This window comes from Pelagerythrobacter sp. Soil_C_18, assembly GCF_057657235.1.
Map to the genome: position 1 here is coordinate 1 of NZ_JBDGIU010000006.1, position 55,750 is coordinate 55,750.

General features: G+C 68.4%; 51 protein-coding genes, 1 other RNA gene and 1 pseudogene (1 of these 53 cut by a window edge). 21 read left to right on the forward strand and 32 right to left on the reverse strand.

What is annotated here, in order from left to right:
• A pseudogene (locus AC3A5N_RS12745) lies at window positions 1-299 on the reverse strand (hypothetical protein); the annotation flags it as partial.
• A gap of 199 nt (window positions 300-498) precedes the next feature.
• Here AC3A5N_RS12745 and AC3A5N_RS12750 point away from each other — a divergent pair.
• Both AC3A5N_RS12750 and AC3A5N_RS12755 read left to right on the forward strand, forming a co-directional pair.
• Window positions 499-3,222, forward strand: a complete 2,724-nt coding sequence (locus tag AC3A5N_RS12750) for an ATP-dependent DNA helicase (RefSeq protein ID WP_487737706.1) — start codon at window positions 499-501, stop codon at window positions 3,220-3,222.
• Window positions 3,219-3,746 carry a SixA phosphatase family protein gene (locus AC3A5N_RS12755; protein WP_487737707.1) on the forward strand — a complete coding sequence of 176 codons (528 nt, stop codon included), beginning with the start codon at window positions 3,219-3,221 and terminating at the stop codon, window positions 3,744-3,746. Before AC3A5N_RS12750 ends, AC3A5N_RS12755 begins: the two co-directional genes overlap by 4 nt.
• A 5-nt stretch (window positions 3,747-3,751) precedes the next feature.
• Here the strand turns inward: AC3A5N_RS12755 and soxR are convergent, their stop codons facing one another.
• Window positions 3,752-4,198, reverse strand: coding sequence for a redox-sensitive transcriptional activator SoxR (gene soxR / locus AC3A5N_RS12760; protein WP_487737708.1), 447 nt, complete (start codon window positions 4,196-4,198; stop codon window positions 3,752-3,754).
• A gap of 115 nt (window positions 4,199-4,313) precedes the next feature.
• On the opposite strand from soxR, the gene AC3A5N_RS12765 reads away from it, so the two are divergent.
• Window positions 4,314-4,685 carry a VOC family protein gene (locus AC3A5N_RS12765; RefSeq protein WP_487737709.1) on the forward strand — a complete coding sequence of 124 codons (372 nt, stop codon included), beginning with the start codon at window positions 4,314-4,316 and terminating at the stop codon, window positions 4,683-4,685.
• A gap of 46 nt (window positions 4,686-4,731) precedes the next feature.
• Here the strand turns inward: AC3A5N_RS12765 and ubiA are convergent, their stop codons facing one another.
• Both ubiA and AC3A5N_RS12775 read right to left on the reverse strand, forming a co-directional pair.
• On the reverse strand, window positions 4,732-5,634 hold the full coding sequence (gene ubiA / locus AC3A5N_RS12770) for a 4-hydroxybenzoate octaprenyltransferase (RefSeq protein WP_487737911.1): 903 nt from the start codon (window positions 5,632-5,634) through the stop codon (window positions 4,732-4,734).
• Window positions 5,635-5,691: 57 nt separating this feature from the next.
• Entirely contained in the window at window positions 5,692-6,561 is an 870-nt protein-coding gene (locus tag AC3A5N_RS12775; protein ID WP_487737710.1) for an N-acetylmuramoyl-L-alanine amidase family protein, read from the reverse strand.
• 439 nt (window positions 6,562-7,000) lie between these two features.
• Between AC3A5N_RS12775 and AC3A5N_RS12780 the strand changes: the two genes are divergently transcribed.
• Complete coding sequence (locus AC3A5N_RS12780) at window positions 7,001-9,742, forward strand: Rne/Rng family ribonuclease (protein ID WP_487737711.1); 2,742 nt, start codon at window positions 7,001-7,003, stop codon at window positions 9,740-9,742.
• A 293-nt stretch (window positions 9,743-10,035) separates the two neighbouring features.
• Here AC3A5N_RS12780 and AC3A5N_RS12785 read toward each other — a convergent pair whose 3' ends face one another.
• Both AC3A5N_RS12785 and AC3A5N_RS12790 read right to left on the reverse strand, forming a co-directional pair.
• Window positions 10,036-10,806 carry a nucleotidyltransferase family protein gene (locus AC3A5N_RS12785; protein ID WP_487737712.1) on the reverse strand — a complete coding sequence of 257 codons (771 nt, stop codon included), beginning with the start codon at window positions 10,804-10,806 and terminating at the stop codon, window positions 10,036-10,038.
• Window positions 10,803-12,116, reverse strand: coding sequence for a lipopolysaccharide biosynthesis protein (locus AC3A5N_RS12790; RefSeq protein ID WP_487737713.1), 1,314 nt, complete (start codon window positions 12,114-12,116; stop codon window positions 10,803-10,805). The genes AC3A5N_RS12785 and AC3A5N_RS12790 overlap by 4 nt, the downstream gene beginning before the upstream one ends.
• Window positions 12,117-12,213: 97 nt before the next feature.
• Between AC3A5N_RS12790 and AC3A5N_RS12795 the strand changes: the two genes are divergently transcribed.
• Together AC3A5N_RS12795 and AC3A5N_RS12800 are read left to right on the forward strand one after the other, a co-directional pair.
• A complete protein-coding gene (locus tag AC3A5N_RS12795; protein WP_487737714.1) occupies window positions 12,214-13,395 on the forward strand; it encodes a hypothetical protein in 1,182 nt (393 codons plus the stop codon).
• Window positions 13,396-13,430: 35 nt separating this feature from the next.
• A complete protein-coding gene (locus AC3A5N_RS12800; RefSeq protein ID WP_487737715.1) occupies window positions 13,431-14,618 on the forward strand; it encodes a glycosyltransferase family 4 protein in 1,188 nt (395 codons plus the stop codon).
• Here the strand turns inward: AC3A5N_RS12800 and AC3A5N_RS12805 are convergent.
• The gene (locus AC3A5N_RS12805) at window positions 14,517-15,155 is read right to left on the reverse strand and encodes an HAD family hydrolase (protein WP_487737716.1); all 639 of its coding nucleotides are present in this window, start codon (window positions 15,153-15,155) and stop codon (window positions 14,517-14,519) included. The genes AC3A5N_RS12800 and AC3A5N_RS12805 overlap by 102 nt on opposite strands.
• Before the next feature lie 161 nt (window positions 15,156-15,316).
• On the opposite strand from AC3A5N_RS12805, the gene AC3A5N_RS12810 reads away from it, so the two are divergent.
• From AC3A5N_RS12810 to AC3A5N_RS12825, 4 genes are all read left to right on the forward strand, one after another.
• Window positions 15,317-16,099 carry a succinate dehydrogenase iron-sulfur subunit gene (locus AC3A5N_RS12810; RefSeq protein ID WP_487737717.1) on the forward strand — a complete coding sequence of 261 codons (783 nt, stop codon included), beginning with the start codon at window positions 15,317-15,319 and terminating at the stop codon, window positions 16,097-16,099.
• A gap of 7 nt (window positions 16,100-16,106) precedes the next feature.
• A complete protein-coding gene (locus AC3A5N_RS12815; protein ID WP_487737718.1) occupies window positions 16,107-16,562 on the forward strand; it encodes a PaaI family thioesterase in 456 nt (151 codons plus the stop codon).
• Complete coding sequence (gene zapE / locus AC3A5N_RS12820) at window positions 16,559-17,674, forward strand: cell division protein ZapE (protein WP_487737719.1); 1,116 nt, start codon at window positions 16,559-16,561, stop codon at window positions 17,672-17,674. Before AC3A5N_RS12815 ends, zapE begins: the two co-directional genes overlap by 4 nt.
• A gap of 67 nt (window positions 17,675-17,741) precedes the next feature.
• Window positions 17,742-18,440: a pirin family protein gene (locus AC3A5N_RS12825; protein ID WP_487737720.1), complete on the forward strand. Its 699-nt coding sequence runs from the start codon at window positions 17,742-17,744 to the stop codon at window positions 18,438-18,440.
• Window positions 18,441-18,596: 156 nt separating this feature from the next.
• Here the strand turns inward: AC3A5N_RS12825 and AC3A5N_RS12830 are convergent, their stop codons facing one another.
• The 13 genes from AC3A5N_RS12830 to AC3A5N_RS12890 all read right to left on the reverse strand — a co-directional run bounded on the left by AC3A5N_RS12830 (window position 18,597) and on the right by AC3A5N_RS12890 (window position 35,300).
• Window positions 18,597-19,553 carry a crotonase/enoyl-CoA hydratase family protein gene (locus AC3A5N_RS12830; RefSeq protein WP_487737721.1) on the reverse strand — a complete coding sequence of 319 codons (957 nt, stop codon included), beginning with the start codon at window positions 19,551-19,553 and terminating at the stop codon, window positions 18,597-18,599.
• A 137-nt stretch (window positions 19,554-19,690) separates the two neighbouring features.
• A complete protein-coding gene (locus tag AC3A5N_RS12835; protein ID WP_487737722.1) occupies window positions 19,691-21,589 on the reverse strand; it encodes an XrtA/PEP-CTERM system amidotransferase in 1,899 nt (632 codons plus the stop codon).
• A 9-nt stretch (window positions 21,590-21,598) separates the two neighbouring features.
• Window positions 21,599-23,119, reverse strand: a complete 1,521-nt coding sequence (gene xrtA / locus AC3A5N_RS12840) for an exosortase A (protein WP_487737723.1) — start codon at window positions 23,117-23,119, stop codon at window positions 21,599-21,601.
• 28 nt (window positions 23,120-23,147) lie between these two features.
• Entirely contained in the window at window positions 23,148-24,377 is a 1,230-nt protein-coding gene (locus AC3A5N_RS12845) for a TIGR03087 family PEP-CTERM/XrtA system glycosyltransferase (RefSeq protein WP_487737912.1), read from the reverse strand.
• A gap of 2 nt (window positions 24,378-24,379) precedes the next feature.
• Window positions 24,380-25,438, reverse strand: coding sequence for a FemAB family XrtA/PEP-CTERM system-associated protein (locus AC3A5N_RS12850; RefSeq protein WP_487737724.1), 1,059 nt, complete (start codon window positions 25,436-25,438; stop codon window positions 24,380-24,382).
• Window positions 25,435-26,292 (reverse strand): XrtA system polysaccharide deacetylase, encoded by an 858-nt coding sequence (locus AC3A5N_RS12855; protein ID WP_487737913.1) that lies wholly within the window; start codon window positions 26,290-26,292, stop codon window positions 25,435-25,437. Before AC3A5N_RS12855 ends, AC3A5N_RS12850 begins: the two co-directional genes overlap by 4 nt.
• A gap of 25 nt (window positions 26,293-26,317) precedes the next feature.
• The gene (locus AC3A5N_RS12860; RefSeq protein ID WP_487737725.1) at window positions 26,318-27,487 is read right to left on the reverse strand and encodes an XrtA/PEP-CTERM system-associated ATPase; all 1,170 of its coding nucleotides are present in this window, start codon (window positions 27,485-27,487) and stop codon (window positions 26,318-26,320) included.
• Window positions 27,488-27,500: 13 nt separating this feature from the next.
• On the reverse strand, window positions 27,501-29,147 hold the full coding sequence (locus tag AC3A5N_RS12865) for a preprotein translocase subunit YajC (RefSeq protein WP_487737726.1): 1,647 nt from the start codon (window positions 29,145-29,147) through the stop codon (window positions 27,501-27,503).
• A gap of 4 nt (window positions 29,148-29,151) precedes the next feature.
• Window positions 29,152-30,186, reverse strand: coding sequence for a capsular biosynthesis protein (locus AC3A5N_RS12870; protein ID WP_487737727.1), 1,035 nt, complete (start codon window positions 30,184-30,186; stop codon window positions 29,152-29,154).
• A gap of 10 nt (window positions 30,187-30,196) precedes the next feature.
• Window positions 30,197-31,717, reverse strand: coding sequence for an XrtA system polysaccharide chain length determinant (locus AC3A5N_RS12875; RefSeq protein WP_487737728.1), 1,521 nt, complete (start codon window positions 31,715-31,717; stop codon window positions 30,197-30,199).
• Window positions 31,718-31,733: 16 nt separating this feature from the next.
• On the reverse strand, window positions 31,734-32,378 hold the full coding sequence (locus AC3A5N_RS12880; protein ID WP_487737729.1) for an XrtA/PEP-CTERM system exopolysaccharide export protein: 645 nt from the start codon (window positions 32,376-32,378) through the stop codon (window positions 31,734-31,736).
• A gap of 172 nt (window positions 32,379-32,550) precedes the next feature.
• Window positions 32,551-33,777, reverse strand: a complete 1,227-nt coding sequence (locus AC3A5N_RS12885) for a pyridoxal-dependent decarboxylase, exosortase A system-associated (RefSeq protein WP_487737730.1) — start codon at window positions 33,775-33,777, stop codon at window positions 32,551-32,553.
• A complete protein-coding gene (locus AC3A5N_RS12890; protein ID WP_487737731.1) occupies window positions 33,774-35,300 on the reverse strand; it encodes an acyl-CoA ligase (AMP-forming), exosortase A system-associated in 1,527 nt (508 codons plus the stop codon). Before AC3A5N_RS12890 ends, AC3A5N_RS12885 begins: the two co-directional genes overlap by 4 nt.
• Before the next feature lie 26 nt (window positions 35,301-35,326).
• Here AC3A5N_RS12890 and AC3A5N_RS12895 point away from each other — a divergent pair, with 26 nt between their 5' ends.
• From AC3A5N_RS12895 to AC3A5N_RS12910, 4 genes are all read left to right on the forward strand, one after another.
• A complete protein-coding gene (locus AC3A5N_RS12895; protein WP_487737732.1) occupies window positions 35,327-36,313 on the forward strand; it encodes a GNAT family N-acetyltransferase in 987 nt (328 codons plus the stop codon).
• Window positions 36,314-36,349: 36 nt separating this feature from the next.
• Entirely contained in the window at window positions 36,350-36,631 is a 282-nt protein-coding gene (locus tag AC3A5N_RS12900) for a phosphopantetheine-binding protein (RefSeq protein ID WP_119512860.1), read from the forward strand.
• Window positions 36,632-36,726: 95 nt separating this feature from the next.
• Window positions 36,727-37,320, forward strand: coding sequence for an alpha/beta hydrolase family protein (locus tag AC3A5N_RS12905; RefSeq protein ID WP_487737733.1), 594 nt, complete (start codon window positions 36,727-36,729; stop codon window positions 37,318-37,320).
• On the forward strand, window positions 37,317-38,093 hold the full coding sequence (locus AC3A5N_RS12910) for a hydrolase 1, exosortase A system-associated (protein WP_487737734.1): 777 nt from the start codon (window positions 37,317-37,319) through the stop codon (window positions 38,091-38,093). Before AC3A5N_RS12905 ends, AC3A5N_RS12910 begins: the two co-directional genes overlap by 4 nt.
• On the opposite strand, the gene AC3A5N_RS12915 is transcribed toward AC3A5N_RS12910, so the two are convergent.
• Genes AC3A5N_RS12915 through AC3A5N_RS12925 form a run of 3 tightly spaced genes read right to left on the reverse strand, consistent with a single transcriptional unit; the run spans window position 38,090 to window position 40,528 of the window.
• Window positions 38,090-38,419 (reverse strand): 2Fe-2S iron-sulfur cluster-binding protein, encoded by a 330-nt coding sequence (locus AC3A5N_RS12915; RefSeq protein WP_487737914.1) that lies wholly within the window; start codon window positions 38,417-38,419, stop codon window positions 38,090-38,092. The two genes, AC3A5N_RS12910 and AC3A5N_RS12915, sit on opposite strands and share 4 nt — an antisense overlap.
• Before the next feature lie 2 nt (window positions 38,420-38,421).
• On the reverse strand, window positions 38,422-39,501 hold the full coding sequence (locus AC3A5N_RS12920) for a cysteine desulfurase family protein (protein WP_487737735.1): 1,080 nt from the start codon (window positions 39,499-39,501) through the stop codon (window positions 38,422-38,424).
• A gap of 43 nt (window positions 39,502-39,544) precedes the next feature.
• Window positions 39,545-40,528 (reverse strand): cysteine desulfurase family protein, encoded by a 984-nt coding sequence (locus tag AC3A5N_RS12925; protein ID WP_487737915.1) that lies wholly within the window; start codon window positions 40,526-40,528, stop codon window positions 39,545-39,547.
• Between the two features lie 177 nt (window positions 40,529-40,705).
• Between AC3A5N_RS12925 and AC3A5N_RS12930 the strand changes: the two genes are divergently transcribed.
• The 4 genes from AC3A5N_RS12930 to AC3A5N_RS12945 all read left to right on the forward strand — a co-directional run bounded on the left by AC3A5N_RS12930 (window position 40,706) and on the right by AC3A5N_RS12945 (window position 44,838).
• Window positions 40,706-41,362: an alpha/beta hydrolase gene (locus tag AC3A5N_RS12930; RefSeq protein WP_487737736.1), complete on the forward strand. Its 657-nt coding sequence runs from the start codon at window positions 40,706-40,708 to the stop codon at window positions 41,360-41,362.
• A gap of 5 nt (window positions 41,363-41,367) precedes the next feature.
• A complete protein-coding gene (locus tag AC3A5N_RS12935) occupies window positions 41,368-41,838 on the forward strand; it encodes a GFA family protein (RefSeq protein ID WP_487737737.1) in 471 nt (156 codons plus the stop codon).
• Window positions 41,839-41,993: 155 nt separating this feature from the next.
• Entirely contained in the window at window positions 41,994-42,920 is a 927-nt protein-coding gene (locus AC3A5N_RS12940) for a TonB family protein (protein WP_487737738.1), read from the forward strand.
• A gap of 64 nt (window positions 42,921-42,984) precedes the next feature.
• Window positions 42,985-44,838 carry a DUF885 domain-containing protein gene (locus tag AC3A5N_RS12945; protein ID WP_487737739.1) on the forward strand — a complete coding sequence of 618 codons (1,854 nt, stop codon included), beginning with the start codon at window positions 42,985-42,987 and terminating at the stop codon, window positions 44,836-44,838.
• Between the two features lie 241 nt (window positions 44,839-45,079).
• On the opposite strand, the gene AC3A5N_RS12950 is transcribed toward AC3A5N_RS12945, so the two are convergent.
• From AC3A5N_RS12950 to lon, 3 genes are all read right to left on the reverse strand, one after another.
• Window positions 45,080-45,298: a hypothetical protein gene (locus AC3A5N_RS12950; RefSeq protein WP_487737740.1), complete on the reverse strand. Its 219-nt coding sequence runs from the start codon at window positions 45,296-45,298 to the stop codon at window positions 45,080-45,082.
• A gap of 302 nt (window positions 45,299-45,600) precedes the next feature.
• Complete coding sequence (locus AC3A5N_RS12955; RefSeq protein WP_119512878.1) at window positions 45,601-45,873, reverse strand: HU family DNA-binding protein; 273 nt, start codon at window positions 45,871-45,873, stop codon at window positions 45,601-45,603.
• Between the two features lie 192 nt (window positions 45,874-46,065).
• Complete coding sequence (gene lon, locus AC3A5N_RS12960; protein ID WP_487737741.1) at window positions 46,066-48,465, reverse strand: endopeptidase La; 2,400 nt, start codon at window positions 48,463-48,465, stop codon at window positions 46,066-46,068.
• A 463-nt stretch (window positions 48,466-48,928) separates the two neighbouring features.
• Here lon and AC3A5N_RS12965 point away from each other — a divergent pair, with 463 nt between their 5' ends.
• The 3 genes from AC3A5N_RS12965 to AC3A5N_RS12975 all read left to right on the forward strand — a co-directional run bounded on the left by AC3A5N_RS12965 (window position 48,929) and on the right by AC3A5N_RS12975 (window position 50,930).
• Window positions 48,929-49,723, forward strand: coding sequence for a phytanoyl-CoA dioxygenase family protein (locus tag AC3A5N_RS12965; protein WP_487737742.1), 795 nt, complete (start codon window positions 48,929-48,931; stop codon window positions 49,721-49,723).
• A 78-nt stretch (window positions 49,724-49,801) separates the two neighbouring features.
• Window positions 49,802-50,311, forward strand: a complete 510-nt coding sequence (locus AC3A5N_RS12970) for an RNA polymerase sigma factor (protein WP_487737743.1) — start codon at window positions 49,802-49,804, stop codon at window positions 50,309-50,311.
• Window positions 50,301-50,930, forward strand: a complete 630-nt coding sequence (locus tag AC3A5N_RS12975; RefSeq protein WP_487737744.1) for a hypothetical protein — start codon at window positions 50,301-50,303, stop codon at window positions 50,928-50,930. The genes AC3A5N_RS12970 and AC3A5N_RS12975 overlap by 11 nt, the downstream gene beginning before the upstream one ends.
• Before the next feature lie 128 nt (window positions 50,931-51,058).
• Here the strand turns inward: AC3A5N_RS12975 and AC3A5N_RS12980 are convergent, their stop codons facing one another.
• From AC3A5N_RS12980 to hrpB, 6 genes are all read right to left on the reverse strand, one after another.
• The gene (locus AC3A5N_RS12980; protein ID WP_487737745.1) at window positions 51,059-52,000 is read right to left on the reverse strand and encodes a gliding motility protein GldB-related protein; all 942 of its coding nucleotides are present in this window, start codon (window positions 51,998-52,000) and stop codon (window positions 51,059-51,061) included.
• A 37-nt stretch (window positions 52,001-52,037) separates the two neighbouring features.
• On the reverse strand, window positions 52,038-52,379 hold the full coding sequence (locus AC3A5N_RS12985) for a YbaB/EbfC family nucleoid-associated protein (protein WP_487737746.1): 342 nt from the start codon (window positions 52,377-52,379) through the stop codon (window positions 52,038-52,040).
• Window positions 52,380-52,403: 24 nt separating this feature from the next.
• A complete protein-coding gene (locus AC3A5N_RS12990) occupies window positions 52,404-54,179 on the reverse strand; it encodes a DNA polymerase III subunit gamma/tau (RefSeq protein ID WP_487737747.1) in 1,776 nt (591 codons plus the stop codon).
• 100 nt (window positions 54,180-54,279) lie between these two features.
• An RNA gene (ffs, locus tag AC3A5N_RS12995) (signal recognition particle sRNA small type) lies at window positions 54,280-54,374 on the reverse strand.
• 92 nt (window positions 54,375-54,466) lie between these two features.
• Window positions 54,467-54,745: an ETC complex I subunit gene (locus tag AC3A5N_RS13000; RefSeq protein WP_487737748.1), complete on the reverse strand. Its 279-nt coding sequence runs from the start codon at window positions 54,743-54,745 to the stop codon at window positions 54,467-54,469.
• 116 nt (window positions 54,746-54,861) lie between these two features.
• Window positions 54,862-55,750, reverse strand: the 3' end of a protein-coding gene (gene hrpB / locus AC3A5N_RS13005; protein WP_487737749.1) for an ATP-dependent helicase HrpB. 1,553 nt of this gene lie beyond the right edge of the window; 889 of the gene's 2,442 nt are visible here — the last part of the coding sequence; its start codon lies beyond the right edge, outside the window — the gene reads right to left on this strand; it ends in the stop codon at window positions 54,862-54,864.

The following is a 55,750-nucleotide window of genomic DNA, read 5'->3' on the forward strand; positions in this document are numbered from 1 at the left end:
CCGCTTGCCGCAGCTTCGGGCGCAGCCTGGCTGGCAGCGGGCGCCGGCGGCAGATCGAGCACGATGCCCGGCGGCTGCGTCGCGGGGGGCGCGGCGACGGTGGTGCTGGGGGTGGCGCTGGCCGGCGCGGTCGCGGGCGACGTTGGCGCGATCGGCAACTGCAGGACGATCGGATCCGACGGCGCGCTCGGCGTCGGAGAGGCCGGCGCCGTCTGTGCAAAAGCCGAGGTGCTGCCTAGCGCGAGCACCGCGGCGATTGCGAAGGGGGCGCTGCGGAGGTGGTGTCTGGTTTTGGGCATGGTAACTGGAAAAACGCGGCACATTTCTGCCATGTTCCTGTTTATCTGCCGTTCAGAGAGCCGTGAACCATTGATTTCACGGCATTAGTCGACTTGATTTCACGACGGGACGCGTCGTCCATGCGTTCAGGCGTTGACCGTGCTTTTCCACTCCGCCGCGCTTGTTTACTTTCCGTTCTCTCTCGCGCATCGTCGAGCGATGTCCGAACCGGTGCCCCTCCCCGCGCTCCACGCCAGCCATGCCGGAACATGGCTGCGCGATGCCACTGGGGCCACACGCGGCTGCTCCAAGGGCGAGGCGATCATGGCCGCGGCGGATACGCCTGTGCTGCTGCTCAACGCGCCGCTGGTGGCTACTCGGCTAGGCTATCCCGACCTCTCGGGGCTCGACCTGCTGGAACTGTTCGCCTTCATCTACCCTGCGCGCTTCTGCGTGCCGACTCCCAAGGGACTCGCCCATGCGCTCGGGCTGGAGGAGCCGACAAGCGACGATGCCGTGCCCGCGCTGCTCCAGCAGGCGACCGGTGCGTTGTTCGAGACTTGCGCCAGCCCCGACTGGGCAGAACGCGAGGGCGCGTGGTCGGCGCTCCAGTCGCTCGTGCGGCTGCGCTGGCCCTGGGCGCAGGTGCTTGCGCCGCATGTCGCGCGACCGGAGCGGGCGGAGAAATGGCTGTTTTCGCGCCTGCCGGAGTGGGAGGAGGCGCCCGACCGCCCACCTCCCGGGCAGGTGCTGATCGAGGAGCCGGAGATCGAGGCGCAGCTCGCGCACCTCACAGGTGCCGGGTCGGAGCGGCGCGAAGGGCAGCGGCTCTATGCCCGGGAGGTGGGCAAGGTCTTCGCACCGCGAGCGAAGCGCGCCGCGCCGCACCTGTTGCTGGCACAGGCCGGGACCGGCATCGGCAAGACCCTGGGCTACCTGGCGCCTGCCTCGCTCTGGGCCTCGGCCGCGCGGGGCACGGTCTGGGTCTCGACCTACACCAAGAACCTCCAGCGCCAGCTTCGGGGGGAGAGCCGCCGCGCCTGGCCCGAGCGGCGCGCCGATGGCACCCAACCCGTGGTGGTACGCAAGGGGCGCGAGAACTACCTCTGTCTGCTCAATCTGGAGGATGCGCTGCAAGGCGGCTTCGGGGGACGTGCGGCGATCCTCGCGCATCTGGTCGCACGCTGGGCCGCCTACAGCCGCGACGGCGACATGATCGGCGGCGACCTGCCGGGCTGGCTCGGCACGTTGTTCCGCAAGCGCGGGATCGCGGCGCTGACCGATCAGCGGGGCGAATGCGTCTACGCTGGCTGCCCGCACTACCGCAAATGCTTCATCGAGCGCGCCGCCCGCGCCTCGGCACAGGCCGACCTGGTCATCGCCAACCACGCGCTGGTGATGATCAATGCCGCGCGCGGACGCGACCATGCACAGCGGCCAACGCGGATCGTGTTCGACGAGGGGCACCACGTCTTCGACGCTGCCGATAGCACTTTCGCCGCCGCACTGACGGGGCAGGAGGCGATCGAGCTTCGGCGCTGGATCGTCGGGCCGGAACGCAAGAACCGCGGCCGCCGCCGGGGCCTGGCGGCCCGCCTTGCAGACGTGGCGAGCTACGACGAAGCGGGCGGCGACGCGATCGAGGCTGCACTCGAAGCGGCACAGGCGCTGCCATCCGACGGTTGGCTCCAGCGTCTCAACGATGGAGAGCCTTACGGCCCGCTCGAGTCCCTCCTCGCAGCGGTGCGGGCCTGCACTTACGCGCGCGACGAAAGCGGCGGACAGGAAGCCGGCTACGGCATCGAGACCGAAGCAGCGGGCCTGCCAGGCAATCTGATCGAACAGGCGCAGGCGGCGCGCGATGCGCTCGCCGCTATCCGCCGCCCCTTGGTCAAGCTCGGGGTACGTCTGGAAGCGGTATTGGAGGATGCACCCGACTGGCTCGACGGCCAGGGCCGCGCACGGATCGAGGGCGCGCGCCATTCGCTCGCCTGGAGGGTTGACCTGCTGCAGGCGTGGGAGGCGTTGCTCGACCGGCTTGGCGGTCCGGCGGACCCGGAGTTCGTCGACTGGCTGGCGGTCGACCGCAGCGAAGCGCGCGAGTTCGACGTGGGCATCCATCGCCGCTGGCTCGACCCGATGAAGCCTTTCGCGCGCGTCGTGCTGGAGCCGGCGCACGGGGTCATGCTCACCAGCGCGACGCTGCGCGATGGCGACGATTGGCAGAACGCCATCGCCCGCTCGGGCGCGCCGCATATCGAGGTGGAACCCCTGCTCGCCCAGGCGGAGAGTCCGTTCGACTACGCCGCCCGCGCGGAGGTGCTGATCATCACCGACGTGAAGCGCGGCGATCTGCCGGCACTCGCCGGCGCCTACGCGCGGCTTATCGAGGCTGCAAACGGGGGGGTGCTCGGTCTGTTTACCGCAGTTCGGCGCCTGCGCGCCGTGCATGGGCGGATCGCCGACCGCCTCGCACGCGCAGGGCTGCCGCTCTATGCGCAGCATGTCGATCCGATCGACACCGGCACGCTGGTCGACATCTTCCGCGACGATCCCGCCGCAAGCCTGCTCGGCACCGATGCCTTGCGCGACGGGGTGGACGTGCCCGGCCGCTCGCTGCGCTGCGTGGTCATGGAACAGGTCCCCTGGCCCCGGCCCGACATCCTCCACCGCGCGCGCCGTGCGGCAAACGGCGGCAGCGCTTACGACGACCGTATCATCCGGGCGCGGCTGGCGCAGGCGTTCGGGCGGCTGATCCGCTCGAAGGACGACGCGGGCCATTTCGTCGTGCTGTCCTCCGCCTTCCCCAGCCGGCTTCTCGGCGCCTTCCCCGCCGGCACGCCTGTCATCAGACTGACGCTGGCCGAAGCTTTACAACGGGTGGCCGCAGGTGTTTCAGGGGCCGAAGCCGCACGGGAATCGAAGGACCGCCAGCCGTCGTGAAGAGATTGGGATTGCTGCGCCACGCGAAGTCGGACTGGGACGACGTGGGCAAGCGCGACTTCGACCGCGGCCTCAACGCCCGCGGACGCAGGGGGGCGCGGCTGATCGGCCGGCACATCGCCGAACATGGCGTCGAGTGGGATCTGCTGCTCGCCAGCTCCGCCGAACGCGTGCGCCAGACGCTCGCCGCCGCATTGCCCGAGGCCGAACCGCGGTGGGACGAGCGCCTCTATCTCGCAAGCGCCGAGACGATCCTGGACGTCGTTCGCGAGAATGCCGGGGACGCGGATGCCGTGCTCGTCGCCGGGCACAATCCTGGCCTGCAGGAAGTGCTCTTCGCGCTCGTCCCGCCATCGGCGGAGAACGGCATGTTCGACGAGGCGGCGACCAAATACCCGACCGCGACGTTCGCGGTGTTCGAACTCGACATCGACGACTGGGCCGACTTGGTGCCCGGCTGCGCACAATTGGTGCACTTCAAGCGCCCCCGAGACCTCGACCCGGCGCTGGGGCCGGAAGAGTAAAAAAGCTAGGCCATTTCGCGCAGGACGCGCGGCCCCGGGCCTTGTTCACCCGCCTTGTCGTCCGGGTTATAGAGCCTGCAGTGCTTGAGGCTCAGGCACCCGCAGCCGATGCAACCGTCGAGGTTGTCGCGCATCGCCTGAAGCTGCGCGATCCGGCGGTCGAGACGATCGCGGATCGCCTCGCTGATCTTCCACCAGTCGAAGCTCGTCGGGGTCCGGCCTTCCGGCAGCCGCGCGAGATGCTCCGCGATGTCCTCCAGCGTCAGCCCGAGCTTCTGCGCGATCAGGATGAAACTGAGACGACGGATGTCCGAGCGCAGGAAGCGCCGCTGGTTGCCGCCAGTACGGTGCGCCCTCAGCAGCCCCTTGTCCTCGTAGAAGCGGATCGCAGAGGTCGAGAGCCCCGTGCGGCGGGCGAGAATGCCGATCGGCAGGAGGTCGCTTGCTTTCATGCGCGCCCTTTAACCCACAAACATGCTTGACCTCAAGTCAGCTTGAAGTTGCATGAATGCGAGCACCCGATTCGCCGACGCATGACGCGCCGGTGTAGCAACAAGGAGTGCCAATATGCCCAAGGGCCAACTCGAACACGCCAATCTAACCGTTACCGACCCGCAGCGCAGCGCCGAGCTGTTTGAAGAGCTGTGCGGCTGGCACGAGCGCTGGCGCGGCCCAGCGATGAACGGCGGCGAGACAATCCATGTCGGCAACGAGATGACTTACCTCGCGCTCTACACCAATCCCGATGCAATCGGCGGCTATCGCAAGGGCGTGCCGCTCAACCATGTCGGCCTGCTGGTCGACGATCTCGACGCGGCGGAAAAGATCGTGGTCGAAGCGGGTCTCGAACCTTTCGCCCACGCCGACTATGCGCCCGGCCGGCGCTTCTACTTCTTCGACTGGGACGGAATCGAATTCGAGGTGGTCAGCTACCTCTGAGCCGTGCGCCCCTCTCGTTTTGCAGAACGCAGAGCGGGAGGGGCGATCAGGCGTTGCCGACGACGAAGCACGCCGCCGCCACCAGCACCCCGGTCCACCGGTTCGCCCGGAACCGCTCGAGTGGATTGGCCGGGTCGGCCGGGTCGAGCGTCGCCACCTGCCACCCCAGGTGAATCGCCGCCGGGGCCAACGCCAACAGCGCCAGCCAGTCTTCGCGCAGCAACCAGAACGCGAGCGCCCAGAGCGCCACCGCGCCGCCGTAGAACAGCGCCACTCCCGGCTTCACGCGCCGCCCCAGCCGCAGTGCGGAGGAGCGGATGCCGACGAGCGCGTCGTCCTCCCGGTCCTGCAAGGCGTAGATCGTGTCGTAGCCGATCACCCACAGTACACACCCGGCGTAGAGCGCCGCAAGAACCTCCCAGTTGTCGGAGCGCAGCGCGATCCAGGCAATCGGCGCACCCCAACTGAACACGAGCCCGAGCCATGCCTGCGGCCACCACGTGATCCGCTTCATGAACGGATAGGCCGCGACCAGCGCCAGGCTCGCCAGCGCGACGAGCTGCGCCTGCCACCGCAGTTGCAGCAGCACGACGAGTCCGACGAGGCACAGCGCGAGGAGCCAGGCCCAGGCGAGCTTCTTCGAAACGCGTCCGCTCGCGACCGGGCGCAGCGCCGTACGGGCCACCTGCCGGTCGAGGTTCGCATCGACGATGTCGTTGTAGACGCACCCCGCCCCCCGCATCGCCACGCTGCCGAGGAGGAGCCACAGCAGCAGTTCCCACTGCCAACCCGCGCCGGCGAGCCAGAGGCCGTAGACGCAGGGCCAGAACAACAGCCACCAGCCGATCGGCCGGTCGAAGCGGGCGAGCTGCGCGAGATCCCGCGGCACCTGCGGCATGCGCGCGATGATCCCGCGGTGCTCGCTGTCGGGTACGATCTGCTCGGTCATCGCGTTCGCACTACCGTGGCCGCGCTCGCGCGTCATCCATCGATGCACTCCGGACGACTACGACCCGGCCTGCCGCGCGAAGTAGATGCGGATCGCGCGCGCCATCACCTCGGCAAAGCGCTCCTGCCCCTCGGGTGTTGCGAGGCGCTCCGCATCTTCGGGATTGGTGATGAAGCCGGATTCGTAGAGCACCGCAGGCACGTCCGGCGCGCGCAGTACGGCGAGCGCAGCCGAGCGGCGGGGCCGGGGGTGAAAAGTCAGCGTGCCCTCCCCTTCCCGGAGGATCAGGCTCGTGAATTCGTCCGATTCCTCCAGCACGCGGCGCTGCGACAGTTCGACGAGGATCGCGCTGACCTGCTCGCTCTGTCCCTCGACCCGCACACCATTGAGACGGTCGGCGTTGTTTTCACGCTCAGCAAAGCGCGCGGCCGCCTCGCTCGATGCCTGCGCAGAGAGCGTGTAGATGCTTGCGCCGCTTGCCTCGCTGGCCTCGGACGCGGAATCGGCGTGGATCGACAGGAACAGGTCGGCGCTCATCCGGCGCGCGATTTCCGGCCGTTCGTCGAGCACGAGGAAGCTGTCGTCCTCGCGCGTCAGCGCCACGCGGATGCCGCCGTCGCGCACGAGCCGATCGCGCAGCGCGAGTGCGAGGCCGAGCGCGATATCCTTCTCGCGGTAACCTTCTACACTCGCCCCCGGATCCTTTCCGCCGTGCCCCGGATCGATCACCACAAGCGGCCGCGACCGGTCGGGTGGGCCATGGATCTTCGGCAGGTCGACGGGGGCGCCGGCGTCGGGAAGCGCCAGGCGGACCACATAGTCCCGCCCGAGGTGAGGCACCGAGATCGTCAGGCCGAGCGCGTATAGCGTGGCCAACAATGCCAGCGGGGCGAGGAAAACCAGCCAGATCTGAAGCCGCATGGACATTGCGCGGTGTTGTTACGGCGTTGCGGGCGCAGAGCGCAACATGGTTGCCGAACAAGACCGGCAGTGCTAGCGCTGGCAGGCCGACATCCGGCCCGTCAAAGCCCGCCTTTCACACTTTCGTGCTGGCCGGCCGGGGAACGATCGGCAAGCTCGGAAGTCCCTTCCCGGGCTTTACGCAACAGGTTGATGCAAGACATGAGAAGCCCCTCCCCGCCCCTGACGACGCTGCCCCCGGCATGCGTCGCGGCATGGGCGGACCAGGCAGCGCAGAACAAGCGCATTCGCATGTACGCAGACACATCATTCCGGCGCCTCTGGACCATCCAGGGCGACCGGTCCGACAACGCCGCCCATCGCAGCTCGATCGGCGGTTTCCACACATATGCGCGCGTTCTCCCGACAGGCCTCGGCTTAAGGGCACGCGCACGGAGAATTCTAAATGGCAACGCGCATGCTTATCGATGCGCGCCACCCGGAAGAAACGCGGGTGGCGGTGCTCAAGGGCAACCGGATCGAAGAATTTGATTTCGAATCTGCCGAACACAAACAAATCAAAGGCAATATCTACCTCGCCAAAGTCACCAGGGTAGAACCCAGTCTTCAGGCAGCTTTCGTCGACTTCGGCGGCAACCGGCACGGTTTTCTCGCGTTCGGCGAAATCCACCCGGACTACTACCAGATCCCCAAGGAGGATCGCGAGCAGCTCCTCGCCGAAGAGGCGGAGGCGGCCGATGAAGAAGCACGCCTGCGCGCCGAAGAGGAAGAGCGCGGCGAGTTCCCCGGCGACGAATACGACGCGGACGACGAAACCGGCGAATCGCTGGTCGAGGAATTCGCCGAGGACGGGGTCGAGGAAATCGACACCTCAGAGAAGTCCAAGGTCTCCACGATCGAGGAAGGCCAGGTCGAGAACGGCGACGATGACGACGACGGCGACGAAGAGAACGGCGACGGCGCCGGGGATTCGCGCCGTGGCCGCCGCGGTCGTGCGCGCCGTCAGGGCAAGGGCCGCGCCCGCACGAAGGAAGTCGACGAGGTTCGCGCCCGCCGCCAGGCACTGCGCCGCCGCTACAAGATTCAGGACGTCATCCAGCGCCGCCAGGTGCTGCTGGTTCAGGTCGTCAAGGAAGAGCGCGGCAACAAGGGTGCGGCGCTGACGACTTATCTCAGCCTCGCCGGGCGCTACACGGTTCTGATGCCGAACAGCAGCCACGGCGGCGGCATCTCGCGCAAGATCTCCAGCGCGAGCGACCGCAAGCGGCTGAAGCAGATCGTGGGCGACATGAGCCTGCCGAAGTCGATGGGCCTGATCGTCCGCACCGCCGGCCTCCAGCGCACCAAGACCGAGATCAAGCGCGACTTCGACTATCTCGCCCGTCTGTGGGACGAGATCCGCGAAAAAACGCTCTCCTCCAGCGCACCGACGCTGATCCATTCCGACAGCGATCTGATCAAGCGCGCGATCCGCGACATCTACAACCGCGAGATCGAGGAAGTCGTGGTCGAGGGTGAAGCGGGCTACCGCTCGGCCAAGGAATTCATGAAGCTGCTGATGCCCAGCCACGCCCGGCGGGTGAAGGCCTATTCCGATCCCGTGCCGCTGTTCCAGCGCTACGGTGCGGAAGACCAGCTTCGCGCGATGTACGACCCGGTGGTGCAGCTCAAATCGGGCGGCTATCTGGTCATCAACCCGACCGAGGCGCTCGTCTCGATCGACATCAACTCGGGCCGCTCGACCAAGGAACACGGGATCGAGCAGACCGCGCTCGCGACCAATCTCGAGGCGGCGAAGGAAATCGCCCGTCAGCTTCGCCTGCGCGACATGGCAGGCCTGGTCGTGATCGACTTCATCGACATGGAGTACAGCTCCAACATCCGTAAGGTCGAGCGCGCGATGAAGGACGCGCTCAAGAACGACCGTGCGCGCATCCAGGTCGGCCGCATCTCGGGCTTCGGCCTGATGGAGATGAGCCGCCAGCGTCTGCGCACCGGCGTGCTCGAAGCGACGACCCGCGAATGTCCGCATTGCGACGGCACCGGCCTCGTCCGCACCGCATCGAGCGCGGGCCTCTCGGCGCTACGCCTGATCGAGGACGAAGCGGCCAAGGGCAAGGGCACCGTGATCCAGCTCGCCGCGAGCACCGAGGCGGCGATCTACCTGCTCAACGCCAAGCGCGACGATCTCGTCGAGATCGAGCAGCGCTACGGCGTCAATGTCGAGGTCGTTCCGGAGGGCGAGGAAGAAGGCGCGAAGATGAGCGTCTCCAGCTCCGGCCCTCGCCCGACCCAGGCACCGAAGTTCGAACCGATCGTCGACGACGACGAGGATGATATCGAAGTCGAAGCCGAGGACGACGAAGAGGAATACGACGCCCGCGACGAGGACGAAAGCGATGCGTCCCAGAAGCGCAAGCGGCGCCGCCGGGGCGGTCGCGGCCGCAACAAGAGCCGCGGCGACGACCAGGGCGACGGCAACCGTGACGGCGATACGTCCGAAGACGGTGAGCGTCGCGACGACACTCCTGCCCGCGACGACCGCGATGGCGGTGACGACGAGGAAGGAAAGCCGAAGAAGCGCCGTCGCCGCGGCGGGCGCCGCCGGCGCGGCAAGGGCGGCGAGGCCGGCGAGGAAACGGGCGGCGAGGAGAAGCCGCTGGAGGATCTGTCGGAACAGGTCGTCGACGACATGGCCGTCGTTGCGGGTCCCGAAGATTCGCCCGAGACCGCCGAAGCGGTTGCCGAGGAGGCTCCCAAGCCGAAGAGGCGCTCGCGGCGGAAGAAGGTAGAGGAACCTGCTCCTGCCGAAGTCGAGGTCGCCGAGACCACCGCAACCGAGGAAGCGCCCGCGGCCGAACCCGCAGCGGAAACTGAGGAAGCACCGAAGCCGAAGAGGCGCCCGCGCCGCAAGAAGGCAGAGGAAGCTCCGACCGAAGACGCTGCGACCACCGCATCCGAACCGGCCGCGGAAGCGGAGGCTCCGGTCGAGAAGCCCAAGCGCACGCGGCGCAAGAAGAAGGAAGAACCTGCGCCCCAGGATGCCGCCCCGGTCGAGGATACGGTTCCGGCCGAGGAATCTGCACCGGCAGAGGCCGCCGAACCGGCTCCGGCGAACGACGCCGGCGAAGCAGCAACCGGAGCGCCTCAGCGGCGCGGCTGGTGGCAGCGCACCTTCGGCGAGTAACGCGTGCCAGTCATGGCGAGGCGGCCCCCGGGCCCCTCGCCATGACGCGCCGTGCTGCAGACCTCTACGGTCAGGTCTTATGCCCACGCCCCATGCCGTCCACGTGAGCGGGCGCGGTATTCCCGGCAGATAGCGTTCGACCAACGGCTCGACTGCGAAGCCACCCGCGACGACTGCCGAAACCTCCCTGACCTCCGCAGCGTACGGGCCCCGACGGAATTGTCATCGTGGCGGCACTCACATGGCGTCAGCAGATGTCGTTTGTCTCCTGCCTGCTGCCTGAAAGACCAGCGCTAGCGAAGCTGCCCCGCGTCATCGCCGACGAGCAGGCGCACGTCCTCCAGATCGCGCGCGGTATCGACGTCGACGGCAGCGAGCCCATTGCTGGCGGAGACCAGAGCGGCCCGCACACCGATGCCCTCACCCAGCCGCGCCAGCCCCTTGGCGAGCGACAACCGCCCCAGCGCGTACGACACGAGCAGCCCGAGCCCGAGCCGCGCGACGATCTTCCATGGCCGCTTGCGGTCGGCCTCGACCCGGGTCCATTCCTCCACCGCTGCGCGCGCCGCTGGAGTCCGCAGGAGGAACAGATTGCAGCCCGACCAGTGCCCGTCCGCGAAGCGAAGGTAGGTCCGCCGGCTGCCCGGCACCGCCGCCTCTATCCGCGCGCGTTCCGCCATCATCACCGCGAGATCGCAGTCGGCCGGTGCTCCATTGACCAGCTCGGCGACCCATTCGGAGCGCAGCAAGGCATGGTCTGCGGTTGTCACGAGGAGCGGTGTGCCGCAGGCATTGAGCCCGCGCAGCACGCTTCCGCTCGGCCCATCAGCCGGAGGAATGATCTCCGCGCCCAGGTCCCGCGCGAGATCCTCCACTGGACCGGTTTCGCAGCAGACGAAGACCCGCATGCATCCCGCTTCATGCAGCGCCCCGATGACGCGGGTGAGGAGTGGTGCATCGCCTACCTCGATCAGCGCCTTGTGTGCCACGCCGGCTTCCAGCGCGAGCGGGTCGCCACCCGGCCGGGAGCCCGCCAGCACCAGCGCGTTTACCGCGGCGGTCACGCAGTCCGGTCCCGCCGAAGCACGACGAACACTGCGATGCTCATCGCGAGATAGCTGCACGCCATGCCGAGCGCGACCGCCCAGCCGATACCCACCGGGCCGAAGCCGGCGAATGCAACGATGCTGGCGATCAGAACCACCGCGGCAAGGCTGCGTGCGATAAGCGGATAGGAGGGGTGCCCGGTGGAATGGAGCACGGGTTCATACGAGGCGCTGGCGAGGTCGAAAGCCGCGCCGATCGCCAGCGGTATCAGCACCACGCCCCCGCGCGCGAAGCCCTCGCCCCCGATCAGGGCTAGCAAGTCGTCGCCGAACGCAAGCGCGGCGAGTGTCACGGTCAAGCCGCCGATCCCTGCGATCACCGTCACTTGCCTGACCAGCCGCCGGAAATCGCCGATATCCGCCGCCATGCGGGCATGGGCGAATTCCGGATAGATCGCCCGGCTGAGGAGCTGCGACAGCTTGCCGAAGCCCTGCGCGAGCTGGTCCGCCAAGCGATAGATGCCCGCCGCACTCGTGCCGAGGAAATAGCCGACCGCGAGCAGCGGCCCCTGCTTGTAGAGCGCGTCCAGCGTCGAGCTGACGTAGGTGATGCCGAAGAAGCGGCCGACACCCGGATTCTCGCGCATGACCTGGCCCAGCGCGCCGAGATTTTCCCTGCGCATCGCCTGTGGCGCGAGCCGCCAGGCGGCGACCCAGTAGGCTGCGGCGGAGATCAGTTCTATCGCCGCCCAGGCGGCCAGGAAGCGCCCGACGTTCGCGCCAGCGAACATGATCGCGAAGGCTGCAAGCAGGCGCCCGGTGGGCACGATCGCCTCGACATAGGTGGCGATGTCGAATCGGCCGAGCACGCGCACGATCCCGATCGGCGTCGTCGCGCGCGCCCACAGCAGCGCGCAATTGAACGCGAATGCCATCGTCACGTACCGCTCGTTGAGTTCGAGCAGCTCGGCGAACCCGAAGTAGATCACATAGGCGACTAGGCTGCCAAGCAGCGCGCCGCCCGCATCGATCGCTCCGCAGAACCACGCGAGGCGGCCGAAGCGCTGCCAGTTCTGCTCGTGCACGGCCTGCGCGCCAAAGCGGACCATGGTCTGCCAGGTCTGGAATCCGGCCGCGGCCACCAAGGCCTGACCCGTGCCGAAAATCAGCGAAAAGTGGCCGAAATCCTTGATCCCGAGCGAGCGCGACAGCACTGCGAGATAAACGATGCTGCAGACGGCACCGAAGCCTTTGCCCCCCAAGAGCCACGCCAGGTTGCCCAGGATGGTAGACAGGCCCGTGCGTGAAGTGGGAGCGCGCGACGGCATGGCCGCGCTCTGGACGAGCTTGCTGGGACGGTCAATGCCTAGGGTCGGATGACATCGGCATGGCGCCGCGCTGCCGTTTACGCTAGCGGCACGCCCGATGGCGCGCATCTGCTTTCTCTTCAACCACGACCAGCTCCACCAGCTCGCGCATAGCCTGCCGATCGCGCTGGAGCTGGCCGCGAGCGGGCGGCACGAAGTCGTGCTGGCGACGGGCAGCGAACGGCTGGAGCAGCGGCTGCGCGAACTCGCCGGCACGTCGCTTGAGCAGATGCGTCTGGTGCGACTGGACCTGCGCCGCGGGCTGTCGCGGATGGCGGCTGGCGCGCTGGAGCGGATCGTTCCGGCGCGCAAGATCCTGCTCTACCGCGACAACCTCGATTTCTTCCGCGGGTTCGATGCACTGGTTGTGTCGGAAAAGACGTCGCTCCTGCTCAAGACGCGTTATGGCCTCGATGGGCTGAAGATCATCCACACTCGGCACGGTGCCGGAGACCGCGCAATCGGGTTCGGCAAGGAGAGCGCCCAGTTCGATCTCGTGCTGGTTTCCGGTCCCAAGATCGCACGGCGCCTGAAAGCAGAGGCCGGCGTGGACCAGGCGCGCATCCGCATCGTCGGCTATCCCAAGTTCGATCTTTTTGCGAACCGGCGCATCCCAAACCCGTTTCCTGATCCCTCGCGGCCGATCGTTCTCTACACGCCGCATCCCTCCCCTCGCCTGTCGAGCTACTACCGAATGGGGCCGCGGGTCATGGCGGAACTGGCGGCGAGCGACCGCTACAACGTGATCTTCGCTCCGCACGTCATGCTGTTCCAGCGGCGGTACACGGTCACCATCGCCCCGCCCGCGATCGAGCGCGTGCCGCCGGTCGATCCCGCAGTCGACGCCTGCCCGCACATCCTGGTCGACCGCGGCAGCCCGGCGGCGACCGACATGAGCTACACCAACCTCGCCGACATCTACTGCGGCGACGTGAGCAGCCAGATCTACGAATTCCTGCTGCGCCCTCGCCCTTGCCTGCATCTGAACGCCCACGGTGTGGAGTGGCAAGGCAATCCCGATTACGCACACTGGCAGACCGGACCTGTCGTCGGGCCGGATACGAATGTCGTCGCGGCGCTCGACCAGGCCGTCGCCACGCACCCGCAATACCTGGCGCGGCAGAAGGAACTTTTCGCCGATACGTTCTCGACAGGCGCACAGTCGGCCGCGATAAGGGCCGCTGCCGCCGTCACGTCTTTCATGGAAGAGAACTCGTCATTCAGCACGAAACGAGCCTGAAACCGGCGCGGCTCGACGGCCAGTGCATCTGGGTCATGGCGAAAGGCTATGCTGCCGAAGAAGGCGGCATGCAGACCTACGCCGAAGGCGTGGCCGAAGCCTATGCCGAAGCCGGCGCAGACGTGACGGTGTTCACACAGACGGCGCTGGGCCCGCGGCGGATACGCGTCGGGCCGGTCGCGCTGGTCGACGTCGGCCGACCCAAGTCGCCGCTGATGCCGCTTCGCCTGCGTGCGGCCATGCGGCGCGAGAGGGCCCGGAACGGTGCGCCTTTCCTGGTGCACGGCACCACCTGGCGCACCTCGATCCTGCCGATGCTGGCCGGCTTGCCCTACGTCACCACCTTTCACGGCCGCGAGTTCATGTACGGCGGCACGCGCACGAAGCAGCTCATGCGGATGGTCGCACGCCGCGCGCGCGCGATCGTGACCGTCAGCGGCTACAGCGCGGCCAAGCTCCGCGCGCGCTTGGGCGAGGATCTGCCGGAACCGGTCGTCGCCTGGAACGGACTTGGCGACAGCCCGAACGGCTGTGCCGCACAGAAACCCTGTGCCGAGAACGATCCGCCGCTCATCTTCTCGCTGTGCCGTCTGGAGCCGCGCAAGAACATCGCGGCATGCGTTCGCGCCCTGGCCGAACTGCGCGACCAGGGGTTGCCCTTCCGATACGTCATCGGCGGACGCGGCCCGGCCCTGGCCGAAGTGCAGCAGCTCGTCGAGGAACTCGCGCTCGGCGACATGGTGGAAGTCGCAGGCTTCATGCCGGCCGAGCGGGTGGCGGCGCTCTACGCCCAAGCGGACATCTTCCTCCATCCACAGATCGAGATCGACGACGGACGCGATTTCGAAGGGTTCGGCATCGCGATCGCCGATGCCATGGCGGCGGAAACGGCGGTCGTCCTCGGCAAGGCGGGCGGCGCGATCGAGCTGATCGAATGCGATGTCAACGGGATCGCGGTCGACGGCACTGATCACGGCGAGCTGCGCGGCGCCCTGCACCGTCTGCTCTCTGGGCCGGACGAACGCCGCGCGATGGCCGGCGCCGCGCGCCTCCATGCGGAGCGCACGTTTCGTTGGGACCGTCATATCGCACTGGTCCTGCGCGATATGGCAGCGGAAGTCTCAGCGAGTGAAGTCGACCGGGCACCAGCCTCGCTGCTCGGCGCGCCGGGCGGCTTTGGAGCGCGCGGTCACGAACCAGCCCTCGTCGGCCCAGTCGAGTAAAGGCGCATCGGCGAAACTGTCGCTGACGAACCGCAGGTGCAGCTCCTCGCGCGCAATGCCGCGCTCCGCCAGCCAGGCCTGCACGCGCGCCAGCTTCTCCGGCCCGTAGCAGTTGGGTTGCAAATCGCCTTCGAGCGCCCAGTGGCTGGCGATGATCTCCTCCACCTCGAGCAGCCGCGCGATGTGTTCGGCGTAGAGCAGGTAGGCAGCGGTGGCGACTACGACGCGGCGTCCCTCGCGCACGTCGGCCTCCATCGCCCGCCGCGCGCCGGGATGCAGCCGAGCAATGCGCGCGTTGGCGAAGGCCTGCGCCACCGCAGCGAGTCGTTCTGTGCGCGGACGCCCCAGCATCAGCCGCATTCCACGGTGCTTGAGCGCGGACCGGCCGATCAGCCCGAGCTTGTGTCCGATCATCAGCGCCACCCAGACCGGCAGCAGCAGGAGCCGCCACGGCGCGAGTCGCCGTGCACCGAAGATCAGGAAGGGCGTGAAAGTCGAACCGGACAGCAGCGTACCGTCCAGATCGTAGATCGTCATGCGCAAACCTGGCGCTCCTGCTTTGCCGTGTTCGCCGGCCCCCTAGCGCAATCATTGCGGAGTTTCGCGCCCTTTCAACTTTCCCGTGTGTCCCGCTTCGCCTTGCTCTTGCCGCCGAACCGGTTAGATAGGCCGCGAAACGCAGCAGGACAGCGGACGCAATGGCGACCTTCACCCTCCCGAAGAATTCGAAGATCAGCGGCAAGGGCCGCGCCCACCGCGCCGAGGGCGCCAACCGGGTCCAGAAGTTCAAGATCTACCGCTACGATCCCGACAGCGGCGAGAATCCGCGCTACGACACATTCGAGCTCGACCTCGACGATTGCGGCCCGATGGTCCTCGACGCGCTGATTAAGATCAAGAACGAGATCGATCCGACGCTGACCTTCCGCCGCTCGTGCCGCGAGGGGATCTGCGGTTCCTGCTCGATGAACCTCAATGGCAAGAACGGCCTCGCCTGCACCACCGCGATCGAGGATCTGAAGGGCGAGATCCGCATCACGCCGCTGCCGCACATGGACGTGGTCAAGGACCTCGTCCCCGACTTCACGCACTTCTACGCGCAGTACGCCTCGATCCGGCCCTGGCTGCAGACCGTCTCGACCACGCCGAGCGGCAAGGAGCGGCTGCAGAGCCCCGAGCAGCGCGAGAAGCTCGACGGCCTCTACGAATGCATCCTCTGCGCCTGCTGCTCGACCGCGTGCCCCAGCTACTGGTGGAATTCGGACAAGTTCCTGGGCCCGGCGATCCTGCTCCAGGCATATCGCTGGCTCGCCGACAGCCGCGACGAGATGACCGGCGAACGCCTCGACCAGCTCGAGGATCCGTTCCGGCTCTATCGCTGCCACACGATCATGAACTGCGCGAACGTGTGCCCCAAGGGCCTCAACCCGGCCAAGGCGATCGCCGAGACCAAGAAGATGCTGGCCGAGCGCCAGATCTGATCCGGGCGTGGAAGCGGAAGAGCCGGTCTTCGACTATCGGGAGCATCCCGATCATCCCGGCTGGCATACCTGGAACCTGCGCGATCAAACGCGCTTCAACCCGGTGGTCATGGGCGACATGCTCGTGCGCACCGAGGGCAGCAAATGCCGCCTGCGCATGTTTCCCGAGCGCAAGCATACCAACCTGCAGGAGATGATCCACGGCGCGGTCACGCTGTCGCTGATCGACATCTCTCTGTTTGCCGCGATGCGGACTCTGACCGGCGGCGATGCCGGCCCGGCGGTGACGCTGGAACTTTCGACCCAGTTCATCGGCGCCGGCAAGCCCGACCAGCCGCTGGATGCCGTAGTCGAGGTTCTGCGTGAAACGGGGCGCCTGCTATTCCTGCGCGGCGAGGTCGTGCAGGGCGACCATCTCGTGGCAGGCTTCACCGGGCTAGTGCGCAAGGCCAGCCGCAAGTGAGCGGCATGCTTGCGCGCTACGAAGCGCTGGTCGCCGCGGGCGAGCTGCGCCCCGATGCCGAGCAGCGCACTGCCGCAGTAGCGCTCGACCGGCTGCAGAGCGCCCTCGAAACCGAACAGAACGTCGGCTTCCTCGGCCGTCTCCTCGGCCGCAAGCCCTCGCCTCCGCGCGGGATCTACATGTGGGGCGGCGTCGGGCGCGGCAAGTCGATGCTGATGGACCTGTTCGTCGAGACACTGGGGATCGCGGAAAAGCGCCGGGTCCACTTCCATGCCTTCATGCTCGAAGTCGACAAGCTGATCCGCGAGGAACGGGCGAAGGAGAGCGGCGACCCGGTCGCCCCGGCGGCCGCGCGCATCGCCCGCGAAGTCCGCTGCCTCGCCTTCGACGAAATGGTGGTCAACAACACCGCCGACGCCGCGATCATGAGCCGCCTGTTCACCGCATTGATCCGCGACGAGGGCGTCACCGTGGTCACCACCAGCAACCGGCCGCCACGCGACCTCTACAAGGACGGGCTCAACCGCTCGCTGTTCCTTCCCTTCATCGATCTGGTCGAGGCGGAGCTGGACGTGGTCCCGCTCAATGGCCCGGTCGATTACCGGCTCGATCGACTGGGCGGGATCGACAATTGGCACACGCCACTCGGCCCCGAGGCGACCGCGCAGGTACGCGAGGCTTTCTTCCGCCTTACCGACTACAAGCCGGAAGATGCAGCGCACGTGCCGAGCGCCGATCTGGACCTCGGCGGCGGACGCAAGCTGCATGTGCCCAAGAGCCTCAAGGGCGTGGCCGTGTTCAGCTTCAAGCGCCTGTGCGGCGAGAACCGCGGCGCGGCGGACTATCTCGCGATCGCGCGCGCCTATCACACAGTGATCGTGGTCGGCATTCCGATCATGGGGCCCGACCGCCGCAACGAGGCGATCCGCTTCACCAAGCTCGTCGACGCGCTTTACGAGCTCAAGGTCAAGCTCTTCGCAACCGCCGATGCTGAGCCGGAGGGCCTCTACCCCTCGGGGGACGGCAGCTTCGAATTCGCCCGGACGGTCAGCCGGCTCGAGGAAATGCAGAGCGCCGACTACATGGCGCTGGGCCACGGCAGCGAGGGTTGAAAGGCTGCGGGCGAGCCCCACTTATCGACTATTCCGGCGACAACATCCCGCCGAGGTGAGAATACCGATGATCGACGTGAGACCTTTCGCCACGCTGGGCGCGGCCGACCACGGCTGGCTCGATGCGCGCCATCATTTCAGTTTCGCCAGCTACCACGATCCCGAGCGCATGGGCTGGGGCGCGATCCGCGTGTGGAACGACGACACGATCGCGCCGAAGAGCGGCTTCCCGCCGCACCCGCACAACGACATGGAAATCGTGACGTTCGTGCGCACCGGGGCGATCACCCACAAGGACAGCCTGGGCAACCAGGGCCGCACCGCCGCGGGTGACGTTCAGGTGATGAGCGCCGGCACGGGCATCACCCACGCCGAATACAATCTCGAGGACGAGGAAACCACGCTGTTCCAGATCTGGATCATCCCGGATCGGCGCGGCGAGCAGCCATCATGGGGCCAGCGCGAGTTCCCCGAGGCTGCGCGCGAGGGCGGGTTCGAGATCGTTGCCAGCGGCACGCCCGAAGCGGATGACGCCCTGTCGATCCGCACGGACGCCAAAGTGGCCGCTGCGACCCTCGCCGCGGGGCAGTCGGCGACATGGCGCACTTCGGGCGAGCGGCACCAGTATCTCGTCGCGCCCGACGGCCGCATTCGGGTGAACGGCGTCGAAGCCGCTCCGCGCGACGGCATTGCCGTGACCGGCGAGGAGGAGATCGTCGTCGAGGCGATCGACGACGCGCAGGTCGTGCTGGTCGACGCCCGCTAGCTGGGCTCACATCCGCTCTCTCCCCTTCAGGGGAGAGATACGCAGGCTTGCGAGCTTGCTCGCTAGCCGGAGTTGAGAGGGGAAGCAGGATAGGTCGGGACGGAATGTCTCACCACGCCCCTCTCCCAACCCTCTCCCCAAAAGGGGAGAGGGCTATCAGGCCGCCTTGGCGAGCCGTGCTTGCGCGGCCACGAGGCGGCCCATGACTTTCAGGTCCTGCTCGCGCAACTGGAGCGCCGAATCCGCCCATAGCTCGGTGATGCGGTTCAGCTCCGCCAGCTCGAGATTCCAGGCGACCTTCATCGCCCGCCGCGAATTGACCAGTCCCGCGTGGCGGCGATCCGACTTCTTGATGAACTCGCGGCAGGCGGCGAGGCCCTGTCCGTTCTCGGCGAGGTGATGCACCAGGCCGATCTCGTACATCTGCTCCGCGGTATAAGTCTCGTTCGAGACGATCAGCCGGTCGGCCATCGCGCTGCCGATCTTGCGGCTCAGCAGTGCGTGCGCCCCCATACCCGGGAACAGGCCGAACATGATCTCCGGCAAGCCGAACGTCGCACCGCGTTCGGCAACGATGTAGTCGAACGACAGCAGCGCCTCGAACCCGCCGCCGAGCGCCGCGCCCTCGACCAGCCCGATCGTGAGTATCGGCAGGTCGAGCGACGCGATGTTGCGGTGGAGGATCTTGCAGCAGCGATGGCCGTAGCGCACCAGAGCGGCGCGGTCGCGCTCGCGGATCAGACGCTGGAAGAGGTCGAGATCGCCGCCGAAGCAGAACACGCCCGGCGCGCGGCTGCCGAGCACGAGGAAGCGCAGCGGCACTTTCTCCGGCCCGAAGCCCTGCTCGATATAGACCTGCCAGTTCTCGAAATCGCCGAGCATGGTGGGTGTGAAGCTCGGTCGTCCTTCGGGGTTCATGTACGTCCAGAGGGTCTGCGTTTCGTCCTCGTAGAAGACGTCGAGCTCGTGAAGCTGGAACAGGCCTTCAGGGATCGCCGCGTGCCGCGCGCTTTCCGCGACCAGCGCCTGGTCGCCTCCGCCAAGCGGAATAGCTGGCTGATCCGAGCCCGTTTCGGGTTCGGCTTTCTCTATTCCGGAACTCACACGATCCATAAGGATCCCCCCGCTTTTCTGCGGCATCCCCCCGATTTCGGGAAGCGTAATCGACACGCGAGTCAATTGGCAAACAATTAATTAACTTTGCTGACAGCCGGTCCCGATCCGGGGCACGCCCGAAAAATCGCGCGACGCTAATCCGATATACCGAGCCGATCGAGCGAGCGGTCGAGCATCAGGAGCTGCCACAAGAGCCGCGAATGGTCCGAGCGGCCGGCGATATGCGCCTCGGCGATCGTGCCGAGCCGGATCTCGTCGAACCAGCCGGTGCGGGCCAGCCGCGCACCGCTCGCGATCGCGCGCGCTTCGCCGGCGAGCGGGCCGCGCAGCCACTGCGCGATAGGCGTGACGAAGCCCTGCTTGGGGCGGAAGAGCACGTCATCGGGCAGGTAGCGGCGCATCGTGTGCTTGAGCAGCCACTTGCCCTGGCGCCCTCTGATCCGCTCGCGCTGCGGCAACTGGGCGGCGAACTCGATCAGTCGGTGGTCGAGCAGCGGCTCGCGCGCTTCGAGACCAACGTTCATGCTCGTGCGGTCGACCTTGGTCAGGATGTCGCCGGGCAGCCAGAACTTGAGATCGGCATACTGCGCACGGTCGAGCCCGCTGCGGGCCGGCGCCGAGCGCATCATCTCCACCAGCGGATCTTCGGCACGGTAGCCGCCGATCTCGCGTGCGAAGCGGTCCGTATAGAGTGTCGCGCGGAGCTCCGGTGGAACCACGCCGAGCGCGCGGGCGTATCCCGCTGCCCCGTCGTCGGCGAGCGACTGGAAGGTCGTCTTGGCGCGGAGCGGGCGCGGCGCCCAGTCGGCCTTGGGCCAGATCGCGCCGAGGCCGCCGAACACCGGGCGCCGCAGTGCGGCGGGGAGCACGGCGCGCGCCTGCTCCTCGCGGGCATGGAAGATCTGGCGGCGGTAGCCGGCGAAAGCTTCGTCGGCTCCGTCGCCGGAAAGCGCCACTGTCACCTTCTCGCGCGCAAGTTGACACACGCGCCAGGTCGGCAGCGCGGAGGCGTCGGCGAAGGGCTCGTCGAACATGCCGGCGAGCCGGTCCACGGCGGAAAAGTCATCGGGATCGACCATGCGGCTGCGGTGGTCGGTACCGAAGCGCAGCGCGACCTGCTCGGCATAGGCCGTCTCGTCGAGCGCCGCGACGTCGAAGCCGATCGAACAGGTCTTCACCGGATCGCGGCTCGATTCCGCCATCAGCGCGACCACAGAGGACGAATCCACTCCACCGGACAGAAAGGCACCGAGCGGCACATCAGCGACCATGCGCGATGTCACCGCCTCTCGCATGTGGTGCAGAAGTTCGGCGGAAAGATCCGCGGTCGAGCCCGACCGGCGACGGGTGAAATCGACGTCCCACCACTGCACCGGCGGCGGCGGGGAAGTCTCGTGCCGGAGCAAGCGGTAGTGGCCGGCCGGCAGCTTCTCGACGCCCTTCAGGATCGAGCGGTGGTCGGGGACGTAGCCCCAGGCGAGATAGTCCTCGACCGCCAGCGGATCGGCCTCCCGCCGCAGCAGCGGGTGCGCGAGCAGACCCTTGAGCTCCGAGGCGAAGGCGAGGCTTCCGTCGCTCAGGTGCGCCATGAACAGCGGCTTCACCCCCAGGCGGTCGCGCGCGAGCAGCAGTTCGCGCCGGCGTGCGTCGTAGAGCGCGAAGGCGAACATGCCGTGGAGGCGCGGCAGGCACTCGACGCCCCAGCGGGCCCAAGCGGCGAGGATCACCTCGGTATCGCCGTCGGTGCGGAACTGCGCGCCTTCGCTCGCGAGCTCGCGCCGCAACTCGCGGTAGTTGTAGATCTCACCGTTGAAGACGATCGTCGCGCGCCCGTCGGCCGAATGCATCGGCTGCGGCGAACCCGCGACATCGATGATCGAGAGGCGGCGATGGCCTAGCCCGACGCCGGGTCCGGTCCAGACTCCCGACCCGTCAGGCCCACGGTGCGCGAGCGCGTCGGACATGCGGCCGACCCGCTCCGGATCGACCGGCTTGGGAATGCCGCAATGAAAGATCCCGGCGATGCCGCACATGCGCGGCCTCTATCGCAGGCCGGCGACGCGGTCCATCCACGCGCCGCGCTCGCCGATGGCGGCGGTGAACCGATCGATGACCTGCGTGGCCTCGGCTGCCGGACGGCCCTCGACCGAGAGGATCAGCGTCGCGGTCGGGCGCCGGCGCAGCAGCAGGCGGTCGCGCATGGTCGCAAGCTTGAGCCGCGCCGCGCTGCCGGTGGTGAGATCGCCCTTGCGATAGCTCGTCTCGGCAACCCGGACGAGCCGCCCGTAGGCGAGAAGGACATCGCCCGCCGCGTCGGCCGAACTCCGCCCCGGCTCCAGCCAGCGCCACGGCGTTTCGGGCACGAGCGCGCCCTCCCCGTAAGCCGAGGCGTCGCGCCTGTCGTCCTGCGCCGGATAGAGCGCGTAGAACACGTCGATCTCGTCCCCGGCGGTGTTGCGGTAGCGGCCGATCAGCCGATGCGCCGCGCCGCTTGCGCGCGGCTGCCAGGCGACCTCAGGTGCATAGGCGAGCTGCTGCCAGCCAGCGACCTCGGGCAAGGCGATCGCCGGCGGCACCTGCGCCTCGACTCGCGAAGCGAGCGTGGCCCAGAGGCCGAAGCCGAGCGCCAGCCCAACGATCGCGCCAAGCGCTGTGTTGGCGCCGAGCGAGGCGCGCTCCAGCATGCCGAGGAACGGCGAGCGGCGGAGCGCTTCGGGATCGATCGCCGGCTCGTCCGGCTCGCGGTCGAACCAGCGCCATGACACGGCGAGCAGCACGGCGACGACGAAGGCGAAGAAGACCCAGCCGTAGACGATGTGGTCGAACCCTTCGGCGAATGCGATCCCCTGCGACTGCGCGATGTAGATCGTCCCCCAGGCGCGCACGCCGTTGGCGAGGATCGGCAGCGCCAGCGCGAAGGCAAGGAACGCCGTGCGGCGCGGCCAGCTCCGGAAGCAGGTCTGCGCGATCAGCACGCCGAGCGCGAGCATGGCCACAAGGAACTGCACGCCCGAGCAGGCTTCGGCCACTTCGAACAGGCCGACCGGCGTGTCGATGAAGACGCCCTCGATCACCGCGGGAATCCCGCTGGCATGCGTGAGCCAGATGACGATGTCGGCGGTCACCATCTGCAGGGTCGGCACGAGCTCGTCGCCGAACGGCACGAGGAACAGCATGTAGGCGAGCGGGAACACCAGCCCCGCCGCGACCCGCGGTCCGAGCAGCGCGATCACGGCCGAAGGAAGCGCGAGGACCGCGCCGAGCTGGCTCGCGCTGTTGAGCCCCGCGAGCGTGCCGAGCAGCCAGAGGAACAGCGATCCCGCGACCAGCGCCAGCCCGGGCCACCAGGCGCGCGGCGTCAGCTCCGCCAGTTCGCGGCGGCGGTTCCACACCAGCCATCCGACGATCGGGGGGACGAACAGGACGTGGTTGTAAGTCGAGACGTTCCACCACTTGTCGGCCATCGCCAGCCAGTCGCGGCCGGTGAGGAGCACGAGCGCGAGCCAGGCGGCGGCGAGACGGGTCAGCGGGCCGCGCCACGCGGCCGGAACCCGGGCGAACATCCCCTCGCCCGCAAGCGGTAGGCTCGCCTCAGGCGGCATCGCGGCGCGCCTCCGCCCGGCGCGCGCCGACGATCCCGCCGAGCGGGGCGAGCATGGCGGCCCAGCCCTGATGCTCCACCACGTAGCGGCGTGCGGCGTCGCCCATGGCACCGGCGGCGGCCGCGTCTTGCAGCAGCGCAAGTGTGCGGTCGATCAATGCCCGGTCGTCGGCTCCGACGGCGAAGTGCTCGCCGTCATGCGCATCGATCCCGGTCGCAGCCTCGGGCGAGAGGACGACCGGCCGCGCCATGGCCATGGCCTCCAGCACCTTGTTCTGAATGCCGCGCGCGATCTCGAGCGGGGCGAGCACCGCGTCTGCGGCCGCGAGGAACGGGCGCACGTCGGGCACTTCGCCCCAGACGCGAACCCCGCCCTGCCCGTCGAGCCGCCGCAGCTGCGGCACGGGCGCGCGGCCGACGACGTGGAAACTGGCCCCCGGGTGCGCCTTCCGGATCTCCGGAAGCAACCGCTCCGCCGTGCGGAGCACCGCGGCGACGTTGGGCGCATAGTCCATCTGGCCGGTGAACACGAGGTGCGGCCCCGGCTGCGCCGCAAGCTCCGGCTGCGGCATAGCTGCCAGTGGATCGAAAGCCGCCGTGTCGATCCCGTTGCGCAGCGCTTCGATGCGCACGCCCGCCGGGTCGCGCAGGCGGGAGCGGAACAGCGCCGCCTCGGCTTCGCTGACCAACAGCGTGCAATGGGCGCGGTGCGCCAGCCGCTCTTCCTCTAGCGCGAGCAGGCGCGCCTCGCGCCGGTCGATCCATGCGCGCAGGCCGCCTTGCTGGCCGTAGGCCTCGAACTTGGCCGAATCGACGTCGCACAGGTCGATCACCACGCGCCCGCCGAAGTCCGGCGGGATGTATTGCCCCATCTGCCCGGAGAACACGAAGACCGTCCCGATGGGCCGCTTCGCCAGCGTGCCCGCGATCCAGCGGCGGAGGCCGGCATGGTCGAAGGCCGCGAGGCTGACCGGCAGGCCCCTGGCCAGCGCCTCGATACCCGCAAGCGGCAGCGGCTTTGCGCGGCGCGCGAGGAAATGGCTTGCGGCGATCCCCGCCAGCTCGCTCTCCTGCGCTAGGTCGCCGTCGGTCTCTGCGAGACAGCCGACGTGGACGGGCGCGATCTCGGCCAGCCGCTTCAGCAGATGGTGCGAGCGGATCTTGTCCCCGCGGTCGGGCGGAAACGGCACGCGGTGCGCGAGGAAGAGGATCTCTCCCAGCATCAGCCCAGCCCCCGCGCGATCGGCGGACCGATGCGGTTGGCGAGCGCGAGCGGCAGGCGCTTCCACAGTGCGATCTTGGCCGAGTAGGCATCGCTGGTTGGATCGACGTCGCGCCTGGCGGTGCCCGGCGCGGTCCAGCTCGCATAGGCGAGCGGCTGCGGCTCGAAGCCCCAGTTCTTCTTGTAGGCGGCCGGCCCGCTGCCGGTCTTCGAACGGCCGAAGTCGAACCGCAGGCATCCGCGCCGACGGGCATGCAGCATGAGCTCGAAGTACATCCGCTCGTTCGCCCGCAACGCACGGGCCGCGAATGTGCCGCCGCCCCAGTAGGGGAGCACGGTACCGGCATGATAGAACGACAGCACGCTCGCCGCCGGCTGCCCCGCGTGGAGCACGGTAAGGACGTCACCGTCGAGCTCGTCCAGTACCGCATCGAACAGCGCGCGCGGGAATACCGGCGTGCCGAGATTGCGGACGCTTTCGGCATAGACCGCGTAGTGCGCCGCCCGGTCCGCCTCGTCACGCCCGATGCGGACCTCGAGATCGCCTTGCAGGCTCTTGCGCACTTCCGCGCGCTGCTTGCGCGGAACGGCGAGAAGCTGCGCCTCGTCGTCCGCCGCGAGATCGGCGACGAACCCGAGGTGCGCGTCGTCGCGCAGGTCCCAGTCCGGCGGGGGCACACCGCCCCGCAGCTCCACCGTCGCGCAACTGCGCCGCTGCGCCAGCTCCTCGGCCGCGCGGGCGAGCGCCGCCGCGGCGCGGTCGTCCTCCGCCAGAATGCCGCCGCCGACCGCGAAACCGCTCGACACGAGCGCGCGGCCGAAGATCGGGGAGTGGATCTCGCTCAGCGGCAACCAGCCGACGAGGTTGCCGTGCCGCTCCGCCACGAGGCCGAGCGCCTGCTGGCCAGTGCCGCGCTCCACCGCGCGGAGCCAGGCCGGGCGATGGAACACCGCCCCGCCCCGCTCCGCGACGAAGCGCTCGATCCGTGCGACTTCGCCCGCATCGCGCAAGTCCGCGAGCGAGACCGCGACCGCAGCCGGAGCGAAAGGCGCGTTCATGCCGCCAGCGGCACCGCGCGCGCGGCTTCGCGCTGCGCGATCTCGTCCATGCGCCCCCAGGCGAACTCGCGCACCAGGTCCCGCAGCTTGGGCGCCATGCGCTCGAGATTGGTGTAGTGGCGCAGGCGCGACTTGAGCGGTGCGCCGGGCACCCGCGGCTGATCGGGATCGATCTCCCACGGGTGGAAGTAGAACACGGCCGGGCGGCTGTCGCGGCGGTTCACCTGCCGGATCGCCCAGCGCGAGAAGCCGTACGGCAGCACGCGGAAGAACCCGCCGCCGCCAGCCGCCAGACGCTTGCCGCCGAACGTCGCGGTGGTCACCGGAATTTCGACGAGATCGGATCCGGGGAGCGGGTGGAACGCGAAGCGCGGCGCCTCGCGCCAGCCGTAGTGGTCGTGCGCGACCGGCGCGACGCTGGAGGAGTAGGCATAGCCCTGCTCGGCCAACTCGAGATAGGCCCAGGGGGTGCGCTGATCGATCGAGAAGCTCGGCGCACGATAGCCGGTCACCGCTACGCCGCCCGCATCCTCGAGCGTCGCGCGTGCGCGCCGGATGTCGGCGGCGAACTGCGTCCGGTCGAAGGTGAAGACCCGCGCATGGTCGTAGCCGTGGCTCGCGAGTTCGTGGCCCGCCTCGACGATCCGCCGCATCAGGGCGCCATTGCGCTCGGCGACCCAGCCCAGCGTGAAGAAGGTCGCCTTGACCTCGGCCTCCGCGAACAGGTCGAGGATGCGCAGCACGTTGTCCTCGACGCGCAGCGCGAGATCGTCCCAATCGCCGCGCGCGATCACTTTCTCGAACGCGCCGACCTGGAACCAGTCCTCGACGTCGACCGACAGGCCGTTGACGATGCGGTGCCCCTCCACGCGCGCCTCCTCAGGCCGCGGCGCGCGGGAGCTGCCCGGTTTCAACCCACTCGATCAGCATGGTGAGGACCTCGCGCACCGAGCGCTCCTGTTCGTCGAGCCGCCGACCGAAGGCGTCGATGCGGGCGACGAGTTCCTCGTTCTGCGCGCTGCCGTCCTGCTCCGCCGCCTGCGACAGTTCGATCACCGCCTGCTGCAGTTCCGCGATCTGGGCGTCGCGTTCGGCGAGCATGGCCTCGAAATCGACCGCAGGGGCCGGCGCCGGCGCTGCGGGCGCGGCTTCGGGATAGACGGCGTGCTTGATCGGGCCCGGGCCGGGCGCGGGTGCGAGCTTGGGCAGCGGGCCCGGCACGGCCTCGGGAAAGGCGTTGTCGCTCTGCATTTCCTTGAGCACGGCGCTCAGCATCGCGCTGTCGATCCGCGTGCGCTGCTCGACGGCGCCGAGCAGCAGCAGCCGCGTCGCCACCTGGTTGACCTTGCGCGGGATGCCGCCGGCCGCCTGGTGGAGCTCGGCGAAGACGCGCTGGTCGAACTCGGGATTGCCCTGCCAGCCGACGCATTCGAGGCGGTGCTTGATGTAGGGCTCGATCTCCCCCGGCTCCATCGGCTCGAGGTGATGGGCGGCGATCACGCGCTGGCGGAGCTGCTCGAGATCCTGATGCTCGGCGAGCACCTGGCGGAACTCAGGCTGGCCCAGCAGCAGGGTCTGCAGCAGCGGGTGTGCGCCGAGCTGGAAGTTCGACAGCATCCGCAGCTCTTCCAGCGCCTCGACGCTGAGGTTCTGCGATTCGTCGACCACCAGCATGCAGCGCCGGCCCGCGCGCGCTTCCTCGTGCAGGAAGCTCTCGATCGCGCCGAGGGCGCTGGCCTTGTCGTGCCCCTGGACGTCGAGGCCGAAGCTCTGCGCGACGACGTGGACCAGTTCCTCGCCGTCGAGGTTGCTGGTGACCACCTGGCCGACCGTCATGTGATTGCGGTCGATCTTCTGCATCAGGTGCGCGACGAGCGTGGACTTGCCCGCGCCGACCTCACCGGTGATGACGATGAAGCCCTCGCCCTGCGCCATGCCATAGCCGAGGTAGGACAGCGCCTTGCGGTGCGTCGTGCTCTCGAAATAGAAATTGGGGTCGGGGGTCAGCTGGAAGGGGCGACCCGTTAGCCCGTAAAAGTCGTCGAACATCGCTTCAAACCCCTCAGAAATCGTATCGCAGGCCGAGCAGTGCGGAGGCCGATGTGTAGTTCTCGATCGCGGCGTCGCTATCGAGATGGTCGATCGCCACGGCGGCGCGGGCCGACAGGCGGTCGGTGATCGCGCGGCGGTAGGCGGCCGATGCGCCGAGCGCGAGGACCTCGCCGCTGTCGACGAAACCGCTGTCGATCCGGCTCGCATAGGCATTGGCGTCGAAGCTCGCGTCGCGGCCGAGCTGGGCGGACAGGTAGTAGCTGACCCAGTAGGCCTCATCGACCACGCCATTGGCGGAAGCGAGCACGGTGCCCGGCGCGGCGATGAACTTGCGCCGCTGGTAGCCGGCGCCGACGCCGGTGTTGATCCGGCCGAGCTGCACGCCGTAACTCGCCGCGATGCCGCGCGAGCGGAACACGGCCGAGCGCACCGAGCCGAGCACGCCGGCGAGGCAGCTCGCGCCCTCCTCGCCCCCGACGCAGCCGGTGAAGTCGCCGCTGAGCGCATTGCGCGCCGCGGTGAACTGGGTCGGCAGGTTGGCAAGCGCTGTGTTGAGCAGCCCGCCGAAGCCGGAAATCGTGTCGTAGACGGCCACGTTGACGCTGCTGCGCGAGTTCGGCGCCCAGGCGAACGTGCCGTAGTAGGTGGTGGAATCGTAGCGCCGGCCGACGTGCGCCTCGAGCGCAGTGCGTGTGCTCGGGCGCCACATGACGCCGACGTCCCAGATCAGGCCGTTCGCCTCGTAGGCGATCCGCCGCGGCTCGCTGTCGTCGGTGACGAAGCGGCCATCGCTGCCCACCACCGGAATGCCGTCGGCATCGCGCACGGCGTCGCGGCTCGATACCTCGACATCCTCGTACCCGACGCCGCCGACGAGCGCGAGATCGCGGGACACCGGCACCTGCACGTCGGCGCGCACGAAGCGGTCCTGCACGCGCTGGTCGAGGTTGGAGACGTCCTCCTGCACCCAGCCGCCGCCAACGCCGAGGCCGACGGGCAGCGGCTCGCCCGGGCGCGTGCCGACATGGAAGCCGGCGACTTGCACCACGCTCTCGTCGAACACGTCCACGGGCGCAGCGCCGGGCGCGACGACGAGGGCATCGGGCGCTTCGACGCGGGTGTAGCCGATGCGGTAGTTGGCGTTGATCTCGACGTCGCCCGCGCTCGTGTGGAGGTTCGGGCCGGCGTAGGCGGAATAGATGCGGCTCTCGCTGTCGTCGCCGACTAGCGGGTTGAGCGTCGCGCCGCCGTTGCCGTCGACCCGCGTGCGTGCGGCGAGCGCCCCGCCCTCGATGGTCAGCGCGCGCGGCACGATCGTGGCATAGCCGCGCGCGACGCCGCTCAGCGTATCGGAATCGAGCGCTTCGTCGCCGTAGCCGATGTTGCGTTCGTAGCGCAGCGAGACCGAACCGCCGTTGTTGCGGCCTGTCACGCTGGCGTCGACGCCCGCGGCAACCTGCGTGTAGGTGACCATATCGTCGCCAGGCGAAAGCTCGGCGACAAGCACCTGCGAGGCTTCGATGTAAGGATTGATGCTGACGCGCCGGTCGCCGCGCCCCTCGCTCGCTTCTTCGGTCGCAGTCTGCTGCGCGCAGACCGGCGCCGCCAGGGCGAGCGCGGCTATCGCGCAGGCCGGGGCGAGGAAAGTGCGGGTCATCGCCTTACTCCCCGTAGCCATAGTAGGTGCCGAACTTGCGGCCGCTGGGGCTGAAGTGGGCGGCGTTGAGCACGAGCTTGACGTCCGGGCAGCCGGACAGGAGCTCGGCCGCGTCCTCCAGCGCGCTCTGCGCCGTCGAGTCCGCGCGCGCCACCAGGATCGCCTGGCCGACGTGCTTCGCCAGCTCGGCCGCCGGCGAGGCCGCGAGCGCGGGCGGCGAATCGAAGATCAGGATCCGGTTGGGCGCGCCCATGCTCAGTCGGTCGAGCACCTCGACGGTCCGGCGGCTGGCGAGGTATTCGCTGTCGGCATTGGTCTGGTTGCCCGCGGGGAGCACCCACAGGCCCGGAATGTCGGTGCCGATCACGAGGTCTTCGGGCGGAACGTTGTCGTTCGCCAGGCAGTCCATGAAGCCTGGCCCCTTGGGCAGGCCGAAGGTTGAGAGGATCGAGGGCTTGGCGAAATCAGCGTCGATCAGCAGGACCTCGCTGTCGCGTTCGGCGGCGAGCGCGATCGCGAGATTGCTGGCGCAGAAGGTCTTGCCCTCGCCCGGATGCGGCGAACAGACGAGGATGCGGCGCGAGCGTGCGGTGCCCGCGGCATGCGCGCTTTCGAGCACGCGGCGCTTCACGATGCGGAACTCCTCCATCAGCGCGTTCACGGCGCCGTCGGGAACGATCAGACCCTGCTCGCGCAGCAGTTCACGGTCGACCGGGAAACGCTTGCCCTGGAGGGCGACGGCGCCGACCTGCCGCTCGACCACCACCTGCGACGGCGCGACCGGTGCGGGAAGGCTCTCCGGCACGGTCTCTTCGGCCGGCGGCTGGGCGGAGGCTTCAGGCGCGGGCTCGACCGCGGCGGTGTCTGCCGCCTCGTCCGTCCGGCGCACCTTGGCGCGCTTCATCGGCGCATCGGGCAGCCGGTGCGGCACGGGCGCGGCCTTGAACGGGTCGAAGCCGAACGCGCCGCTCGCGCGCTCCAGCAGCGAGCTTTCCTTGGGCCCTTCCGGCGGGACGGGAATCTTCTTGTGTTCGGTCATGTCCCTCTCCTCACCCGATCATGCCGACCTGGACGAATTCGACCGCGAGCAGCAGCACGCAGAGCCCGCCCAGCGAGGCGCACCCGGCGACGAACATCTTCATCCGCTTGCGCGCGATCGCCCGCGTCGCGTCGGTAAAGGTGTGCGAAATGGTGCCGATCACCGGCAGTCCCAGGGACCGCTCGAGCTTGGCGCCGGTAGCGAACGTCGAGCGTACCTGGCTGAGCGCGAAGGCAACGCCACCGCCTGCGCCGACCCCGAGGATCAGCACCCCGATCAGCAGGATCGGGCGATTGGGCGCAGCGGGTGCGCGCGGCGTCGAGGGCGGATCAACCACGTCGAAGCGGAACGAGCTGCGCTCGCTCTCGACCTGGCTGCGCAGCCGCATCTCCTCACGGTTCTGCAGCAACTCGTCGTACTTCTGCTTGAGCACTTCGTAGTCGCGGCTGATCCGGTTGGCCTCGGCCGCGACGGCGGGCTCGTCGGCCTGGATCGCCATCATGCCGGTGAGATCGGCCTGGAGCGCGGCCTTGCGCGCCATCAGTGCCTGGACGTTGGCCTCCCGCTCGGCGCGGATCGCGACCAGCGAGCTGTAGGCCGGGTTGGCGGTGCCCGAAGCATTCGGCCCTTCGCGCGCCGCCTGCCGTTCGAGCAGCTCGACCTGGCGCTTGAGTGCGGCAACATCGGGGTGGTTGTCGGTCAGGCCGCGCGCCTGGAGCCCTGCGAGCTGCGAGCGCGCCTGCATCAGCGCGCCGCGCGCGCCGCCGGCCTCGCCTGCCGTCACCAGCGTGCGCGGAGTGCCTGCGATCTGGCCCTGGATCGCCGCCAGCGCGCTCTGCGCGGCGGCGAGATCCGCATCGACGCCGCGCATCTCGGCACGCAGGGTCTGGACCTTGGCGGAAAGTGAGGTCGTGCCGCCGACCAGCTCGGGATGCTCAGCTTCGAATACGAGCCGCCGCTGTTCGGCAGCTTCGAGCTCGCGCTTGCGGTCTTCGAGCTGCTGCTCGATGAAGATGAGCGTCTCGGCCAGCTCGCCGCGACTGCCGGCGATGTTTTCCTCGCGGAAGATATCGATCATCTTCTGCACCACGTCCTGCGCCAGCGCGGCGTTCTCCGCGTCGGAGAGGCTCGACTTGCCGACCTGGGCGGTGATTTCGAACAGGTTGCCCTCGGTGCTCACCACCTTGATCTTCTCGGCCAGGCCGCCGACGGCGCGTTCCATCTGCGACGGAGTGGTCACGCCCTCGCCCAGCTTGGTGGACCGCACGACTTTCTCGAGGTTGACCGAGCTCAGGAGCGTCTTGCGCACGCGCTCGATCTCGTCCTTGCCCGCGCTGACTATGCCGATCTGCTGCGCCAGCACGTCGTCGAGCTGGACGAACACGCGCGCTTTCGATTCGTAGGTGTTGGGGATCGTCGCCACGGCGAGCCACCCCAGGATGCACACGCCCCACGCGACCGCGAGCACCAGCCAGCGCCGATGCCACGCCGAATAGAGCGCCGCCTGCAGTTCCTCGAAGACCTCGTTCATGCGCCCGGCGCCTTTCTCAGAACATGCTTTCGGGGATGATGATCACGTCGCCCGGCTGGAGCATGACGTTGGCGCGGCTGTCGCCGTTCTTGAGCAGGTCGCCGAGCCGCAGCGCAAATTCGCGCTGACGGCCGGCCTGCTTGTCGAAGCGGATCAGCTTGGCGCGATTACCCGCGGCAAATTCGCTGAGGCCGCCGACCGCGATCATCGCATCGAGCACGGTCATGTTCGCGCGGTAGGGAATCGATGCCGGCTGCTCGGTCGCGCCGACGATGCGGATCTGCTGGCTGAACGTGCCCGCGAACTGGGTCACGATCACAGAGACCAGCGGCTCCTCGATATATTGCGAGAGCTGCAGGCGGATGTCTTCGGCCAGCATCGCCGGCGTCTTGCCGACTGCCGGCATGTCCGCGACCAGCGGCGTGGTGATGCGACCGTCGGGGCGGACCTGGATCTTCTCGGCGCCGAGCTCGGGATTGCGCCAGACGTGGATCGTCAGCTCGTCGAGCGGCCCGATGACATATTCCTCGCCCGGCCCTTCCTGCATCGCGACGAACGAGGCAGGGGGCAACTGGGCGCCGCCACCGCCGGCGCAGCCTGCGAGCGATAGGGCCGCCAGCGCAGTGCCGGCGAGCGCTTTGGAAAGTCGGGCGATGGGCATCGATGCACGTCCTTGCCTGTCTTGCGGGCACGACATGCGGAACGGAGGAACGGCCTCCCCTTCCGCACTCGCGGTTCAAGGGAGGCTTCCTCGCCAAAAAGGGTGAAAATACTATTAGCCCTGTTCGCCTTCTGACGGACGGTCCCGATACGGGACAGCCGCGGCGAAAAGGTTAAATCAGCATCTGCCGCGCGGGACCGTGGCCGAGGAAGTCCGCCGGCGACGCGGTCGCGCCGTAGGCTCCGGCGCAGAAGACGGCGACGAGATCGCCGACCTCAGCGCGCGGCAGGTACGCCTGATCGGCCAGCCGGTCGAGCGGCGTGCAGAGGCACCCGACGACGTTGGCCTCTTCCTCCGGCGTGGCATCGAAGTGGGTCGCGATCGCCAGCGGATAGTTGCGGCGGACCACGGTGCCGAAATTGCCCGAGGCGGCAAGCTGGTGGTGCAGACCGCCGTCGGTGATGAGGAACGTCTGGCCGTGGCTGACTTTGCGGTCGATCACACGGGTCAGATAGACCCCCGCCTCGCCGACGAGATAGCGGCCGAGCTCGATGCACAGCTCGGTCGCGGCAAGGCTGTCGGGTAGCTCGGCGAAGCGCTCCGCCAATGCTGCGCCGACCGCGCCGATGTCGAGCGGCGTGTCGCCGTTGAAGTACGGAATGCCGAAGCCGCCGCCCATGTTGAGCTTGGGCAAGGCCGTGCCGATCTCGCCGGTCAGCCGGTCCGCCAGTGTGAGCACGTTGGCCTGAGTCTCGATGATCGCTTCGGCGTCGAGCGCCTGACTGCCGGTGAAGATATGCAGCCCGCGCCATTCCGCGCCCGCGGCAATGATCGCGCGCGCGAGGGCGGGCACGCGGTCCTCGTCGATCCCGAACTGCTTGGCGCCGCCGCCCATCTTCATGCCCGAGCCGCGCAGCTCGAACGAGGGGTTCACACGAATCGCAAGGCGAGGCCGAATGTCGAGCCTCTGGGCGATCGCCAGCGCGCGCCGTGCTTCTCCCTCTGACTCGAGATTGATCGTGCAACCGGCTGAAATTGCGGCTTCGAGTTCTTCATCCCGCTTGCCGGGACCGGCAAAGCTCACCCGCGCTGGATCGATGCCCGCCTCGCCCAGCCTCGCGAGTTCCCCCGCCGACGCGACGTCGAACCCATCAACCAGTCCTGCCATGAATTCCAGCACGGGCGCGTAGGGGTTGGCCTTGATCGCGTAGTTGATCCCGAGCCGTGCGGGCATGGCCGCCCGCAGCGCTGCCACCCGGCTGCGCAGCATGTCGCGCGAATAGACGAACAGGGGCGTTGTCCCTGCCTCCGCAACCAGGTCGCTCGCCTTGCGCCCGCCGATGGCGAGTTCGCCGTCCAGCGCGGCAAAGCCGGCGGGAATGGGGCCGAGCGGCTTCATCCGACGATCTCCCGTGCGATTGCAGCGCGATCGAGCTTGCCGTTCGGGTTGATCGGCAGCGCTTCGCGCCAGTGAATCACCTTGGGCTGCATGAAGTTGGGCAGGTCCTTCGCCAGCGCCTTGGGCAGCCGGTCCCCGGCGTCCTCCACCCCGGCAGCCGCTCGCACGACGAGGTGCACCGTCTGTCCCAGCCGCTCGTCCGGCACGCCGAGCGCGACGGCCTCGGCCACCAGGCCGGTCGCGATTGCCGCGTCCTCGATTTCCTGCGGGCTGATCCGGTTGCCCGCGCTCTTGATCATCGCGTCGCGCCGCCCGACGAAATAGAGAAACCCCTCTGCATCGCGCCGGACACGATCGCCCGACCACACGGCCGTGCCGCCATATTCGGACTCCGCCGGAGCGGGCTTGAACCGCTCCGCCGTGCGCTCGGCATCCTGCCAGTAGCCTTGCGCGACGAGCGGACCGCAATGCACCAGCTCGCCCTCCTCACCCGCTTGGGTGACGTTGCCGTCGTCGCCCACCACCAGGATCTCGGCGAAGGGAATCGCACGGCCCATCGAGGTCGGGTGGGTGTCGACCAGCGCCGGATCGAGGTAGGTGGAGCGGAAGGCCTCGGTCAGTCCGTACATCGGAAAAAGCCGCGCCTGCGGGAAGATATGGCGCAGATCTCGCACGAGATCGACGGTCAGCGCGCCGCCGGTGTTGGTCAGGCGGCGAAGAGGCGCGACGGCTTCCTCGGGCCAGTCGAGATCGGTCAGTTGCACCCACAGCGGGGGCACCGCCGCGAGCGTCGTGACGCCATGCCGGGCACAAGCCTTGGCGACGTCGCGCGGGAAGAGATAGTCGAGCGGCACCACGCAGGCACCCGCGTACCAGCTGTTGAGGAGCTGGTTCTGCCCGTAGTCGAACGACAGCGGAAGGACCGCGAGCGTCACGTCGTCGCTCTGGATACCGAGGTAATGCGACACGCTCACCGCCCCGAGCCACATGTTCGCATGGCTCAGCATCACCCCTTTGGGCCGTCCGGTCGATCCGCTGGTGTAGAGGATGGCCGCGAGTTCGTCCGGGTCGGCTTCGGAGGGTCCGAGCGAACCGCCGAACGCCGTTGCCGCCGCAACCGCGTCGTCCTCGGCCGAGGCGCGGCATTGCTCGGGCAGATCGCCCCGTTCCAGCGTGCTCAACCGCGCCTCGGTCGCGAGCAGCAGGCGCGCGCCGCTGTCGGCGAGGATATGTGCGACTTGGGCATGCTTGAGCAGCGGGTTGACCGGCACATGGACCAGCCCGGCGCGCGCGCACGCCAGCGGCAGCAGGCATGTCAGTTCCCCCTTCGCTGCCCAGCTCGCCACCCGCTCGCCGCGCCCGGGCACCTGGCTCTGCAACCATGCCGCCATGCGAGCGACACGGGTTCTTAAGTCCTTGTGGCTAAGCGTACCCTCGCGCAGCACCAGCGCGGGTGCATCCGGCTCGCCACGTTCGGCGAGATGGTCGAGCGGCCGTGGGACTGAGTCTGGTGCGAGGGACATCTGAACTTTCGAGGAACGCATAGGAAGTGATCGCCGCCAGCTATCACGATGAGGTTAACGTCTTGCAAGGGACGATCGAACGGGCGCCCTCGCCCTTCGAGCGGCCCGAGTGGTTCGCCTTGCTGGCCGAGAGCGGGATCGCTCCCTTCATCGCGCTGGCGGAAGACAGCGAGGCGAAAGCCGCGCTGGCGCTTACCCGCGCCAACGGCCGGCTCGAGCCGCTGCGCAACTGGTACAGCTTCACCTGGCGCCAGCTCGCGCCGGAAGGGCCGCAGGCGGAGCGGCTGCTTACGGGCCTCGCGCGCGATCTCAGGCGGCAGACACACCGCGTCGCGCTATGGCCGGTGCCGGACGAGGACGGCTCCGCCACCCGGCTCGAACGGGCATTCCGCGAAGCAGGCTGGCTGGTCATGCGCGAGCAGTGCGACCACAATCACGTGCTCGAAGTGAACGGACGCAGCTTCGCCGAATACTGGGCATCGCGGCCGGGCCGGATGCGGACGACGCTCAAGCGCAAGGCGAAGAAGGTCGAGGTCACGATACACGAGCGTTTCGACGCGGCCGACTGGGCGGCCTACGAGGCGATCTACGCGGAAAGCTGGAAGCCCGAGGAAGGCACGCCCGACCTGCTCCGCCGCTTTGCCGAGGCGGAGGGAAAAGCGGGCCGTATCCGCCTCGCCGTCGCTTGGCACGAGGGCGAACCGGTGGCCGCGCAGTTCTGGACGGTCGAGAACGGCACCGCCTACATCCACAAGCTCGCCCACCTAGAAAGCCGCAAGGAACTCTCGGCCGGCACCACGCTGACCGCTGCGCTGTTCGAGCAGGTGATCGACCGCGACCGTGTCGCGCTGATCGATTTCGGGACCGGCAACGACGGCTACAAAGCGGACTGGATGGAGATCGTCCGCCCGCGCTTCCGCCTCGACTGCCTCGACCCCACACAGGCGCGTGCCTGGCTGCCACTGGCCAAGCGCTTGGCCGCCCGCCTTGCACCCGCTTCTGGGCGGGGCTAAGGGCGGCGCGCCGAATTGCAGGGGACAAGCCCGAACATGACCGAACTTGCGCCAAGCCGCAGCGATATCGACACAAAGTTGCGCGCGATCCTGCGCGACGTGCTCGGGCTCGATGCGGAGCGAGTCGAACGCTTCGATGGCGGGACCGGGTTGTTCGGGCATCTGCCGGAGCTCGATTCGATGGCCGTCGCCGGCTTGCTGACCGAGATGGAGGACCGTCTCGACATCATCATCGAGGATGACGACGTCGACGGCGAGATGCTGGAGACCTACGGCGGGCTGCTCGCCTTCGCCGAGGCGAAAGTCGTAGAAAACTGACGGGACGTGCTTTCACGACCTGGCCGTGCCCGACCATCGGGGGCGGCACGCACGAGGAAATCGCGCTCATCTTCGGCCGAAAGCGTGCCGCACGCGTGCTCGTGCTGCCCGCGCTGTTCGACGAGGCGAACAAGCTGCGGCGGCTGACCGCCGAAGTCATGCAGCGGCTCGATGGCGCCGGGATCGGCTCGGTGCTGCCCGACCTCCCCGGCTGCAACGAGAGCCGCCAGCCGCTCCAGGCGCAGTCGCTCGACCACTGGCGCCAGTGCGCCGCGGCCGCCGCGGCGCATTTTTCCGCCACCCATGTCCTGACTCTGCGCGGCGGAGTGCTGACCGTCCCGCCGGAAATGCCGGGATGGAACTACGCTCCCGTGGCCGGTCGGCAGGTGCTGCGCGCCATGCTGCGCGCCCGCACGATCGCCGCGCGCGAGGCCGGCCGCGAGGAGACGATCGAAGCGCTCCAGCAGACCGGCCGAAGCGAGGGCGTGGAGCTGGCCGGCTGGTCCCTCGGCCCCGACCTGTTCGCACAGCTGGAGAACGCTGCTTCGCAGCCGGAATCGGCCCAGATCGAGATCGATCAGGAAGCGATCGGCGGAGGCGGCCTGTGGCTGCGCGCCGAGCCCGACGAATCGCCCGAGCAAGCCGATGCGCTGGCCGCCGCGATCGCGACGGGACTCGCCCCGGCATGAAGCGCCTGCCGCTCACGTTCGCGTGCGAGGATTCGACCCTCGCCGGCACGCTCGACACCGCGCCGGCGTCGGTCGGCCTGCTGATCGTCAGTGGCGGCAACGAGATCCGCGCGGGCGCTTTCTCCGGCCAGGCGCAGCTTGCCGCGCGCATCCAGAAGGCCGGTTTCCCCGTGTTCCGCTTCGACCGCCGCGGCGTCGGCGACAGCGAGGGCGAGAACCTCGGCTTCCGCAAGAGCCGCAAGGACATCGTCGCCGCGCTCGACGCTTTCCGCGCGATGGCGCCGCAGATGAACCGCGTGGTTGGCTTCGGCAATTGCGACGCCGCCAGCGCGCTGATGCTCGCCAGAGGCGCGGGATGCGATGCACTGGTGCTGTCGAACCCGTGGACGATCGAGGGCGACGACGACGCGATCCCGCCGCCCGAAGCCGTCCGCGCCCGTTATGCCGAGAAGCTGAAGAACCCCAAGGAACTGGCGCGGCTCGTCACCGGCAAGGTCGATCTCGGCAAGCTCGCGCGCGGAATCGCCAAGGCAGCACTGCCGAAGTCGGCGCCAAGCACGCTCGCGCAAGAAATCAAGGCGGGGCTGGAGGCGTTCGGCGGACCCGTTCGGATCCTGCTCGCAGACGCCGACCGTACCGCCCAGGCCTTCGCTTCGGCCTGGGATCAAGCGGATCAGCGCGTCGCCTACTGCAAGGGCGCGACGCACGCCTATGTCGAGCCCGATGCGCGCGAGTGGCTCTACCGGCAATTGCTCGCGGCGCTGCGCGCCTAGATCACGCTCATGTCCCGGCTCTCCGCCGGGACCCGGACTTCCAGGCCGTCGAGTTCGTCGGAAAGCACGATCTGGCACGAGAGACGGCTCGTGCGCTGAACTCCCGCAGCGAGATCGAGCATGTCCTCCTCGTCCTCGCTCGCCTCGGGCAGGCGGGCGAACCATTCGGCAGCGACGATGACGTGGCAGGTCGAGCAGGCCATCTGCCCTTCGCACGTCCCCTCCAGCGGCATTCCGGCCGCCTGCGCCACCTCCAGCAGCGGCATGCCCGGCTCGCCCTCAGCCTCGACCACGCGGCCCTGAGGCGTGACGAAGCGGACGCGCACGCTCACGCGCCCTGCGCCTCCGCCGCGGCATTGATGAGGCTGGCGGCCTCCTCGATCTCGGCGAGCGTGGTGTAGCGGCCGAAGCCGAGACGGATCGAGCTCTTCGCCTGCGCATCGGTGAGGCCGATCGCGCGCAGCACGTGGCTCGGCGCGCCCGAGCCGCTGGCGCAGGCCGAACCGGCGGAGAACATGACCTCGCGGCAGTCGCTCATCAGCCGCGCGACGTCGAGCCCGTCCTTCCGGATGTTGAGATTGCCGTGCCAGCGCGCCTCCGCGCTACCGTTGAGCGTCCAGTCTGCAAACAGTTCGCGCGCGCGACGCCAGAGCGTCTCGATATGCGCCGCATCCTCCGCCATGCGCGCCTTCGCGAGCTCGGCCGCCGCGCCGAAGGCGGCGCAGAGCGCGGGGCTCAGCGTGCCCGAGCGGATGCCTTCCTGCAGCCCGCCGGTGACCTGCGGATCGAGCTCCAGCCCGTCGCGCACCCACAGCGCGGCGATACCCTTGGGCCCGTGCATCTTGTGCGCGCTGACCGCGATCATGTCGGCGCCGGCGATCTCGCGCTTGCCGCAGGCCTGAACCGCGTCGCACAGGAACAGCGCGCCGCTTTCCTGTGCGCGGCGATACCAGTCGCCGACCGGTTGAACCGTGCCGATCTCGTTGTTGACCGCCATGACCGCGACGAGGCCGATGTCCTCCGGCAAATCGGCCGCAGGATCGGTCAGGCCCTCGCGATCGACCAGGATCTCCGTCACCTGGCCGAGCGCGCGGGCCGTGTCGCGGACAGAGGCATGCTCGATCGCCGAACAGGCGATGCCGGCCTGCCGGCCGCTCGCGGAACCGCGCATCGCGAGATTGACCGCCTCGCAGGCATTGCCGGTGAAGATCACCCGCCCGCCCGGCGGAAGCAGCGCCGCGACTCGCTCGCGCGCCACCTCGACCGCCGCCGCGGCTTGCCGGCCCATGCGGTGCGGGCTGTGCGGGTTGGCGAACCCCATGCCTTCGGGCCCGTCGAGCCAGCGCAGCATGGCCTCGCGAGCTTCGGGCGCGAGCGGGGTGGTGGCCTGGTAGTCGAGATAGATCATGCGGCGCCCTTTGGCATCAAACGCGCTCTCCGTCATCCCGCCATCATGCGCTCGCCAAGCCCGCCCAGGCTTCGGCAAAGCGGTCGAGTTCCTCCGCCGTGGTGCTCCAGCCGAGGCTGACGCGGATCGTGCGGGCGGCGGTGCCCTCGTCCACTCCGAAAGCCTCGAGCACGCGGCTGCGCTTGAGCGTGCCCGATGAGCAGGCGCTCCCGGCGGAAACCGCGAACCCCATCGCGTCGAGCCGGATCAGCAGCGCCTGCGCGCTGAGCTTGGGATGTGTGAGAGCGAGGATATGCGCGCATTGCGCCGCCCCGGGCGTGACCCGCCGACCAGCCAGCGCGGCGGCGAACGACTGCCGCTGCACCTCGGTCGTCGCCCAGCCGTCCAGCCCGCCGGTCTCCAGCGCGGTTGCAAAGCCGAGGATCGCGGGCAGGTTCTCGGTCCCGGCACGATAGCCGCGTTCGTGCCCGCCGATCGGCTCGAGCATGGCGAAGTCGCGCACCAGCAGGGCACCGACGCCGACCGGCCCGCCGAGCTTGTGTGCCGAGACCACCACCATGTCGGCGTCCGGAAGAGGCAGCTTGCCCGCCGACTGCGAACAGTCCGCAAGGAGCAGGCCGCCGGCCTCGCGCACGCGGATCTGCAGCGCATCGCCCTGCGGCAGGACGAGCGTTCCCGTCTCGGGATTGACCTGCTGCACCGCCACGACCGCGCGGCCGGGCCGTGCCAGCGCGGCATCAAGCGCGCCTGGATCGATCTCGCCGGCCAGCACCGGCAGCACTTCGGCATCGGGTGCTGCGCGGAACACCGCGTCGTGCTCGACCGCCGAGACGATCCGCCGATCGGCCTTGGCCCGCTGCAGGGCGATGGCCAGGGCCTCGCTCGCGCCCGAGGTGAAGATGACCTCCCCCTCCCAGCCGAGCGGCGCCTTGACCCGCGCCCGGGCGTCCTCCAGCGCAGCCTTGGCCTTGCGCCCTTCCGCGTGCGGGCTGGAGGGATTGGCCCATATGCCGAAGCCTTCCTCCATCGCCTCCCGCGCCTCAGGTCGCAGTGGCGTGGTGGCGGCATGGTCGAGGTAGATGCGGTCCGGGATGGGGCGGTGCTCGAAAGAATTGCGATTTCGGGTCGCCGCACTATATAGCCACCGACTTCGCGCGCGCCACCCGGTCCGCAGCGAAACCAACATCTCCGGCAGGATTCCCCAATGCCCTCAGTGATCTTTCCCGGCCCCGAAGGCCGCCTCGAAGGCCGTTTCTCCCCTCCCCCGCGCCCGCGTGCGCCGGTGGCGATGATCCTCCACCCGCATCCGCAGGGCGGCGGCACGATGAACGAGCGCATCACGCAGCGGCTCTACAAGACCTTCGTCGACCGCGGGTTCGCCGTGCTGCGCTTCAACTTCCGCGGCGTCGGGCGGAGCCAGGGCAGCTTCGACAACGGCGTGGGCGAGCTGTCGGACGCCGCCGCCGCGCTCGACTGGGTGCAATCGATCCATCAGGAGGCGCAGACCACCTGGGTCGCCGGCGTCAGCTTCGGCGCCCTGATCGGCATGCAGCTCCTCATGCGCCGGCCGGAAGTCCGTGGCTTCATCTCGATCGCGCCGCCGGCCAACATGTACGACTTCAGCTTTCTCGCCCCCTGCCCGGCGAGCGGCATCTTCATCCAGGGCGCGGCGGACACCGTGGTGCAGCCGGTCGCGGTAACCAAGCTGGTCGAGAAGCTGCGCACGCAGAAGCACATCACGATCCACCACGAGGAAATTCCGCGCGCCAATCACTTCTTCGAGAACGAGATCGAGGATCTGATGGGCTCGGTCGACAACTACCTCGATTTCCGGCTGGATCCGGCCTGCCCGATCAAGTGAGCGCGATGCGGCGGCTCGCTGTCACGGCGACGGGCGGCTGCCAGTGCGGCGCGGTGCGGTACCGCGCCTCTGCCATGCTCGACAATGCGCACCTGTGCCATTGCCGCATGTGCCAGAAGGCGACCGGCAATCTGTTCGCCGCGCTCGTCGCCGCGCCGGACGACGCCCTCGAATGGACGCGCGGGACGCCCGCGACCTTCGAGAGCAGCGCCGGGGTCGAGCGCGGGTTCTGCGCGCAGTGCGGCACACTGCTGTTCTACCATGCACACGCGAACGGGCGCACTAACCTGACGATCGGTTCGCTCGACGATCCGGCGGCCTTCGCCCCGCAGTCGCAGATGGGCACGGAATCGCGCATGCCGTGGTTCGAAACGCTCCCCGCCCTCCGCGACGAGGGCGCGACGGAGGCGGGCGACAACGCCGAATGGGCCGCCGCAATCCGGCGCACGAGCCGGCAGCACCCCGACCACGACTGACCGCCCGCGCGGCAATCTCCTCCGTCTGATCCGAAAGCCAGTTGCGCTCCGCAACGCGAAAGCGCTTGGCTGAAGCTTGAGTTACGTTGTATCATTCCTCTCGGTGGAGGGAGTGTCTCCGATCCTCGGAGGCACATCGAGGAGAGGAGAACGACATGGCTTATGCAGACTCTCGCACGCCACAGGACCGGGCGAAGTCCATCGCCGGGGTGATCGTGGTCCACGGCGCAGTCGCCTATGCCCTGCTAGTGGGGCTGCAGGTCACGGGGATGATCGAAGACGTGCCGAGGCTGACCGGCGAGACGATCGTGGAAGTGCCGATCGAACCCCCGCCCCCACCCAAGCCGGAGGTCACGCCGGAAAGCACGTCGCCCCCGCAAAGCTACGTCCACGTTCCGCCGAGACCGCTGGACCTGACCCCGGAAATGCCCCCGATCGAGGTGCGCGACGTTCCGCTGCCGCCGATCCCCGACGTGATGACGAACCTGTTCCCCAAGCCGGAGATCACCCCGGCCGCCCAGGCGACGCCGGCGTTCGATCCGGTCGCGCCCCGCCCGCGTAACGATCCGGGGCAGTGGGTGACCACCGCGGACTACCGCCCCATCTGGATCAACCGCGAACTCACCGGCGTCGCCCGCTTCCGGGTCGAAGTCGGCACCGACGGGCGGGTGAAGAGCTGCACGATCACCGGCTCGAGCGGACATTCCGAACTCGACCGCGCAACCTGCGATCTCGTCACCCACCGCGCTCGGTTCGAGGCGGGCCTCGACGGCACCGGAGCGAAGACCTCGGCAACTGGTCGAGCGCTGTGTCCTGGCAGCTGCCCGACTGATCTACCCGGCCTGGCCCTGCTCGACCCGGTCGAGCGGGGCTTCGCCTCCGGCATCGGGCACCGTCCAGATCGCGATGTTGACGAAGCAGATCACCGCCAGCAGCACCATCAGCAGCACCTGCTTGCGCGAGCCGCCCCGGCGCCAGAGCGCGAAAGCGCCGACGAGCAGCAGCAGGCCCGCCAGCATGACGATCGACAGCACGGTACCCATCATTCGCGCGATACTCCTCCGCTAACGCCGCTCGCCTAACCGCATCGCGCGCCGACCGCCAGTTGGTTTGACAGCCGGGCGAGCGCGCGCCAGACATTGCGGCATGACCCACATCACCACCGAAATCACCCGTCGTCAGGCACTTGCAGGCCTCGGCGCCGGCGTCTCCCTGTTCGCGCTCGGCGGATGCGAGCGCGTGCTGAGCCAGTCCGCCTCCGCGCAATCCGGCGAAGGCGCCGCGCTGCTGGAGGACGTCGCCTGGAACCTGCTGCGCCACGAGCCCGAGCGCGCGACCAGCCTCGGCGTCGACACCGGCGCACACGCAGCGCTGCGCATGCAGCTCGAGGACCAGTCGCCCGCGGGTCAGAAGGCCTATGCCGAGACGCTGCGCGCCGATCTCGCACGGGTGCGGGCGTTCGACACCGCCTCGCTCGATGCCGACACGCGGACCAGCTTCGAGGTGGTGGAGAGCGCCTATTCGACCGCGCTTGAAGGGTTCGCCCTTCCCTACGGCGACGTTGCGGTGGGGAGCTGGCGCAATTCGCCCTACGTCGTGATCCAGAACGTCGGCACCTATCTCGACATGCCGCGCTTCATGGATACGAGCCATCCGGTGAAGACCGCCGCCGACGCGGAGGCCTATGTCGCGCGGCTTGAGGCGCTGCCGGCCGCGCTCGATGGCGAGCTCGCGCGGATCAAGGCTGCGCGCGGCATGGGCCTGGTCCCGCCCGATTTCCTGCTCGACGCGGCAATCTCGCAAATGGAGCAGTCGATCGCGGAGACCTCCGGCGGCGGAACGATGGTCGATTCGCTCGTCACGCGCACGAAGGAAGCCGGGCTGGCCGGCGACTGGGAGGCGCAGGCGCGCTCGCTCGTGGCGGGACCCGTCACCGAAGCGCTCAAGCGCCAGCTGGAGGAGCTCAAGGCCGAGCGTGCGGTGGCGAAGTCCGACGCGGGCATGTGGGCCCGGCCTCGGGGCGAGGAATGGTATGCCTGGGGCCTGCGGGCGGCGACCACGACCACGCTCTCGCCCGACGAGATCCACCAGATCGGCCTCGACGAGCTCGACGAGCTGCACGGCCGGATGGACCCGATCCTCAAGGAGATCGGTTACACCACCGGCTCGGTGGGCGAGCGGATGCGGGCACTGGCGGAAGATCCGCGCTACAAGTTCGCCGAGGGCGATCCGGGCCGCAAGGAGATCATGGACTTCATCCACGAGCGGATCGAGTGGATCACCGCGCAGATGCCGCGCGCGTTCAACACGCTGGTCGATCCCAACCTGGAAGTCCGCCGCCTGCCTCCGGCCGAGGAACCCGGCGCGCCGGGCGCCTATGGCGGTGCGGGGAGCAAGGACGGGACGATCCCGGGGCGGATGTGGATCAATCTCCGTTCGACCGACATGCACCGCAAGTACGATCTCGCGGACCTCACCTACCACGAGACGATCCCCGGGCACGTCTGGGAAGGCGAGTATTCGAACCGCCTGCCGCTGATCCGCTCGATCCTCTCGTTCAGCGCCTTCTCCGAAGGCTGGGGCCTCTATGCGGAGCAGATCGCGGACGAGCTCGGCGCTTACGACGAGTTCAAGGTCGGCCGGCTCGGCTATCTCCAGAGCCTGGCCTTCCGCGCCTGCCGGCTGGTGGTCGACACCGGTCTCCACCACAAGCGCTGGACGCGCGAGCAGGGCCGGCAGTTCTTCGTCGAGCGCAACGGCTCGCACCCCGACGAGGTGGCGAGTGAAGTCGACCGCTACTGCTCCTGGCCCGGCCAGGCCTGCGGCTACAAGATCGGCCACAGCGAGATCGTCCGCCAGCGCACCCGCGCGCAGGAGGCGCTGGGCGATGCCTACGACTTCAAGGCGTTCAACGACGCGGTGGTGCTCGGCGGCAATGCGCCTCTCGACGTCATGGCGAAGAACGTCGGGCGGTATATCGAACAGGCCAAGGGGGGCTGATCGCTCCGTCATCCGAGCTGCCCTGCTCGATCGCAGGCACCAAAAAAGAAACGCCGCGCTCGTCTTCCGACGGCGCGGCGTGTTCGTTGTGCGGGCCGCGGAGCGAGCGGCCCCAAAAATCAGAATGCGTGTTGCGGGCCGGTTGGTCCGACGCAGCACGCGTAGCTGGCACTACAACATGAGCCAGAACAGCAGTGCGACCGCTGCGAATATACCCAGCACACCGAAATATTGAGGCTGTTCAGATTTGGGGGTGCTCACCTGCGATACCCCGCTTCCTGCTGCGGCTGCTTTGCGCCATCGCGTCCGCGAGACTGGTGTAAGTATATCCGTCGACGACATACGTTTCACGCAGGAAGCGCGTTATGCCGAGAGTCTCGGCGCCACTCGCGGTGTAGAGACTGCTGCTCTCATCTTCCCAATTATCGCTGGCGGATTGAATATCAGGCTGACCGGTCATGGCATCACTCCCATTTGTAAGCGGGAGCGCTGGGTCTCTCAGCCGGTGGCGCCTACAGGGAATTGCCACCGATACAGTATAGATGGGTACGAGAGGCAGGATTTTCAACTCCCGCTGGTCTGGAGCCGAAATAAAAAGGCAGCCCGGTTGCGGAGTTCATCTAGTGCCTGGCATGGATCCACTTGTGCTTGGAGCGCCTGACATATGCAACGATAAAAAACGCCGCGCTCGTCGGGAGACGGCGCGGCGCTTTTTCTTCTGGGGCCGCGAGGCGAGCGACCCGAAAGATCAGTACGGAAGGTTCAGTTCACGCTGTCCTTCAGGCCCTTGCCGGCCTTGAACTTGGGTTGGTTGGACGCCTTGATCGTCATCGGCTCGCCGGTGCGCGGGTTGCGGCCGGTCGATGCCTTGCGCCGTGCGACGGAGAACGTTCCGAACCCGACCAGCCGCACTTCATCCCCCTTCGACAGGGCCTTCGTGATCGAATCGAACACGCCTTCGACCGCGTTCGAGGCATCGCTCTTCGAAAGACCGCTGGAATCGGCGACGGCGCTGATCAGATCGTTCTTGTTCATTCTGGGAACCCCCTAAAGTCTCGATGAAAACCGGTTTCGGTGAATCGCCTCCCCGAAAGGGGCGATTTGAACGCGTTTTTACCGGGGCTGTCAAAGGCAAATCCCGCCGAATACGGATACGCGCCCGCGATCCGGCACGATTCGTCCCAAATCATGCCGGATCGCCGGGCAGCGACGCCGGCCCCCTCTCGCTCAGTGAGCGATCGCGGGGCGGTCGCCGAGCGGCTGGCCCGGGTGGACCGGCTGGCTGGCGATATCATCGGCCTCGGTCCATTCGATCGGCGCAGGAACGGCGACGAGTGCCTTCTCCAGCACCTGATCGACATGGCTGACGGGCACAATCTCGAGCCCGTCCTTCACGTTGGCCGGGATTTCGGCAAGGTCCTTCACGTTCTCTTCGGGGATCAGCACGGTCTTGATCCCGCCACGAAGAGCCGCGAGCAGCTTCTCCTTCAGCCCGCCGATCGGGAGTACGCGCCCGCGCAGCGTAACCTCGCCGGTCATGGCGACGTCGGCCCGCACGGCGATGCCGGTCAGCATCGAGACGATCGAGGTCACCATGCCGATGCCCGCGCTCGGCCCGTCCTTGGGTACGGCGCCTTCGGGCAGGTGGATGTGGATATTCTTGCGCTGGAAGATCGACGGTTTGATTCCGTAAGCGGGCGCGCGCGCCTTCACGAAGCTGAACGCGGCCGCGACGCTTTCGGTCATCACTTCGCCGAGCTTACCGGTGGTCTTGATCTCGCCCTTGCCCGGCGTGGTGACGCTCTCGATCGTCAGCAGCTCGCCGCCGACTTCGGTCCAGGCGAGCCCGGTGACCGCGCCGACCTGCGGCTCTTCCTCCGACATGCCGTGCTTGAACTTCCGCACGCCGGCGAACTCGCCAAGGTTGTCGGGCGTGATGACGACGCTTTCCGCCTTCTTCTCGAGGATCCGGCGCAGCGACTTGCGCGCAAGCCGGGCGATCTCGCGCTCCAGCGTGCGCACGCCCGCCTCGCGGGTGTAGTAGCGGATCAGGTCGCGCAGGCCGTCCTCGGTCAGCTCGAACTCGCCTTCGGCCAGGCCGTGCGCCTCGATCTGCTTGGCGATCAGGTGGCGCTGGGCGATCTCGACCTTCTCGTCTTCCGTATAGCCTTCGAGCCGGATGATCTCCATCCGGTCGAGCAGTGGCTGCGGCAGGTTGAGGCTGTTGGCGGTGGTCACGAACATCACGTCGGACAGATCAATGTCGAGCTCCAGATAATGGTCCTGGAACTTCGAGTTCTGCTCCGGATCGAGCACTTCGAGCAGGGCCGAGGCGGGATCACCCCGGAAATCCTGGCCGAGCTTGTCGATCTCGTCGAGCAGGAACAGCGGGTTGCTCGCCCCCGCCTTGCGCAGGTTGGTGACGATCTTGCCCGGCAGCGAGCCGATGTAGGTCCGCCGGTGGCCGCGGATCTCCGCTTCATCGCGCACGCCGCCGAGGCTCTGGCGCACGAATTCGCGGCCCGTCGCGCGGGCGATCGACTTGCCGAGGCTGGTCTTGCCGACGCCCGGAGGGCCGACGAGGCACAGGATCGGGCCCTTGAGCTTCTGCGTGCGCGCCTGCACCGCGAGGTACTCGACGATCCGGTCCTTGACCTTCTCCAGCGCGTAGTGGTCCTCGTCGAGCACGGCCTGTGCTTCGGCGATGTCCTTCTTGAGCTCGCTCGTCTTGCCCCAGGGCAGGCCGAGCAGCACGTCGAGGTAGTTGCGGATGACGGTCGCCTCGGCGCTCATCGGCTGCATCGACTTGAGCTTCTTGAGCTCGCTCTGCGCCTTGGCCTTGGCTTCGGCGGAGAGTTCGAGCGTGTCGATCTTCTCCTGCAGCTCGGCGAGTTCGTCGCCGTCCTCGCCATCGCCGCCGCCGAGTTCGCTCTGGATCGCCTTGAGCTGTTCGTTGAGGTAATATTCGCGCTGGGTCTTCTCCATCTGCCGCTTCACGCGGCCGCGGATCCGGCGCTCGACCTGGAGGACTGAGAGCTCGCCTTCCATGAAGGACATGACCATCTCGAGCCGCTTGAGCGGATCGCGCTCGGTCAGCACGGCCTGCTTGTCGGAGACCTTGGCGCTGATCGCAGCGGCGATCGTGTCCGCGAGCTGGCCGGCGTCATCGATCTCCTCGAGATCGTCGCCGGCGCCCTCGCCCAGCTTCTTGTTGAGCTTGGCGTACTCGCCGAACTGCTCGACCACCTGGCGCATCATGGCGACGACTTCGCTGCCCGAAGCGGTTTCCGGCTCCAGCACCGAGACTTCGGCGACCATGAAGTCGCCGTTCGGCCTGATCTCCTCCAGCCGCGCCCGCGCGGTGCCCTCGACCAGCACGCGGACTGTGCCGTCGGGCAGCTTGAGGAGCTGGAGCACCTGCGCGACCACGCCGACGTCGTAGAGATCGTCCGCGCCGGGATCGTCGCACCCGGGGTCGAGCTGCGAGAGCAGGAAGATGTCCTTGCTGCCTTCCATCGCCGCTTCCAGCGCGGCGACCGACATGTCGCGGCCCACGAAAAGCGGGACGACCATGCCGGGGAAGACGACGATGTCGCGCAGGGGGAGAAGGGGGTGTTGCTGGTTCATGCTGTCAATCCGTCCGTGGAGCGCGGAAGGCGCGCTCCGTTTGGTCCCGAATATGGGAACCCGCCGCGCAGGCCGCAATGCCGGCGATGGCCGAAGCTGTTGACACATGTGACGCGGTGGCTGGGCAAAGTGTCACCTTGTGATGCGAGGGTGCAGCGAGCCAGCTCGCGTGGCACGCGCGGGCAGGAGCGGCGAGTGAGCGGGCGGGACCAAAAAGCGAGGCGGTGCGACTCGGGATCGGGAGACGATGGCAAATCGAGGCGATGTAGGAAAATGGTTTTCGGCGGAATTATCCCTCCGTTTGCAACCGGCGCGGTACACCCCTAATATTGCGACATGACGTTCATGATCTTCCATCGCGCAGCGGCGTTCCCGCTCGTTTGAGCGGATCGCGATAGCGAACCTGCCGGCGCCACCATGAGCGGGCGCAGCGAACTTCTGCACATTCGATGGAAAGCAACTCATGAGCCCCGACACCACCGCTGCGCCCGATGCCGGCGCAATCGCCTCGTTCCTCTCCGACGGCTTCATCCGCATCGACCGCGCGTTTCCCAAAGCACTAGCCGAGGAAGCGCGCGCGATCCTGTGGCGGGACACCGGCTGCGATCCGCACGACCGCGCGACCTGGACCCGGCCCGTCGTCCGGCTCGGCCACTATGCGCAGCCTCCGTTCCGCGAAGCGGCGAGCGGCCCGGCGCTCCACGCGGCCTTCGACGCGCTGGTCGGGCCCGGACGCTGGCTGCCGCCGATGGCGCTCGGCACCTTCCCGGTCCGCTTTCCCTCGCCCGAAGATCCCGGCGACGACGGCTGGCACGTCGACGTCAGCTTTGGCGAGGACAACCCGGACTTCATGGAATGGCGCGCCAACGTCCACAGCAGGGGCCGCGCGCTGCTCATGCTGTTCCTGTTCTCCGACGTCGGGCCGGAGGACGCCCCGACCCGCATCCGCGCCGGGTCGCACATCGACATCGCCCGCCAGCTCGCCCCTGCGGGCGAGGCCGGGCTGACGCTGCGGGAGCTCGCCGCGGACGGATTTGCTGCCTCGGCGCGCCGGCCCCAAGTGCTCGCCACCGGCGAGGCCGGCACGGTGTACCTGTGCCACCCGTTCCTGGTCCACGCGGCGCAGCGCCATCGCGGAACCGAGCCCCGCTTCATGGCCCAGCCCCCGCTCCTCCCGCGCGAGCCGATCCGTCTCGAGCGGGAGGACGATGCCTACTCGCCGGTCGAGCAGGCGATCAGAATGGCGATCGGAACCTAGAACCGGCCGCCCCGGTGCTTTCGGCCGCGTGTAAGAAATCCCCTCCCGCCTGCTACTAACGGCGTGAAGGTGGGGAAAATGACCGACGCCGAACGCAACCGGATTTTCGAGAGCTGGATCGAGGCGCACAAGGCCATCCTGTTCAAGGTGGCGCGCGCCTACGGCTCCACGCACTCGGACCGCGAGGATCTGTTCCAGGAGATCGCGCTGCAGGTCTGGCACTCGGCCGCGGCCTTTCGCGGCGACTCCGCGGTCGCCACCTGGATCTACCGGGTCGCGCTCAACACCGCGCTCGCCTGGAGCCGGAAGGAGCGCAAGCACGGTAGCGGACGACAGGACTTCGATGCGGCGACCGCGCTGCTGGTCGCGCCGCCCAGCCGCGATCCGCGGATCGAGTGGATCTACCAGCGGATCGCCGAACTCGACGAAGTGAACCGGTCGCTCGCGCTGCTGATGCTCGACGGCTTCAGCTACCGCGACATGTCGCAGATCCTCGGCCTCGGCGAGAGCAACGTCGGGGTGAGGATCAACCGCATCAAGGCGGCGCTGGCCGCCCGGCTGGCGAAGGAGCAGAACGATGGACTTTGACCAGATGATGGAGGCCTGGAAGACGCAGGACGACCGGCCGCTCTACGGCGTCAACGGCGACCTGCTGCGGCTGGTCCTGCGGCACGAGCAGGCCGGCATTCGCCGCGCGCTGCGCTGGGACCAGTGGACCACTTACGCAGTCGGAGGCGTCATGGCGGCGGTCGCACTCGCCTCGCTGTGGGCATTCCTCCACCATCGCGGCCTTTCGCTTCAGGCCGTCCTGGCGCTCTCGGCCGGGCTCGGTGCGACCGCGCTATGGAGCGGCGCGCTGTGGCTGAGCCGCCGGCGCCAGAGCGTGCGCGAGCGCGACTTCGGCAGCACGCTGCAGGAAGAGGTCCGCCGCAATCTGTCGCTGATCGACTACCGGCTCTCGCAAGTCGGCCGCTGGAGCACCCTCTTGCTTTGGTCGGCACCGATCGTGGCGAGCGCATCGCTGATCGTGTGGCTGATCATGGAGATCAACCGGATCGAGGACATCTGGCTGACCGCGGGGACCGCCGCCTTCCTGATCGTCTCGATCGCCGCGACCACCTACGACAGCAGCCGCACGGCACGGGAGGAGCTCCTGCCGCGGAGGCAGCGGCTGGCCGAACTGCTGGAGATGCTGAATTCGCCGTGAGGAGGGAACACCCTCGTGTCATCCTAGCGAAAGCTGGGATCGTTATGGGCTCAGCGCCAGGTTGCCAGCGATCCCAGCTTTCGCTGGGATGACGAAAAGGGAGGCCCTGGCGCCCGCCCCTCAGCCGGTCAGTCCAGCGCGATCCCCGGGTGCCATCCGCTTTGCGTCAGGAGCACGCGCGCGTCGGGGGCCTCGATTAGGTCGCGGATCGCGGCGTGCTTGTCGGGCGCGCGGCGGTAGTAGGCCTTGGCGATCCGATAGCCGACCCAGTAGCCGAGCTGGCCAGGATCATCCGCGGTCGTGTTGTCGAACCAGGCGGACAGGTCCGTCTTGCCGACATCGGCGAGGAACCGGGTTTCGATCTCGCGTTCGCGCCCATCGGCCGAGGCATGGACGGCGACGTTGGCGATGCCGCCCGAGATCAGCTCGCCCACGAACTCGGCCACGCCTTCCGCGATCGCACGCTGAAGCACAGTCGGCTCGTCGTTCACGGGCGGCTGCTGCACGTGGATGTATTCGTGCGCGATCACGTTGACGAAGCGGTCGTCGGCATCGCCGCCGAGCACTTTTGCAGCCAGGTCGGAGCACATCCCTTCAAGCGCGACCTGCACACCGTGTCCGCGCTCGGCGATGGCGATCGGCTTGCCGCGGCTCACCAGGATCGTCACCGGCGGCTTGTCGGCCTCGGGATAGATCTCGAGCAGATTGCGGAACGTCCGCTCCAGCCGGTCGGCAACGCGCGGGAGCGAGGCGAGGCAAGTGCGCGCGTTGGTGTAGAGCTCGGGCCTTTCCGCAAGCGCGCGGGCGATGTTGTCGGCGTTGACGTTGCGCACCGCGAGCAGGTGACGCAGGCCGGTCGAGCCCCGGTCGAGGTAGTCGCGCTGGATCTGGTCGGCGCTCGGCCGCCCGCCGGTGGCCTCATAGAGCTCGTAGAAGCGGGTGACGTCTTCGGTCTGGATCTCGATCGCGGCGGGCGCGGGCGGCGTGCCCGGGGGCGGAGCGGGCGACGCGCAAGCAGCGAGCAGGCAGCCCGCGGCTCCTGCAAGGGCTGCGTTTACGGCAGGTTTCACACGCGCCGCCTGCGGGACCGCGCCACGTGCCGCGCGATCATCCCATGCCCGGCAGGTTGAACCCCGGGGGCAGGCCGAGGCCGCCTTGCATCTTCTTCATCTCCTCGCCGGAGACGCGGTCGGCCTTGTCGCGAGCGTCGTTGAAGGCGGCGGTGACGAGGTCTTCGACCATCTGCTTTTCCTCCGCCTTCATCAGGCTCTCGTCGATCTCGACGCGCAGGATGCGGCCCTTGGCGCTGGCGCGGACCTTGACCAGGCCGCCGCCAGCCGCGCCTTCGACTTCGATCGCGTCGAGCTTGGCCTGCATCTCGCCCATCTGGGTCTGGATCGTCTCGGCCGCCTTCTGCGCGGCCTGGATCATCTCTTCCATCGATTGCATCGGGGTGGTCCTCTTTTCGTCTCGTCAGCGGCCCCAGGCGGCACGGCCGGAGCTGTGGATTTCGGCTTCCTCGACCAGTTCGGCCTCCGGAAACGCGGCATAGGCGGCCTCGACCAGCGGGTGCGCGCGCACCTTTGCCTGTTCGGCGGCCCTGGCGGCCTCCTCTTGCTCAACGAGCGAGGGGGCGCCTTGTTCTTCGCATTGTTCGACGATCCAGCGCTGGCCGGTCGCGGCCATCAGGGCGTCGCGCAGTTGCGGGGCGATGTCGTCGCGGAAATGGGCGGCGCGGGCGTAGCGCAGCATGCCCATCTCGAGTGCGATCACGCGGACCTGCAGTTCCATGATGCTGGCGGCGTGGTGGTGGCCCGCGGCCCGGATCTTGTCGACGAGCTGCCGCCAGTCGAGCGCAGCCGCCGGAGCCGAGCCGCTTGCGCCCTGCCCGCCGCCCGCAGGCGCGGCGACGCCGTTCGCGGCCAGGTCCTCCAGCTTCTTCGCCAGCTTGCCCGGGTCGGGCAGGTCGGCGGCATGGAGCACGCGCAGCAGCGCCATCTGCGCCGAGACCAGCGGGTCCGGCGCCTGGCGCACTTCCTCGTGCCCCTTGAGCAGGAGCTGCCATAGGCGGTGGAGCTGGCCGGCGGACAGGCGGCCCGCCCATTCGGCCAGGGCCGCGCGTTCCTTGGCGCTCGGCGCCTCGGGCTCCCCGCCGCCGATCTGGGCGACGGTGATGCGGTGGACGAGGTCCATCAGCCCGCGCATCAGCGCCAGCGGTTCGACCCCGAGCGCGTATTGGTCCGCGACCCCGGCGAGGAGGCCCTTGGCGTCGCCCTCCAGGATCGTGCCGAGCAGGCGGCGCTGGGCGCCCTTGTCGGCGAGGCCGAGCATGTCGCGCACGCGGCCCGCGGTCACCTTGCCCTCTTCGCCCATATCGGCATGAGCGATCGCCTGGTCGAGGATCGAGAGCCCGTCGCGCACCGAGCCTTCGGCGGCGGCGGCGATCATATGGAGCGCCTCTGGCTCGGCCGCGACGCCTTCCTGCTCGCAGACCCAGGCGAAGTGCGCCTGGAGCAGTTCGGACGGAATGCGGCGCAAGTCGAAGCGCTGCGTGCGGCTGAGCACCGTGACCGGCAGCTTGTCGACCTCGGTGGTCGCGAAGAGGAACTTCACATGGGCTGGAGGTTCCTCAAGTGTCTTCAGCAAGGCATTGAAAGCGTTGCGAGACAGCATGTGAACTTCGTCGATAATATAGATCTTGTAGCGGGCGCTGACCGCGGCGTAGCGGACCGCCTCGATAATCTCGCGCACGTCGTCGACGCCGGTGTGGCTGGCGGCGTCCATCTCGATCACGTCGATATGGCGGCCCTCGGCGATCGCGCGGCAGGGCTCGCACTCGCCGCACGGGTCGATCGTGGGCCCGCCCTCGCCGTCGGGCCCGACGCAGTTGAGCGCCTTGGCGATCAGGCGCGCGGTCGACGTCTTGCCGACCCCGCGCACGCCGGTCATCAGGAAGGCATGCGCCAGCCGGTCGCGCGCGATCGCATTGGCGAGCGTGCGGACCATCGGTTCCTGCCCGATGAGCTGGGAGAATGTCTGCGGCCGGTATTTGCGCGCGAGCACGCGGTAGGGCTGCGCGGACGTGTCAGGCTTGGCGGCTGGCGCGGGTGCGGGTTCCGGCGGCGCCGGCGCATCGCCGAACATGGCCGACTGGCCCGCCGCCTCGAGATCGGCCGCGCTCGGCGCGGTCTGGTCCTCCTCCCCGGTATCCCAGGGGAGATCGCCCGAAGTGTCCGGTGAATCACCCATGCGCGTTTAGGTAGGGCCAACAGCCGCCAATGTCATGCGCGGCGGCCCAGACCGGCGGTGAAAACGGCCGTGCGCGGCAGCGGGGCGTGAAAAGCGGTGTGAAAAAGGAGCCGAGCGACCCGCTGCCATCCGTTATGGCTGCTTCCTTCCGGACCTGACCAGGTTGGCGGACGCGAACGTCCACCCGACTCCCGCGGCGCATATGGCGGGAGATCGGGCGAATTGCAACCGCGCAGACCCACCTCGCTGCGACTAGCTTCGCGCGCCTCCCACGCGGGAGGATCTGGTTACCGGAAGTTGTCGGCGTAGGCCTGGATCTTGAGGTGCCGCGGGGGTGTAGGGTGGACGCGCGCCGGAATGCCGTACTTCGCGGCATAGGCCTGGGCCCCTTCCATGCTCGGGAAAGTGAGCACGACCTGCGACTGCGTGTCCGCGCTGCCGGTCCAGCCCATCAGCGGGTCCGGACGCTGCGCTTCGGACTGTTCGAATTCGAGCACCCATTCCGACGTGCGCGCCTTGCCGGACTGCATCGCGTTCTTGGGTCGCTGATAGATTCGTGCTGCCATTTCTGTTTCGTCCTCAAACGCCGGGCGGCGGGCATTTGCCCGCCTTGGCTTCGCGGCATAAGCCGCGGCGCGCGGTCGCGCTTGCGGGCCGTCTTTGCGGCCCGAGGCCGCCAAAATCAAGCGCCTCCATTCGAGAAGGCGTTCTTCGTCTTGAGGCTCGGGGCTTCGGCCCAGGGCGCCTCCGGCCAGCGGTGTTTGGGGTAGCGGCCCTTCATGTCCTTGCGCACGTCGGCCCAGCTTCCGCGCCAGAAGCCGGGGAGGTCCCGGGTCGCCTGGATCGGCCGGCCCGCGGGGCTGGTGAGCTTGAGGAGGAGCGGCGCGCCACTATCCTTTGGGCCGACCATGGGGTGCCGATCGAGCCCGAACAGCGCCTGCACGCGCACCTCGACGCTAGGCGCATCGTCGCCGGTATAGTCGATCGGGTGATGCGTGCGGGCGGGCGACACGAACTCGCGCGGGGCCTCGCGGTCGAGGCGCTGGCGGCTGTCCCAGTCGAGCTGGCCGAGGAGCGCGTCGACCAGCTTGCCGCGTGGCACCGCGAGATCGCGGCGCCCCTCGAGCAGGGGCCGCAGCCAGAGGTCGGACGTTTCCCTGAGTGCTTCGAGCGAGAGCGCGTCGATCCCGGCGTAGCGCGCGCGGGCGAGGAGCTCGGGCGGGAGCAACGTCCCCAGGCTCTCCACCGCCTTTTCCACAAGGATATCCACAACCTCGCCGGGTTCTGGTGCCGGGTCCGGGCCGCTGGCGAGGATGACCGCACCGAGGCGGCGCTCGAGCCGCGCCTCCACCCTGCCCTCGCGGCCGTTCCACCGCAGGAGCGAGCGGCGCTCGAGCCGTTCAGGCAGCCAGCGTTCGAGGTCCGCTTCCTCCAGCGCCAGTGCGGCGGTGATCCGCGCGCCTTTCGCCTGCCCCTGCGCGTCGCCGATCGCCAGCCACTCGGCACGCGCGAGCGGGCTCGCGGGGTCGAGCACGAACCCGCGCCCGCCAGCCGAGAGCCAGTGCTCGCCC

Bases quoted from the DNA above. Each gene is read 5' to 3' on its own strand.
- AC3A5N_RS12850 (WP_487737724.1), bottom strand. From the start codon at position 25,438: ATGAACGCGCCTTTCGCTCCGGCTGCGGTCGCGGTCTCGCTCGCGGAC.
- AC3A5N_RS12955 (WP_119512878.1), bottom strand. From the start codon at position 45,873: ATGAACAAGAACGATCTGATCAGCGCCGTCGCCGATTCCAGCGGTCTT.
- AC3A5N_RS12945 (WP_487737739.1), top strand. From the start codon at position 42,985: ATGACCCACATCACCACCGAAATCACCCGTCGTCAGGCACTTGCAGGC.
- AC3A5N_RS12920 (WP_487737735.1), bottom strand. From the start codon at position 39,501: ATGATCTATCTCGACTACCAGGCCACCACCCCGCTCGCGCCCGAAGCT.
- AC3A5N_RS12750 (WP_487737706.1), top strand. From the start codon at position 499: ATGTCCGAACCGGTGCCCCTCCCCGCGCTCCACGCCAGCCATGCCGGA.
- AC3A5N_RS12975 (WP_487737744.1), top strand. From the start codon at position 50,301: ATGGACTTTGACCAGATGATGGAGGCCTGGAAGACGCAGGACGACCGG.
- AC3A5N_RS12830 (WP_487737721.1), bottom strand. From the start codon at position 19,553: ATGGATCGTGTGAGTTCCGGAATAGAGAAAGCCGAACCCGAAACGGGC.
- AC3A5N_RS12990 (WP_487737747.1), bottom strand. From the start codon at position 54,179: ATGGGTGATTCACCGGACACTTCGGGCGATCTCCCCTGGGATACCGGG.
- AC3A5N_RS12865 (WP_487737726.1), bottom strand. From the start codon at position 29,147: ATGACCCGCACTTTCCTCGCCCCGGCCTGCGCGATAGCCGCGCTCGCC.
- AC3A5N_RS12965 (WP_487737742.1), top strand. From the start codon at position 48,929: ATGAGCCCCGACACCACCGCTGCGCCCGATGCCGGCGCAATCGCCTCG.
- AC3A5N_RS12765 (WP_487737709.1), top strand. From the start codon at position 4,314: ATGCCCAAGGGCCAACTCGAACACGCCAATCTAACCGTTACCGACCCG.
- AC3A5N_RS12930 (WP_487737736.1), top strand. From the start codon at position 40,706: ATGCCCTCAGTGATCTTTCCCGGCCCCGAAGGCCGCCTCGAAGGCCGT.
- AC3A5N_RS12795 (WP_487737714.1), top strand. From the start codon at position 12,214: ATGGCGCGCATCTGCTTTCTCTTCAACCACGACCAGCTCCACCAGCTC.
- AC3A5N_RS12835 (WP_487737722.1), bottom strand. From the start codon at position 21,589: ATGTGCGGCATCGCCGGGATCTTTCATTGCGGCATTCCCAAGCCGGTC.
- AC3A5N_RS12880 (WP_487737729.1), bottom strand. From the start codon at position 32,378: ATGCCCATCGCCCGACTTTCCAAAGCGCTCGCCGGCACTGCGCTGGCG.
- AC3A5N_RS12810 (WP_487737717.1), top strand. From the start codon at position 15,317: ATGGCGACCTTCACCCTCCCGAAGAATTCGAAGATCAGCGGCAAGGGC.
- AC3A5N_RS12780 (WP_487737711.1), top strand. From the start codon at position 7,001: ATGGCAACGCGCATGCTTATCGATGCGCGCCACCCGGAAGAAACGCGG.
- AC3A5N_RS12985 (WP_487737746.1), bottom strand. From the start codon at position 52,379: ATGCAATCGATGGAAGAGATGATCCAGGCCGCGCAGAAGGCGGCCGAG.
- AC3A5N_RS12910 (WP_487737734.1), top strand. From the start codon at position 37,317: ATGAAGCGCCTGCCGCTCACGTTCGCGTGCGAGGATTCGACCCTCGCC.
- AC3A5N_RS12970 (WP_487737743.1), top strand. From the start codon at position 49,802: ATGACCGACGCCGAACGCAACCGGATTTTCGAGAGCTGGATCGAGGCG.
- AC3A5N_RS12790 (WP_487737713.1), bottom strand. From the start codon at position 12,116: ATGCCGTCGCGCGCTCCCACTTCACGCACGGGCCTGTCTACCATCCTG.
- AC3A5N_RS12860 (WP_487737725.1), bottom strand. From the start codon at position 27,487: ATGTTCGACGACTTTTACGGGCTAACGGGTCGCCCCTTCCAGCTGACC.
- xrtA (WP_487737723.1), bottom strand. From the start codon at position 23,119: ATGTTCGCCCGGGTTCCGGCCGCGTGGCGCGGCCCGCTGACCCGTCTC.
- AC3A5N_RS12805 (WP_487737716.1), bottom strand. From the start codon at position 15,155: ATGACGATCTACGATCTGGACGGTACGCTGCTGTCCGGTTCGACTTTC.
- AC3A5N_RS12890 (WP_487737731.1), bottom strand. From the start codon at position 35,300: ATGTCCCTCGCACCAGACTCAGTCCCACGGCCGCTCGACCATCTCGCC.
- AC3A5N_RS12775 (WP_487737710.1), bottom strand. From the start codon at position 6,561: ATGTCCATGCGGCTTCAGATCTGGCTGGTTTTCCTCGCCCCGCTGGCA.
- soxR (WP_487737708.1), bottom strand. From the start codon at position 4,198: ATGAAAGCAAGCGACCTCCTGCCGATCGGCATTCTCGCCCGCCGCACG.
- AC3A5N_RS12800 (WP_487737715.1), top strand. From the start codon at position 13,431: ATGGCGAAAGGCTATGCTGCCGAAGAAGGCGGCATGCAGACCTACGCC.
- AC3A5N_RS12825 (WP_487737720.1), top strand. From the start codon at position 17,742: ATGATCGACGTGAGACCTTTCGCCACGCTGGGCGCGGCCGACCACGGC.
- AC3A5N_RS12925 (WP_487737915.1), bottom strand. From the start codon at position 40,528: ATGGAGGAAGGCTTCGGCATATGGGCCAATCCCTCCAGCCCGCACGCG.
- ubiA (WP_487737911.1), bottom strand. From the start codon at position 5,634: ATGACCGAGCAGATCGTACCCGACAGCGAGCACCGCGGGATCATCGCG.
- AC3A5N_RS12900 (WP_119512860.1), top strand. From the start codon at position 36,350: ATGACCGAACTTGCGCCAAGCCGCAGCGATATCGACACAAAGTTGCGC.
- AC3A5N_RS13000 (WP_487737748.1), bottom strand. From the start codon at position 54,745: ATGGCAGCACGAATCTATCAGCGACCCAAGAACGCGATGCAGTCCGGC.
- lon (WP_487737741.1), bottom strand. From the start codon at position 48,465: ATGAACCAGCAACACCCCCTTCTCCCCCTGCGCGACATCGTCGTCTTC.
- AC3A5N_RS12875 (WP_487737728.1), bottom strand. From the start codon at position 31,717: ATGAACGAGGTCTTCGAGGAACTGCAGGCGGCGCTCTATTCGGCGTGG.
- AC3A5N_RS12950 (WP_487737740.1), bottom strand. From the start codon at position 45,298: ATGACCGGTCAGCCTGATATTCAATCCGCCAGCGATAATTGGGAAGAT.
- AC3A5N_RS12940 (WP_487737738.1), top strand. From the start codon at position 41,994: ATGGCTTATGCAGACTCTCGCACGCCACAGGACCGGGCGAAGTCCATC.
- AC3A5N_RS12885 (WP_487737730.1), bottom strand. From the start codon at position 33,777: ATGAAGCCGCTCGGCCCCATTCCCGCCGGCTTTGCCGCGCTGGACGGC.
- AC3A5N_RS12870 (WP_487737727.1), bottom strand. From the start codon at position 30,186: ATGACCGAACACAAGAAGATTCCCGTCCCGCCGGAAGGGCCCAAGGAA.
- AC3A5N_RS12935 (WP_487737737.1), top strand. From the start codon at position 41,368: ATGCGGCGGCTCGCTGTCACGGCGACGGGCGGCTGCCAGTGCGGCGCG.